At 58.3% G+C, this 55925-nt stretch carries 59 protein-coding genes, 1 tRNA gene and 2 pseudogenes (2 of these 62 cut by a window edge); 21 read left to right on the forward strand and 41 right to left on the reverse strand.

Features of this window, described 5'->3' with window-relative positions:
* The 3 genes in view from AC0V6O_RS07495 to AC0V6O_RS07505 are tightly spaced (each overlapping or abutting the next) and all read left to right on the forward strand, a layout consistent with a single transcriptional unit that may run on beyond the window.
* On the forward strand, positions 1-249 hold the 3' portion of the coding sequence (locus AC0V6O_RS07495; RefSeq protein ID WP_486142869.1) for a pilus assembly protein TadG-related protein. It extends 1824 nt beyond the left edge of the window; only the last 249 of its 2073 coding nucleotides appear in the window; the start codon falls outside the window, past its left edge; it ends in the stop codon at positions 247-249.
* On the forward strand, positions 246-863 hold the full coding sequence (locus AC0V6O_RS07500; RefSeq protein WP_486142871.1) for a TadE/TadG family type IV pilus assembly protein: 618 nt from the start codon (positions 246-248) through the stop codon (positions 861-863). Before AC0V6O_RS07495 ends, AC0V6O_RS07500 begins: the two co-directional genes overlap by 4 nt.
* On the forward strand, positions 860-1561 hold the full coding sequence (locus AC0V6O_RS07505) for a TadE/TadG family type IV pilus assembly protein (protein WP_486142873.1): 702 nt from the start codon (positions 860-862) through the stop codon (positions 1559-1561). Before AC0V6O_RS07500 ends, AC0V6O_RS07505 begins: the two co-directional genes overlap by 4 nt.
* A gap of 83 nt (positions 1562-1644) precedes the next feature.
* Here the strand turns inward: AC0V6O_RS07505 and AC0V6O_RS07510 are convergent, their stop codons facing one another.
* The 3 genes from AC0V6O_RS07510 to AC0V6O_RS07520 form a co-directional block, all read right to left on the reverse strand.
* The gene (locus AC0V6O_RS07510) at positions 1645-3021 is read right to left on the reverse strand and encodes a pyruvate dehydrogenase complex E1 component subunit beta (protein ID WP_486142875.1); all 1377 of its coding nucleotides are present in this window, start codon (positions 3019-3021) and stop codon (positions 1645-1647) included.
* Complete coding sequence (gene pdhA, locus AC0V6O_RS07515; RefSeq protein WP_486145545.1) at positions 3021-4172, reverse strand: pyruvate dehydrogenase (acetyl-transferring) E1 component subunit alpha; 1152 nt, start codon at positions 4170-4172, stop codon at positions 3021-3023. Before pdhA ends, AC0V6O_RS07510 begins: the two co-directional genes overlap by 1 nt.
* A 172-nt stretch (positions 4173-4344) precedes the next feature.
* Positions 4345-4662, reverse strand: coding sequence for an FtsB family cell division protein (locus AC0V6O_RS07520; RefSeq protein WP_486142877.1), 318 nt, complete (start codon positions 4660-4662; stop codon positions 4345-4347).
* A gap of 249 nt (positions 4663-4911) precedes the next feature.
* Between AC0V6O_RS07520 and AC0V6O_RS07525 the strand changes: the two genes are divergently transcribed.
* Entirely contained in the window at positions 4912-5826 is a 915-nt protein-coding gene (locus AC0V6O_RS07525; protein ID WP_486142879.1) for a haloalkane dehalogenase, read from the forward strand.
* A 5-nt stretch (positions 5827-5831) separates the two neighbouring features.
* On the opposite strand, the gene AC0V6O_RS07530 is transcribed toward AC0V6O_RS07525, so the two are convergent.
* From AC0V6O_RS07530 to grxC, 4 genes are all read right to left on the reverse strand, one after another.
* Positions 5832-5908: transfer RNA gene (locus AC0V6O_RS07530), tRNA-Arg, on the reverse strand.
* A 68-nt stretch (positions 5909-5976) separates the two neighbouring features.
* Positions 5977-6582 (reverse strand): DUF1178 family protein, encoded by a 606-nt coding sequence (locus AC0V6O_RS07535; RefSeq protein WP_486142881.1) that lies wholly within the window; start codon positions 6580-6582, stop codon positions 5977-5979.
* An 8-nt stretch (positions 6583-6590) separates the two neighbouring features.
* On the reverse strand, positions 6591-7409 hold the full coding sequence (locus AC0V6O_RS07540; RefSeq protein ID WP_486142883.1) for a carbon-nitrogen hydrolase family protein: 819 nt from the start codon (positions 7407-7409) through the stop codon (positions 6591-6593).
* Positions 7410-7418: 9 nt separating this feature from the next.
* Positions 7419-7682, reverse strand: a complete 264-nt coding sequence (grxC, locus tag AC0V6O_RS07545; protein WP_486142885.1) for a glutaredoxin 3 — start codon at positions 7680-7682, stop codon at positions 7419-7421.
* Between the two features lie 208 nt (positions 7683-7890).
* Here grxC and AC0V6O_RS07550 point away from each other — a divergent pair, with 208 nt between their 5' ends.
* Positions 7891-8367, forward strand: coding sequence for an Hsp20 family protein (locus AC0V6O_RS07550; RefSeq protein ID WP_472638690.1), 477 nt, complete (start codon positions 7891-7893; stop codon positions 8365-8367).
* A gap of 374 nt (positions 8368-8741) precedes the next feature.
* Here the strand turns inward: AC0V6O_RS07550 and pyrG are convergent, their stop codons facing one another.
* The 3 genes from pyrG to tpiA all read right to left on the reverse strand — a co-directional run bounded on the left by pyrG (position 8742) and on the right by tpiA (position 11708).
* Complete coding sequence (pyrG, locus tag AC0V6O_RS07555) at positions 8742-10376, reverse strand: CTP synthase (protein WP_486142888.1); 1635 nt, start codon at positions 10374-10376, stop codon at positions 8742-8744.
* Between the two features lie 104 nt (positions 10377-10480).
* Positions 10481-10846 (reverse strand): preprotein translocase subunit SecG, encoded by a 366-nt coding sequence (gene secG / locus AC0V6O_RS07560; RefSeq protein ID WP_472640906.1) that lies wholly within the window; start codon positions 10844-10846, stop codon positions 10481-10483.
* Positions 10847-10946: 100 nt separating this feature from the next.
* Positions 10947-11708 (reverse strand): triose-phosphate isomerase, encoded by a 762-nt coding sequence (tpiA, locus tag AC0V6O_RS07565; protein ID WP_486142890.1) that lies wholly within the window; start codon positions 11706-11708, stop codon positions 10947-10949.
* Positions 11709-11913: 205 nt separating this feature from the next.
* On the opposite strand from tpiA, the gene AC0V6O_RS07570 reads away from it, so the two are divergent.
* The 11 genes and pseudogenes from AC0V6O_RS07570 (at position 11914) to lexA (ending at position 21907) form a co-directional block, all read left to right on the forward strand.
* On the forward strand, positions 11914-13851 hold the full coding sequence (locus tag AC0V6O_RS07570) for a peptidylprolyl isomerase (protein ID WP_486142892.1): 1938 nt from the start codon (positions 11914-11916) through the stop codon (positions 13849-13851).
* A gap of 16 nt (positions 13852-13867) precedes the next feature.
* Positions 13868-15403, forward strand: coding sequence for an anthranilate synthase component I (trpE, locus tag AC0V6O_RS07575; protein WP_486142894.1), 1536 nt, complete (start codon positions 13868-13870; stop codon positions 15401-15403).
* Entirely contained in the window at positions 15400-16248 is an 849-nt protein-coding gene (locus AC0V6O_RS07580; protein ID WP_486142896.1) for a phosphodiester glycosidase family protein, read from the forward strand. Before trpE ends, AC0V6O_RS07580 begins: the two co-directional genes overlap by 4 nt.
* Positions 16249-16261: 13 nt before the next feature.
* Positions 16262-16804 (forward strand): hypothetical protein, encoded by a 543-nt coding sequence (locus AC0V6O_RS07585; protein WP_486142898.1) that lies wholly within the window; start codon positions 16262-16264, stop codon positions 16802-16804.
* On the forward strand, positions 16801-17400 hold the full coding sequence (locus AC0V6O_RS07590; protein WP_486142900.1) for an anthranilate synthase component II: 600 nt from the start codon (positions 16801-16803) through the stop codon (positions 17398-17400). Before AC0V6O_RS07585 ends, AC0V6O_RS07590 begins: the two co-directional genes overlap by 4 nt.
* On the forward strand, positions 17397-18389 hold the full coding sequence (gene trpD, locus AC0V6O_RS07595) for an anthranilate phosphoribosyltransferase (RefSeq protein WP_486142902.1): 993 nt from the start codon (positions 17397-17399) through the stop codon (positions 18387-18389). Before AC0V6O_RS07590 ends, trpD begins: the two co-directional genes overlap by 4 nt.
* Before the next feature lie 11 nt (positions 18390-18400).
* A complete protein-coding gene (gene trpC / locus AC0V6O_RS07600; RefSeq protein WP_486142904.1) occupies positions 18401-19186 on the forward strand; it encodes an indole-3-glycerol phosphate synthase TrpC in 786 nt (261 codons plus the stop codon).
* Positions 19187-19401: 215 nt separating this feature from the next.
* Complete coding sequence (moaC, locus tag AC0V6O_RS07605; protein WP_472638697.1) at positions 19402-19875, forward strand: cyclic pyranopterin monophosphate synthase MoaC; 474 nt, start codon at positions 19402-19404, stop codon at positions 19873-19875.
* A gap of 56 nt (positions 19876-19931) precedes the next feature.
* Positions 19932-20749 (forward strand): annotated as a pseudogene (locus AC0V6O_RS07610) (molybdopterin molybdotransferase MoeA); the annotation flags it as partial.
* Between the two features lie 66 nt (positions 20750-20815).
* A complete protein-coding gene (locus AC0V6O_RS07615; RefSeq protein WP_486145548.1) occupies positions 20816-21073 on the forward strand; it encodes a hypothetical protein in 258 nt (85 codons plus the stop codon).
* Between the two features lie 132 nt (positions 21074-21205).
* A complete protein-coding gene (gene lexA, locus AC0V6O_RS07620) occupies positions 21206-21907 on the forward strand; it encodes a transcriptional repressor LexA (protein ID WP_486142907.1) in 702 nt (233 codons plus the stop codon).
* A gap of 32 nt (positions 21908-21939) precedes the next feature.
* Here the strand turns inward: lexA and AC0V6O_RS07625 are convergent, their stop codons facing one another.
* Together AC0V6O_RS07625 and AC0V6O_RS07630 are read right to left on the reverse strand one after the other, a co-directional pair.
* Positions 21940-23160 (reverse strand): ComEC/Rec2 family competence protein, encoded by a 1221-nt coding sequence (locus tag AC0V6O_RS07625; RefSeq protein WP_486142909.1) that lies wholly within the window; start codon positions 23158-23160, stop codon positions 21940-21942.
* Complete coding sequence (locus AC0V6O_RS07630) at positions 23085-24155, reverse strand: ComEC/Rec2 family competence protein (RefSeq protein WP_486142911.1); 1071 nt, start codon at positions 24153-24155, stop codon at positions 23085-23087. The genes AC0V6O_RS07625 and AC0V6O_RS07630 overlap by 76 nt, the downstream gene beginning before the upstream one ends.
* 28 nt (positions 24156-24183) lie before the next feature.
* Here AC0V6O_RS07630 and gltX point away from each other — a divergent pair, with 28 nt between their 5' ends.
* The 3 genes from gltX to AC0V6O_RS07645 are packed head-to-tail and all read left to right on the forward strand — an operon-like array spanning position 24184 to position 27180.
* Positions 24184-25599, forward strand: coding sequence for a glutamate--tRNA ligase (gltX, locus tag AC0V6O_RS07635; RefSeq protein ID WP_486142913.1), 1416 nt, complete (start codon positions 24184-24186; stop codon positions 25597-25599).
* A 60-nt stretch (positions 25600-25659) separates the two neighbouring features.
* Positions 25660-26946 (forward strand): citrate synthase, encoded by a 1287-nt coding sequence (locus AC0V6O_RS07640; protein ID WP_472638701.1) that lies wholly within the window; start codon positions 25660-25662, stop codon positions 26944-26946.
* Positions 26947-26970: 24 nt separating this feature from the next.
* Positions 26971-27180 carry a hypothetical protein gene (locus tag AC0V6O_RS07645; protein ID WP_486142915.1) on the forward strand — a complete coding sequence of 70 codons (210 nt, stop codon included), beginning with the start codon at positions 26971-26973 and terminating at the stop codon, positions 27178-27180.
* 30 nt (positions 27181-27210) lie between these two features.
* Here AC0V6O_RS07645 and AC0V6O_RS07650 read toward each other — a convergent pair whose 3' ends face one another.
* The 4 genes from AC0V6O_RS07650 to AC0V6O_RS07665 all read right to left on the reverse strand — a co-directional run bounded on the left by AC0V6O_RS07650 (position 27211) and on the right by AC0V6O_RS07665 (position 31210).
* Positions 27211-28605, reverse strand: a complete 1395-nt coding sequence (locus AC0V6O_RS07650) for a sensor histidine kinase (protein WP_486142917.1) — start codon at positions 28603-28605, stop codon at positions 27211-27213.
* 7 nt (positions 28606-28612) lie between these two features.
* Positions 28613-29572, reverse strand: a complete 960-nt coding sequence (locus AC0V6O_RS07655) for a hypothetical protein (protein WP_486142919.1) — start codon at positions 29570-29572, stop codon at positions 28613-28615.
* A 40-nt stretch (positions 29573-29612) separates the two neighbouring features.
* Entirely contained in the window at positions 29613-30815 is a 1203-nt protein-coding gene (locus tag AC0V6O_RS07660; protein WP_486142921.1) for a hypothetical protein, read from the reverse strand.
* Between the two features lie 86 nt (positions 30816-30901).
* On the reverse strand, positions 30902-31210 hold the full coding sequence (locus AC0V6O_RS07665; protein ID WP_472638706.1) for an Hpt domain-containing protein: 309 nt from the start codon (positions 31208-31210) through the stop codon (positions 30902-30904).
* 70 nt (positions 31211-31280) lie between these two features.
* On the opposite strand from AC0V6O_RS07665, the gene AC0V6O_RS07670 reads away from it, so the two are divergent.
* A complete protein-coding gene (locus AC0V6O_RS07670) occupies positions 31281-33935 on the forward strand; it encodes a coiled-coil domain-containing protein (RefSeq protein ID WP_486142923.1) in 2655 nt (884 codons plus the stop codon).
* A 41-nt stretch (positions 33936-33976) separates the two neighbouring features.
* On the opposite strand, the gene AC0V6O_RS07675 is transcribed toward AC0V6O_RS07670, so the two are convergent.
* From AC0V6O_RS07675 to AC0V6O_RS07795, 25 genes and pseudogenes are all read right to left on the reverse strand, one after another.
* Positions 33977-34261, reverse strand: coding sequence for a DUF1467 family protein (locus AC0V6O_RS07675; RefSeq protein WP_486142925.1), 285 nt, complete (start codon positions 34259-34261; stop codon positions 33977-33979).
* A pseudogene (locus tag AC0V6O_RS07680) lies at positions 34261-35918 on the reverse strand (ribonuclease J). The gene AC0V6O_RS07675 and the pseudogene AC0V6O_RS07680 overlap by 1 nt, the downstream one beginning before the upstream one ends.
* A gap of 10 nt (positions 35919-35928) precedes the next feature.
* Entirely contained in the window at positions 35929-36705 is a 777-nt protein-coding gene (locus AC0V6O_RS07685; protein ID WP_486142927.1) for a type III pantothenate kinase, read from the reverse strand.
* Positions 36706-36711: 6 nt separating this feature from the next.
* The gene (locus tag AC0V6O_RS07690; RefSeq protein ID WP_486142929.1) at positions 36712-37443 is read right to left on the reverse strand and encodes a biotin--[acetyl-CoA-carboxylase] ligase; all 732 of its coding nucleotides are present in this window, start codon (positions 37441-37443) and stop codon (positions 36712-36714) included.
* A gap of 30 nt (positions 37444-37473) precedes the next feature.
* Positions 37474-38952, reverse strand: coding sequence for an NADH-quinone oxidoreductase subunit NuoN (nuoN, locus tag AC0V6O_RS07695; protein WP_472638712.1), 1479 nt, complete (start codon positions 38950-38952; stop codon positions 37474-37476).
* Positions 38952-40505 (reverse strand): NADH-quinone oxidoreductase subunit M, encoded by a 1554-nt coding sequence (locus tag AC0V6O_RS07700; RefSeq protein ID WP_486142931.1) that lies wholly within the window; start codon positions 40503-40505, stop codon positions 38952-38954. Before AC0V6O_RS07700 ends, nuoN begins: the two co-directional genes overlap by 1 nt.
* A 15-nt stretch (positions 40506-40520) precedes the next feature.
* On the reverse strand, positions 40521-42512 hold the full coding sequence (gene nuoL / locus AC0V6O_RS07705) for an NADH-quinone oxidoreductase subunit L (protein WP_486142933.1): 1992 nt from the start codon (positions 42510-42512) through the stop codon (positions 40521-40523).
* Positions 42513-42519: 7 nt separating this feature from the next.
* Complete coding sequence (gene nuoK / locus AC0V6O_RS07710) at positions 42520-42840, reverse strand: NADH-quinone oxidoreductase subunit NuoK (protein ID WP_472638715.1); 321 nt, start codon at positions 42838-42840, stop codon at positions 42520-42522.
* Positions 42837-43460 (reverse strand): NADH-quinone oxidoreductase subunit J, encoded by a 624-nt coding sequence (locus AC0V6O_RS07715; RefSeq protein ID WP_486142935.1) that lies wholly within the window; start codon positions 43458-43460, stop codon positions 42837-42839. Before AC0V6O_RS07715 ends, nuoK begins: the two co-directional genes overlap by 4 nt.
* A 27-nt stretch (positions 43461-43487) precedes the next feature.
* Positions 43488-43976 carry an NADH-quinone oxidoreductase subunit NuoI gene (nuoI, locus tag AC0V6O_RS07720; protein WP_486142937.1) on the reverse strand — a complete coding sequence of 163 codons (489 nt, stop codon included), beginning with the start codon at positions 43974-43976 and terminating at the stop codon, positions 43488-43490.
* Positions 43973-44278: a hypothetical protein gene (locus tag AC0V6O_RS07725; RefSeq protein ID WP_486142939.1), complete on the reverse strand. Its 306-nt coding sequence runs from the start codon at positions 44276-44278 to the stop codon at positions 43973-43975. The genes nuoI and AC0V6O_RS07725 overlap by 4 nt, the downstream gene beginning before the upstream one ends.
* Positions 44279-44361: 83 nt before the next feature.
* Positions 44362-45408 (reverse strand): NADH-quinone oxidoreductase subunit NuoH, encoded by a 1047-nt coding sequence (gene nuoH / locus AC0V6O_RS07730; RefSeq protein WP_486142941.1) that lies wholly within the window; start codon positions 45406-45408, stop codon positions 44362-44364.
* Positions 45405-45581, reverse strand: coding sequence for a hypothetical protein (locus AC0V6O_RS07735; RefSeq protein ID WP_486142943.1), 177 nt, complete (start codon positions 45579-45581; stop codon positions 45405-45407). The genes nuoH and AC0V6O_RS07735 overlap by 4 nt, the downstream gene beginning before the upstream one ends.
* 214 nt (positions 45582-45795) lie before the next feature.
* Positions 45796-47814, reverse strand: coding sequence for an NADH-quinone oxidoreductase subunit NuoG (gene nuoG / locus AC0V6O_RS07740; RefSeq protein ID WP_486142945.1), 2019 nt, complete (start codon positions 47812-47814; stop codon positions 45796-45798).
* Positions 47815-47817: 3 nt separating this feature from the next.
* Positions 47818-49110: an NADH-quinone oxidoreductase subunit NuoF gene (nuoF, locus tag AC0V6O_RS07745; RefSeq protein ID WP_472638722.1), complete on the reverse strand. Its 1293-nt coding sequence runs from the start codon at positions 49108-49110 to the stop codon at positions 47818-47820.
* On the reverse strand, positions 49100-49285 hold the full coding sequence (locus tag AC0V6O_RS07750) for a hypothetical protein (RefSeq protein ID WP_486142947.1): 186 nt from the start codon (positions 49283-49285) through the stop codon (positions 49100-49102). The genes nuoF and AC0V6O_RS07750 overlap by 11 nt, the downstream gene beginning before the upstream one ends.
* Positions 49282-49461 (reverse strand): hypothetical protein, encoded by a 180-nt coding sequence (locus AC0V6O_RS07755; RefSeq protein WP_486142949.1) that lies wholly within the window; start codon positions 49459-49461, stop codon positions 49282-49284. Before AC0V6O_RS07755 ends, AC0V6O_RS07750 begins: the two co-directional genes overlap by 4 nt.
* A complete protein-coding gene (locus AC0V6O_RS07760) occupies positions 49458-50126 on the reverse strand; it encodes a complex I 24 kDa subunit family protein (RefSeq protein ID WP_486142951.1) in 669 nt (222 codons plus the stop codon). The genes AC0V6O_RS07755 and AC0V6O_RS07760 overlap by 4 nt, the downstream gene beginning before the upstream one ends.
* Positions 50119-50412: a hypothetical protein gene (locus tag AC0V6O_RS07765; protein WP_486142953.1), complete on the reverse strand. Its 294-nt coding sequence runs from the start codon at positions 50410-50412 to the stop codon at positions 50119-50121. The genes AC0V6O_RS07760 and AC0V6O_RS07765 overlap by 8 nt, the downstream gene beginning before the upstream one ends.
* A complete protein-coding gene (locus AC0V6O_RS07770) occupies positions 50409-51626 on the reverse strand; it encodes an NADH-quinone oxidoreductase subunit D (RefSeq protein ID WP_486142955.1) in 1218 nt (405 codons plus the stop codon). The genes AC0V6O_RS07765 and AC0V6O_RS07770 overlap by 4 nt, the downstream gene beginning before the upstream one ends.
* A complete protein-coding gene (locus AC0V6O_RS07775) occupies positions 51623-52279 on the reverse strand; it encodes an NADH-quinone oxidoreductase subunit C (protein ID WP_486142957.1) in 657 nt (218 codons plus the stop codon). The genes AC0V6O_RS07770 and AC0V6O_RS07775 overlap by 4 nt, the downstream gene beginning before the upstream one ends.
* Positions 52276-52851, reverse strand: a complete 576-nt coding sequence (locus tag AC0V6O_RS07780) for a hypothetical protein (RefSeq protein WP_486142959.1) — start codon at positions 52849-52851, stop codon at positions 52276-52278. The genes AC0V6O_RS07775 and AC0V6O_RS07780 overlap by 4 nt, the downstream gene beginning before the upstream one ends.
* Positions 52848-53447 carry a NuoB/complex I 20 kDa subunit family protein gene (locus tag AC0V6O_RS07785; RefSeq protein ID WP_486142961.1) on the reverse strand — a complete coding sequence of 200 codons (600 nt, stop codon included), beginning with the start codon at positions 53445-53447 and terminating at the stop codon, positions 52848-52850. The genes AC0V6O_RS07780 and AC0V6O_RS07785 overlap by 4 nt, the downstream gene beginning before the upstream one ends.
* Positions 53444-53818 (reverse strand): NADH-quinone oxidoreductase subunit A, encoded by a 375-nt coding sequence (locus tag AC0V6O_RS07790; protein WP_472640909.1) that lies wholly within the window; start codon positions 53816-53818, stop codon positions 53444-53446. Before AC0V6O_RS07790 ends, AC0V6O_RS07785 begins: the two co-directional genes overlap by 4 nt.
* Positions 53819-54019: 201 nt before the next feature.
* Complete coding sequence (locus AC0V6O_RS07795; protein WP_472638728.1) at positions 54020-55450, reverse strand: coniferyl aldehyde dehydrogenase; 1431 nt, start codon at positions 55448-55450, stop codon at positions 54020-54022.
* Between the two features lie 185 nt (positions 55451-55635).
* On the opposite strand from AC0V6O_RS07795, the gene AC0V6O_RS07800 reads away from it, so the two are divergent.
* A protein-coding gene (locus AC0V6O_RS07800; RefSeq protein WP_486142963.1) for a thiolase family protein crosses the window boundary here: on the forward strand, positions 55636-55925 show its beginning. The gene runs 907 nt beyond the window's last position; 290 of the gene's 1197 nt are visible here — the first part of the coding sequence; the start codon lies at positions 55636-55638; the stop codon falls past the right edge of the window.

The following is a 55925-nucleotide window of genomic DNA, read 5'->3' on the forward strand; positions in this document are numbered from 1 at the left end:
CGTGTAACGATTAACGGTAGTGAGGAACAGATCGAAGACCGCCACGCGGCCCGGTTCCAGGCAGCCTGTCGTGCAGCGCAAAATGAAAACATCACTGTTTGGGTTGTCGCATTTGGAACAACATTAACTGAGAATTTGACCGACTGTGCATCACCAGGCCGTGCGTTCGCTGCGAGTGATGAAGATGCGCTTAGGCGGCAATTCGAAGAAATTGCGCAAACAATCGCTGCACTGAGGCTGACATCATGATCGCGCTTTGGAACATAGATATTCGTCAGCCGCGCAAACAGTTGGCGAAGGATGAGCGAGGCGCAACTCTGGTCGAATTTGGCTTTGTCGCACCAATCCTGATGACACTGATCATGGGCTTATTCGACATAGCCCATACCCAGTACACATCGGCATTGGTCAACGGGGCGATGCAGAAGGCTGGCCGAGATCTGACCCTTGAAAGCGCTGGCAGTCAGCAAACGAACATTGATCAATCGGTGATTGATGTGGTGTCGAATGTGGCGCCGAGCACCGCGACTATCACGCTTGAAAAGCTGTCTCACTTCGACTTTTCCGACATTGGTGAAGCGGAAGATTTTAGAGACCTCAATAGCAATGGCATCTGCGACAACAACGAATTGTTCGAGGATGATAATGGCAATGGTCAGTGGGACGCGGACAAAGGGCAATCCGGTGTTGGGGGCGCGCGTGACGCGGTGCTTTATACCGCCACGGTAACATACCCGCGCCTTTTCCCAATGGCCGGCTTGATTGGCCTTAGTGAAACGGTGACAGTTCAAACCTCAACTGTGCTTCGTAACCAACCGTTTGACGAACAAGACAGAAGCGTAGCGAGCGGAAACTGCACATGATGAAAGCAAAGAAATCTATGCTACAGAAGGTTCACCAGCGACTAGCAAACTTGCGATCAGATGCGTCTGGCCTGGCTATGGTGGAATTCGCCTACACTATGCCGATTGTTCTTTCGCTTGGCATGTTGGGCGCAGAAACAGCCAACTACGCTGTCACGCATATGCGCATCAGCCAGGTTGCAGTACAGCTGGCAGATAACGCGTCGCGCGCAGGCACTTCTGAAGTGGTTCAACTGCAGCGTGTATCTGAGAAAGACATTAACGACGTATTGGTTGGCGCGTTTAAACTCGGCGGTGGCCTTGATGTGCTTGCAAACGGACGACTTATTGTATCGAGCCTTCAGCGGAACGCTGAAGGCGGTCAAGAAATCCGCTGGCAGCGCTGTAAAGGTGCTGCGGCATATGATTCAAGTTTCGGTGTCGAAGGCGACGGTGAAACTGGCATGGACTTCCCTGGAATGGGCGAGTCCGGTCAAGAGGTGACTGCCGCTGCGGGAACCGCGGTCATGTTCGTAGAAGTTGTCTATGATTATGACGGCGTGACGCCCTTTGATGACTTCATTACGGGCGATACCTTGCGTTACACGTCCGCATTCAACATCCGGGACAATCGTGACCTCACCGGACTGAACAATGATGCGCCAAACGATATTCCTATGGCGGAGTGGTCAACTTGCGATAAGTACGACACTTTCTAAACCTCGCCAACGCGAATGAACAAGGGCAGAGCTGCACATCGCGGCCCTGCCCTTTTCTTTTTGCGATGTGTCCGGCGCGATGGTCAGTCGGCGTAGCAGACTTTCTTGGCAGCCTCGACGATGGAGCCAGCATTGATGAGCGCCAGTTCCTCTAGGTTCGCGGCGTAAGGCAGAGGAACGTCCTCGTTGCACACTCGCAGGACCGGTGCATCGAGATCATCGAAGCCTTCCTCCATGCAGATAGCCTGAATTTCAGACGCGATAGAGCATGTTGGCCAGCCCTCTTCGGCAACGATCAGGCGATTAGTTTTCGCCAGGCTCGTCAGAACCGCCTGCTTGTCGAGCGGACGCAAAGTGCGCAGATCGATGACTTCGGCGTCGATCCCCTCGCCCGCTAGTTCCTCGGCCGCCTCGAGCGCGAGGCCAACGCCGATGGAATAGCTGACGATTGTCACGTCAGAGCCTTCGCGCATGATCCGTGCCTTGCCGATGGGTAGGATATGATCATCAAGGTCTGGGACTTCAAAGCTGCGACCGTAAACCAGCTCGTTTTCAAGGAACACGACCGGATCTTCACTGCGGATGGCGGCCTTCATCAGGCCTTTCGCATCGGCGCTGTCATAGGGCGCGATCACGATTAGGCCGGGGACGCTCGCGTACCATGGGCCATAGTTCTGGCTGTGCTGCGCACCAACGCGGCTAGCCGCGCCATTCGGGCCTCGGAACACAATCGGGCAACGCATCTGCCCGCCTGACATATAGTTGGTCTTCGCGGCGGAATTAATGATGTGATCAATCGCTTGCATCGCGAAGTTGAACGTCATGAATTCAACAATTGGACGCAGGCCGCCCATCGCTGCGCCGGTGCCGATGCCGGCAAAGCCGTATTCGGTAATCGGCGTATCGATCACGCGCTTTGGACCGAACTCGTCGAGCAAGCCCTGCGTGACCTTATAGGCGCCCTGATATTCGGCGACCTCCTCGCCCATCACGAACACACGTTCATCGCGGCGCATTTCTTCCGCCATGCCATCACGCAGGGCTTCGCGCACGGCGGTGCTGGTAAAGCTGGTGCCTTCAGGGATTTCCGGATCGTGTACGGGCGCAGACGGGGCTGGTTTTTCCGCTACAGGCTTTGGTGCTTGCTCTGGAACTGCTGCTGGTTCAGCAGTGGCCACCGGGGCCGGATCAGGCGCGCTGGCGTCACTGGCATCCTCGCCCTCGCCGGTAATCATCGCGATTATAGTACCAACGGCGACATCCTCTGTGCCTTCAGCGATCATGATCTTGGACAATACGCCCTCATCAATCGCTTCAAACTCCATCGTCGCCTTGTCGGTTTCGATCTCGGCAATGATATCGCCGGGCTCAATCGTGTCGCCTTCAGCCTTCAGCCATTTGGCGAGCGTGCCCTGCTCCATAGTTGGCGACAGTGCAGGCATTTTCAGCTCAATACCCATTAGTAGTTCTCCACCAGAACATCGGTGTAGAGCTCGCTTGCCTCTGGTTCGGGCGAAGTCTCTGCAAAATCAGCGGCTTCGGCAACGACCTTGCGAATGCCTTTGTCGACGGCTTTGAGGTCGTCTTCGGATTTGCCACCTTCGATCAAAGTCTTCTTCAAGCGTTCGATCGGGTCGTGCGTGTCGCGTTGTTCCTGCACTTCTTCGCGGGTCCGGTATTTGGCTGGGTCAGACATTGAATGCCCGCGATAGCGATATGTGTTGAGTTCCATCAGGACCGGGCCCTTGCCCTCGCGCACATGCTTGAACGCAACCTCGGCTGCGGCGCGCACTTCGAGCACGTCCATGCCGTTCACCTCCATGCCGGGAATGCGGAACGCCGTGCCGCGGCGGTGAAAGCGAGTTTCCGCTGAACTGCGAGAACTTGCCGTGCCCATCGCATACTGGTTGTCCTCAACCACGAAGACGATTGGCAGGTTCCACAGGGCCGCCATATTGAAAGTTTCATAGACCTGGCCCTGGTTGGCCGCGCCATCGCCAAAGTAAGCGAGGCACAGCCCGCCATCTTCGTTGTATTTGTGCGCCAGCGCGAGCCCGCCGCCCAGCGCAACCTGTGCGCCGACGATGCCGTGCCCGCCATAAAATTTGTGCTCGGTGCTGAACATATGCATCGAGCCGCCCTTCCCTTTGGAAATGCCCGCTTCGCGCCCGGTCAGCTCTGCCATGATCACCTTCGGATCAATTCCATAGGCCAGCATGTGTCCGTGATCGCGGTATCCGGTGATCACGCTGTCACGATCATTGTCGAGCGCGCTTTGTAGGCCAATCGCCACCGCTTCCTGGCCAATGTACAGGTGGCAGAAGCCGCCGATCAGGCCGAGGCCATAAAGCTGGCCTGCCTTCTCTTCAAAGCGGCGGATCAGCAGCATCTGCTCATAGAATTTGAGCATTTGTTCTGGCGTGGCGTTGAAGCGCTTTTGTTCCTCAAATTCAGTCTGCAAAGAACGCAGGATGAAATCGGAATCATCAGACGGTGTCGCCGCGTCGCCGGTACTCACGGCCTTCGCTTTGGTCTTACTCTGTTTTGCAGGAGCATTCGTTTTCGAGGGCTGTTTAGCCAATGCGTTTTTCCTTTGATTGGCCGCGCGCATAGTGCCGCCATTGGGGAGAAGATTGCTCACGCGCTATAATCGTGTTTTCGGGCAAGACGCAACGTAAAGCAGACCATTTCTTGGTCAAATTCGTCTCAGCATACGTATGTGAAAGGCGCGCGCTGGGTAGCTTGATTGTAGAGCAAAGGCTCAAAGGTGGCCGCTCAGGCCATCACTCGTCTTCGACGGTGATCACCACCTCATCAGGGTGCACAACATTCATATTGCGGCGGAGCAATTCGCCTACCAGATCAGGATCGGCCGCACCGGGATCAAGCAGGCTCACGCGATTGCGCAAATCATCCCGCTCTGCCGATAGCATCGCGATTTGCGCCCGGCGCTGGTCCAAAAGGTTGGCGTTTTCATTCCAGGCGAGCAAGCCGGTTGGCCCAGCAATAGCGAGCGCGGTGAGCACAAGCAGCACGAGCAGAGCCAGGCCTTGTTTGGCCTGATCCGCTGGCAATTGCTGAAGTTTTCCCCGACGTCCCATAAGTCTTACAGAATCATAGTTAACTGCGGTGTTCAAGCACAAAACGACAGACACGGTCATAAATGTGACTTTAATTGACCACTTGCGCCAAATTGCCGCATTTACAGGTCCAAACAAGCGGACTTTGATTGGGCATGGAGCCACATTGGGCAGTGTACCTTGGTGGACCCGGCGTCGCGCAATAACCCAGATTGTGGCTGCTGATCACGGCTCTCTATGATACCCAAAGGGGATAGAGGAGACCCGCTGATGCAAATTCTGTCTTACGATCCCGCCCGCTTTGCTGACCTGCCCGATTTTCCGTTTGCTGAGAATTGGTGCGACATCGATCTGGGCGATGGGCATTCCGGACGGATGCACTACGTCGATGAAGGAGCCAAGGAGGCCCCGCCCGTGCTGCTGTTCCATGGCGAGCCGAGCTGGAGCTATCTCTATCGCAAGATGATCCCGGTTCTGGTGGATGCGGGGTTTCGCTGCCTCGCGCCGGATCTGATCGGGTTCGGCAAGAGCGACAAGCCCGACGACATCAGCTTCTACACTTACCAGCGGCACATGGATTGGCTGGGCCAATGGCGCGCCGCAGTCGTGCCTCAGACCGCAGCTCTGTTCTGTCAGGATTGGGGCGGATTGCTGGGCCTGCGCATGGTTGGCGAGGCGCCTGACAGTTTCGCCTGCGTCGTGGCCAGCAACACTTTCCTGCCCACCGGCGGCACTCCCTCGCCCGCGTTTCTGGCGTGGCGCGAATTTGCCAAGGCCTCGCCTGATTTCCAAATCGGCGAGCTGCTCCAACGCGCGACTGCGACGGAACGGAGCGCGGCAGAAGTCGCCGCCTATGATGCACCCTTCCCCGATGAGCCGAGCAAGGCAGGCGCGCGTGCATTCCCTCAGCTCGTCCCGGTAGAAGACGGCATGGCCGGGATCGCAGAGAACACTGCTGCTTGGGAGGGATTAAGCGCCTTCGATAAGCCGTTTCTAACGCTGTTTGGCGAAGATGATCCGGTGACTGGCGGGCTTGGCCATGCGCTGACCGCGCGGATTGCGGGGGCCAAGGATCAGCCACACGCGATGCTCTCCACCTGCGGGCATTTCTGCCAGGAAGATCGCCCGGTTGAGCTGGCACAAGGCGTGATCGATACTGCGAAAAAGGCAGCTTTTCTGATCTGAGATGGTGGTGACCCCGGCGTGATTCGAACACGCGGCCCCCAGATTAGGAATCTGGTGCTCTATCCGGCTGAGCTACGGGGCCCCGCAAAGGCAAATAGCAGCGTTTACTGTTAGCGCAATATCGCGCTTAGCGCCGAGGGGCTCAGTCACTCAGTTCAGCTTTTCTGGTGGTGCAACCGGGAATGGCAGCGGCGCAATTGGCACGCCTTCCTCGGCTAGTGACTTGGCCTCTTCAAGGCTCGCCTGGCCGTGGATTGGTGCCTCATCGCGCTCGCCATAATGCATTTCGCGGCTTTGCTCGGCGAACTTGCTGCCGACCCACGTGCTGTCCTTGAGCGCCTTTTCCTGAGCCTTTGCTAACTTCGCGATGGCCGATTTCATCTCTGCGGTCATCGGCGTGTTGGACAGCTGCCCGCCTTTGGCAGGAACCGCCGGAGTGTCAGGCGTCTTGATCAGATCGGAAGACAGTTTGGCCGTGTCGCCTGCGCCAGAGGCGTCTGATTTCTTGGTTTTTGCGGCAGTTTGCGATGCGGCCTCAACCGCTTCCTTCACCGCTTCGGCCTTTTTCGCATCGCTGCGCGCGCTGTTGCCCTTTACCGGAACAGCCGGCGCCATGGGCGCTTTGGCGACACGCGTGGTTCCGCATTCCGGACAGGCGACATAGCCCGCCTCGCTCTGGTCGAGAAAGTCGCTGGACGAACGGAACCAGCCTTCAAAACGGTGGCCGCTTTCACAATGGAGGTCGAAGACGATCATAGAGCGCCCTATTTGGGGATTTCCCGCTTATTAGCAAGGCTGGGCAGCTGGCCGCGCACCTCTTTGATCCGGTCCAAATCAATGTCGCAAAAGCCGAGGCCCGGCTCCTCGCCACCCATATCGAGCAGAACTTCGCCCCACGGGTCGATCACCAGGCTGTGACCATAGGTCTCACGGCCGTCCTCGTGCTTGCCAACCTGCGCAGCGGCAATGACGAAAGCCTGCGCCTCAATTGCGCGGGCGCGCAGCAGAACATGCCAATGGGCCTTGCCAGTGGGCACAGTGAAGGCGGCAGGCACCGCGATAGCTTCGCATCGGCGCTGTCCCAGAGCCTCGAACAGAGCGGGAAAGCGCATGTCATAACAGATGGTCAGGCCGAGCGTGCCCAGTGGCGTATCGGGAACGGTGACGACTTCGCGGCCCGCCTGATAGGCAGCGCTCTCACGCCAGTGTTCACCCGATGCCAACTGAACATCGAACATGTGCATCTTGTCATAATATGCGATCTCACCGTGTGCAGCTGAGAAGTACACGCTTCGGTTAGCCCATTTTCCATCGTTCGTTTCAATCGGAAGTGAACCGAGCGCGATGTCGATACCAGTAAAGTCAGCGAGCTCTGACAGATGCAGCATGGTCTGTCTGCCCTGATCGCCTTCAATCGACGGTGCAGCGCGCTTTCGGTTACGATCAAGCAGAGTCGACATCTCTGGCGTAAACAGCACTTTTGCGCCTTCGTTTACCGCTTGCCCTGCAGCGTCCACAATCGCATCCAGGTTAGCGCTGACGTCAATCCCAGACCTCATCTGCAAGACAGCAATTTTGGTCATCAGCTGCGCTTAGCCCGCGAGCAGCGCGTCAAGCTGGCCTGAGCGATCGAGTGCGGCCAAATCGTCAGAACCGCCTACATGCAGATCGCCGATGAAGATTTGCGGCACCGTGCGGGCGTCCGGCGCGCGTTCAAGCATCTCAGCCTTCTTCGGGCCGCCCATGGTGATATCAAACTCGTTGAATTCCGCGCCTTTGCTCTTCAGCAAATTCTTTGCGCGAACGCAGAATGGGCAGGTGAATTTGGAGTAGATATCGATATTAGGCTGGGTCATTAAAAACTCTTCTTTTCTTATTTAAGCGACTGAAAGTGCGTATATTTTATCCGGCGCACTGCCTCTTGAAAGGCACTGTATGGCACCCTAGATATGTCCTGTCAGCACGATCCGCCAGTCTTGGGGATTAATGCTGGCGCAATTGGGTGCTGCATTCGGCAGGCCCGCTTTGAAAATACAGATTGCTCAAACACGAGGATTTGAAATTATGTCACGTCTAGATTTTACCCCTTATCGCCGGACCACGGTTGGTTTTGACCACTTGTTCGACCTGCTCGAAAGCCAGGCTCGCAGCAATTCCAGCGATAATTACCCCCCATTTAACATCGCCCGCAGCAGCGAAGACAATTACCGCATCACGCTGGCGATTGCAGGCTTCCGCCCGGAAGACATTGAGATCACGGCGCAGCAAAATCTGCTGACCGTTCAGGGCAAGAAGCGCGAGGAAACTCAAGAAGCGACCGAGATGCTGCATGTCGGCATCGCCAATCGTGGGTTTGAACGCCGCTTTGAGCTAGCCGATCACGTCCGCGTAGAGCGCGCCGATCTGGCCGATGGTCTGTTGGTGATCGATCTGGTGCGCGAAGTGCCAGAGGCGATGAAGCCGAAGAAGATTGCAGTGAACGGCGCGGCCACTCTGACCGCTGTTCCTGATGCATCAGAGGATGATGCGAACGCGGCCTAAGCTGCTCGCTTCATCAGTTCACAAACTTTGAGAAAAATGTAGGGGCGGACCGTTAAAAGTCCGCCCCCGCGACATTTGCCGCCTCTAGCAAGGCTTACCGTCTGGGTCGCAGAAGACGGTGAGACTCGCGTCGAGCAGTGCACGGGCCGCCAATGCGGTCCCGCTATTTGCATAAGGCGAGTTGCCCCCAACCACCTGTTGAAGCCGTTAGGCTCCTTACCGCGTCGGTAAGGGTAAACTTGCAATTGGTGCAAGGTCATTTTTGTAGAGCTTTAAGAACACTACAAAATTAGGTTTCACCTATTGAACCGAAAGCCGAATTCACCACGGATTCGCCCCGATTCGCCGCATTGATGATCATCGCCAGGCTCGGCTTAGACGAGGCGTGACTGCTCTAAAGCGGCTGAGATAAAGCCTGCAAACAAGGGGTGCGGATCAAATGGCCGCGACTTCAGTTCCGGGTGGAATTGCACACCAACGAACCATGGGTGGTCGGGCCGCTCCACGATCTCGGGCAGCAAGCCATCGGGCGACATGCCTGAGAACACGAGGCCCCCATGCTCCAGCGGTTTGATGTAAGCGCCATTGACCTCGTAACGGTGGCGGTGGCGCTCAGAGATTTCCTCAGCACCCCCGTAGATGCGCGAGACGTGGCTGTTCGCGCCCAGCTTCGCATCATAAGCGCCTAGCCGCATTGTGCCGCCCAGATCACCGCCATCTTCGCGGGTTTGCAGGCCTTCTTCGGTCATCCATTCGGTGATAATGCCGACCACTGGCTCGCTGGTTTCGCCAAACTCGGTCGAGGACGCGGCGTCGATGCCGGCATCACGTACGCCTTCGACGCAGGCCATTTGCATGCCGAGGCAGATGCCGAAGAAGGGAACATTGCGTTCGCGCGCGAAGCGGACGCTGGCAATCTTGCCCTCGCTACCGCGCTCGCCAAATCCACCGGGCACCAAAATGCCGTGCAGCGGCTCCAGCTTGGCGATGATTTCGTCTTCATCACCTTCGAAGATTTCTGCATCAATCCACTTGATGTTGACCTTGACCCGGTTGGCCATGCCGCCGTGGACCAGCGCCTCGTTGAGGCTCTTATAGGCATCTTGCAGGCCGACATATTTGCCGATCACGCCGATCGTCACCTCGCCTTCCGGGTTAAAGTATCGGTCCGTGACGTCGTGCCATTGTGACAGATCAGGCTCTGGCGCATCGGTGATGCCAAAGCCGCGCAGCACCTCTGCATCAAGGCCTTGCTCGTGATATTGCAGCGGGACGGAATAGATCGAGGGCGCATCAAGCGCCGGGATCACCGATTCCATCCGCACATTGCAGAAATTGGCAATTTTACGCCGCTCACCATCGGGCAAAGGATGCTCGCAGCGGCACAGCAGCACGTCAGGCTTGATCCCGAGGCTCGCGAGTTCGCGCACAGAGTGCTGCGTCGGCTTGGTCTTCAGCTCGCCCGCCGCCGCAATGTAGGGCACCAGGGTCACGTGCACGCTCAGCGTTTGCAGCGGTTCCAGATCATTCCTGAGCTGCCGGATCGCCTCCATAAACGGTAGCGATTCGATATCGCCCACCGTTCCGCCAATCTCGCACAGGATAAAATCGAGATCGTCCTGATCATCCAGAGCGAACTGCTTAATCGCGTCGGTCACATGCGGGATCACCTGCACGGTCGCGCCCAGGTAATCGCCCCGGCGTTCTTTCGCGATGATATCGCGGTAGACGCGGCCAGAGGTGATATTGTCGCTTTGCCGCGCAGAAACCCCGGTAAAGCGTTCGTAATGGCCAAGATCGAGGTCCGTTTCGGCCCCGTCATCGGTAACATAGACTTCGCCGTGTTGATACGGGCTCATCGTGCCAGGATCGACATTGAGATACGGATCAAACTTGCGAATGCGCACCTTGTAGCCGCGCGCCTGCAGCAATGCTGCAAGGCTAGCTGCCATGAGACCTTTTCCGAGCGAGGAGACCACGCCGCCGGTTATGAATATGTACCGCGCCATGGGAGTTGGGGATTAAGCCTCGAAGTGGATTCGTGGCAAGCGAATTGCGCACTCAAAAGTGCGCCCATCCACAGCCATCACAAAATGTTACGGAATTGTCGCGCTTATTCAGCCGCGAGTGGGTCTTCTTCGCCAGTCGGCTCGACAGTCGCAGGTGCCGCGCCAGCTGCGCCGCCCGTGCTGAGCGGATCAGCGGCAGGAACATCGCGGTCGATGGTCGTGCTGATATCGCTGCCGCCGGTTGCATCCACGGCCACAGCCGCGAGTGCGATGGATAGAGCAACGAAAGTCACCGCCAGCCATTTGGTCGCGCGGGTCAGAAAATCAGCCGCACCGCGGGCACCCAATGCGCCGCCAGGGTTACCACCGCCGCCAATACCCAGGCCACCACCCTCTGAACGCTGCATTAGGACCACGCCAACCAGCGCGGCGGCGACAATCGCCTGAACAACAGTGAGAAACAGAAAAATCGACGACATGAGCTGATCAAAACCTATCTGAATGAAACCGCCATTTAGGTGCGCAGCGGCGCGCGCACAAGTCTGATTACCCGGTAAGGGGCATCAGGCCCTATCCCTCGACCGTATCTCCAGCGGCCAAAGCGATGTTCATAAACGTCTCTGCGGTCAGGCTGGCCCCACCTACCAGTGCGCCGCCAACCTCTGGAGTGCCGAGGATTTCTCCAGCGTTTTCAGGTTTAACCGAGCCGCCGTAAAGCACGCGGACCTCCGCACCCTGTTCTTTCCCATAGGTTTCGATGAGCAGATTACGGATCATCGCATGCATGGTGGCAATATCATCCACGGTTGCGGTTTTGCCGGTGCCAATCGCCCAGATCGGTTCATAAGCGACGGTGACTTTTTCCCCAGCATCCTTAAGTTTCGGCAAGGAAGCCTGCAATTGAGTAGCGACGAAGGCTTCTGCCTCGCCTGCCTCACGGGTTTCCAGCGTCTCTCCGCAACAGATGATCACGCGCAGTCCGCCTTCGAGCGCGGCGTCCGCTTTCTCGCGCACCTGCTCGTTCGTCTCGCCGTAACCCTGGCGGCGCTCGCTGTGACCCAGAATTACAAATTTGGCCCCGGCGTCGGCGATCATCGGCACAGAGATGTCACCAGTGTGCGCGCCATCCGGGTTGGGTGAGCAATCCTGCGCCCCGACCCAGATCTGCTCTACCTCGCGGTGAACCGCATGGATCAGCGTGTATGGCGGGGCCAAAGCGACCTCTACCTTCATGTGCCGCTGAGCGGCCCGGTCAACCGCACGCGCTTCTGAAAGCATGGCGCGAGTGCCGTTCATTTTCCAATTTCCGACGATGTAAGGCCGCTGGGCCATAATAAAATCCTGCGCCAATATTATGCGTTATTCGAATCTCGCCCCATACTTAGGAGCAGGGGGCCGCGTCCGCTAGCGGAGGAAAGTGATCCAGTCAAAACGCATCGTGGACTGTTGCCGCGAGGTCGCAGGGCCGATAAAGCCGAACCAGCTTTCCGCTTACTAGCGGTGTTAGTCCCCTAATGACTTGGGAATTAAAGACCAGATGATTTCGTTCTTTCGCAGATTCTTTCAATCGAAAATCGGCCTCGGCCTGACCTTGGCGTTCCTAGTGCTCATTGCTTTCGCTTTTGCGAGCGGTGATGTGGCCAATAACAACACCTTTGGCGGGGTCGCCGGCAATGACCGGATTGCGGTGGTTGGCGATGACCGGATCGACACCTCGGAATTGAGCCAATTGGCCAATTCTGCGCTGCGTCAGGTGCGCGAGCAAAGCCCGACCACGACGATGCCGATGTTTATTGAGCAAGGCGGCCTTGAAGAGGTTTTGGACCAGTTGATCGATCGCTATGCGATTGCGGGATACGCCGAGAAATACGGCCTGCGCGCGGGGACAAACCTGGTGAATAGCGAGATTCTTCAGATCCCGGCGTTTCGCGGGGCGACCGGCGAATTTGACGAATCTGTCTATCAGAATGCGCTCCGCTCTCAGAACCTGACTGACGCGGTATTGCGCCGCGATTTGGCAGATGGTCTGCTGGCACAGCAATTGCTGGTTCCATCGATCGGCACGCCGCAAATGCCAAGCAGCATTGCTCGCCGTTACACCGCATTGCTGCGTGAACGCCGCAAAGGCACCATCGCACTTATCCCCAGCACATCATTTGCGCCGGAAGGCGATCCAACCGACGCGCAGATTAGCGCATTTTTCGAAGAGAATCGGACGCGCTATATACAGCCTGAGCGCCGCACGGTCCGCTATGCGACCTTTAGCGAGGCCGATATCAATACACGGATCGAGCCGACAACGGCGGAGATTGCCGCACGTTATGAACGTGATGCCGATCAATATGCTGCGGTTGAGACGCGCACTATCAGCTCCTTCTTTGTGCCGACACAGGATGCGGCCAATGCGATTCGCGATGCTGTTCGCTCTGGGACTTCGTTAGAGGCGGCGGCGCGCAATGCCGGCTTTTCTGTCTCTGCCAGCGAAGGCCAGACCGAAAGCGCCCTTGCCTCTGCCACCAGCAGCGCAGTTGCCACAGCAGTCTTTGCGACCCCACGCGGGCAATTGGCAGAGCCAGCGCGCAGTTCGCTGGGTTGGTACGTCGCCCGCGTCGATGGTGTCACCAACACGCCGGCACGCAGTCTGGCCGATGCGACGCCAGAGATTACAGAGCGCCTGACGGTGGAAAAACGCGCCGCAGCCCTGTCTGATTTCAGTGCGCGGATCGAGGAACAGGTGGATGACGGCACATCGCTATCCAATGTGGCCGACGAATTTGGCCTGACATTACAAACCACCCCTGCCCTCACCGCCGATGGTCGCGTGTTTGGTAGCGAAGAAGGCGCGACCGCGCCGCCAGAGCTTCAGGCTGCGCTCGCCACTGCCTTCGATATGGAGGAAGGTGAACCGCAATTGGCCGAGGTTGTTCGCGGCCAAGTGTTCATTGTGTTTGAAGTGCCAGAGGTCACAGAAAGCTCCGTTGCGGCTCTTGCCGACATTCGCCAGCGCGTTGAGTTCGATTGGCGTTTGTTCGAAGGGCATAGCGCGGCGCAAGCTGCGGCGGACCGCATTCTAGAGCGGATGCGCGGCGAAGGCACTTTGGTCGAAGCGGTGAATGCGGAGGAAACCAGCCTGCCTCCGATCCAGACGATTGATCTTGGGCGCACTGAATTGCTGCAACAGCAGCAACGCCCTGCCCCACCGCTCGCCTTGCTGTTCAGCATGGCGGAAGGCACGACGAAACGCCTTGAAGGCGCGAATCGTCTTGGCTGGTTTGTGGTCGATCTGGAGGATATCAGCACCGACGAAGTGGCGGATGATGATCCCCTGCTGCAAGCGACCCTTACTCAGATGGGCCCGGCAATTTCGACCGAATATGCCGAGCAATTGACCGCAGCGATGCGTGAAGAGCTGGGCGTGGACCGCAACGAAGACGCGATCGAGGCGGTGCGCAAGCAGCTCGCCGGCGAAACCTAAGCGCGCCGCCATTGCTGTGAGTGGTGCCCCTGAAAATGCGAGGCTTGCGGCTGATTTGCTGCGGGCAGGAAAGCCTGCCTTGGTGTGGCGGCGGATTATCGCGGATAGCGATACGCCGGTCGGCGCGGCTCAGCGTCTGATAGAGCCGGGGCGCGGCGACTTCCTGCTCGAATCGGTTGAGGGCGGCGAGATTCGCGGGCGTTACAGCCTGCTGGGCCTCGATCCTGATCTGGTGTTTCGCGGCGATGGCAAGACGGCGGCGGTGAATCGCAAATGGCGCAGCGACCGCGAGGCGTTTGAGCCGTGCAGCGGCGATGCGATGACGGAGCTGCGCGCACTTGCGCAGGCTTGCCGGATTGATGTGCCAGAGGAATTGCCGCCTGCCCTGGCCTGTCTGGTCGGTTATTTCGGCTATGAAACGATTGGTTTGGTTGAGGCCTTGCCGCGCGCACCGGGCAGCGAGCTAGAACTGCCCGACATGTTGTTCGTGCGCCCGACTATCATTCTGGTGTTCGATAGCCTGAGCGACAGCCTCTATTGCGTTGCGCCGATCTGGCCCAAAGATGTGGGCGCGGATGATCCGGATGGCGCGATTGCGCGCGCTGGCGAGCGGATTGATGAGACCTTGAGCAAGCTTTCGCAGCGGCGCCCCGCCCCGGCTCGCATGAACGAGGCCGCCGTGCCTGAGCTCTCACCTGTGATGGCCGCGGCGGACTATAAAGCGATGGTTGCCCGGGCGAAGGACTACATCACAGCAGGCGATATTTTTCAGGTCGTGCTGGCTCAGCGATTCACCTGCCCGTTTGAACTGCCTCCGTTGGAGCTTTACCGCGCTCTGCGCCGGGTGAACCCCTCGCCGTTCCTATATTTCCTCGACCTGCCGGGCTTTGCCATTGTTGGCTCCAGCCCCGAAATCCTCGTGCGGGTGCGCGATGATGCGAGCGGCAAGAAAGAGGTCACCATTCGTCCAATCGCTGGCACCAGGCCGCGCGGCAAGGACGCTGCACAGGATAAGGCCAATGAGGCCAGCCTGCTGGTTGATCCGAAAGAACTGGCAGAGCATCTCATGCTGCTTGACCTGGGGCGCAATGATGTGGGCCGGGTGGCCGCGCGCGGCAGCGTGGAGGTGACCGATAGCTTCACGATTGAGCGCTACAGCCATGTGATGCACATTGTCAGCAATGTGGTTGGCGAGCTGGCGGACGATAAAGACGCGCTAGATGCGCTGTTCGCGGGCTTCCCAGCGGGCACGGTGTCCGGCGCGCCTAAAATCCGGGCATGCGAGATCATCGCGGAGCTGGAGCCGGAAACGCGCGGTGCCTATGCCGGAGCGGTAGGCTATTTCGCGCCCGATGGATCGGTCGATTCGTGCATTGTCTTGCGCACGGCCGTGGTGAAGGATGGAATGATGCATGTGCAGGCTGGCGCCGGGATCGTCGCCGATAGCGATCCGGACTATGAGCTCGCAGAATGCGGCGCGAAGGCGAGCGCTTTGATCGCCGCCGCGCGCGAAGCTGTGCGGGTCGCAGGCGAACCGGGGTTTGGCCAATGAAGCGTTTGCCCATCATCCTCGCCGCGATGTTTGCTATCGCCGCCTGTCAGGAACAGCCTGCAGGTGAACCTGTAACCAGGGCCGCGATAGGCGATCATTCCGATATGCCCGCCCCAGAAGTCGTGGAAGAGGCCGAAGAGGCTGTGCCTGAGTCGGAAGAGACCCCAGCGGTTGCCTCGGTCTGTAAATCCGCCACATTCGAGGGCGTGCGCCTGACCCATTGCGTTGCGGACCCGGCAAAGCACCGCATTCGCACCGCTCTCGGCCCCAGCGGCGGCGCGGCCTACGGCTCGCTTAGCGCCTTTGCCCGCAGCATTGATCACAGCACCGTCGCCTTTGCAGTGAACGGCGGGATGTACGGCGATAACGGCCAACCGATCGGCTATTACGTCCAAGGCGGCGACCGGATCAAAGAACTCAACCGCTCTGATGGCTCAGGCAATTTTCACCTGAAACCCAATGGCGTGTTCTACGGCACTGGTGGATCATGGCGTATCCGCACCTCTGACAGCTTCTTTTCAAACGTACGCGACCGCCCGCAGTTCGGGACGCAATCCGGCCCGATGCTGGTGATCGGCGGAAAGCTGCACCCGGAAATCGCGGAAAATGGCCCAAGCCGGGCGATCCGCAACGGGGTCGGCATTGATAAGGATGGCAAGGCGCATTTCGTGCGCTCAGAGGCGCCGCTCAGCTTTGGTCAACTCGCCCGGTTTTACCGTGATGAGCTAAACGTGCCTGATGCGCTTTATCTCGATGGTCAGGTCTCCTCCCTGTGGGATCCAGCGAGCGAGCGGCTCGACAGCCGCACCGGGCTTGGCCCGATCATCGCTGTTACGAATAGGTAAGTTTAGGGTTGGCATGTCCGATACAGTACCTCCTTACGCATTCGCATTTTATGAAACTGTTATAGATGAACATCTGTCGCTAGCGGTTTCGTCCTTTATGCAATTCAGTGAGTGCGTTTCAAATGAGGGTGAAGCTAAAGAGGCATCGGCATTCTTGAGCGCCGCGCTGATTAATTGCGCTGCCGTTGCAAGGTACTTTCAACCAAGCCGTTCATCTGCTTTTGCGAAAGGCAGGGGAGCCGCGTTGATGGCAAAATATGACATTGATCCTTCCTCGCCTCTATTGGATCGTGATCTGCGGAATTTCATTGAGCACCTCGACGAGAGAATCGATAAGTGGTTGAAATCAAATCCGGTCGGGCCAATCGTTCCTAGTCCGGTACTTGGTCACCACTCGTTGGTAGATGGCGGTTTTAGTCACGCATTTCGGATTATCGATGCAGAAAATGACATTTATGTCGGGCTTGGTGAGAAGTTTGAGTATGGAGGATTAGCTCGGGAGGCAGTCAGATTGTACCTTAGAAACGAACAAGGAACAGGCCAAAGCTTCACATGATACTCGTCATCGACAATTACGACAGCTTCACCTTCAATCTGGTCCATTACTTAATGGAGCTCGGCGCGGATGTGAGGGTGGAGCGCAACGACGCGATGAGCGCGCGTGAAGCGATCGCTACAAATGCCAGCGGCTTTCTGATTTCACCTGGACCGCGCACTCCGGATGAGGCGGGCATCAGCCTCGACCTTGTCGCTGCCTGTGCGGACGCTGAAAAGCCCTTGCTGGGCGTGTGCCTTGGCCACCAAAGCATCGGCCAGCATTTCGGCGGCAAAGTGGTGCGCGGCGGTTTGATGCACGGCAAAACCTCGCCCGTCACCCATGATGGGACCGGCGTGTTCGCTGGCCTGCCCTCACCGTTCAGCGCCACGCGCTATCACAGCCTTGTGGTCGAGCAGGAACCCTCTGGCCTGATCGCCAATGCGCATAGTGAGACCCCCGGCCTCGATGGCGCGGCGGTGATGGGCTTCCGCCATGAAAGCCTGCCGATCCATGGCGTTCAATTTCATCCTGAAAGCATTGCGACCGAGCATGGCCATGACCTGCTCGCCAATTTCATGACGCTTTGCGGACTGCCAACGAAGGAGCTCGCATGAAAACGCTACCGCTAGCCGTACCCCATATGAGCGAAGCCGAAGCCGAAGAGGTGTTCGGATGGATTCTGGACGGGGAAGCCAGCGAGGCTGAAATCGAGCGGTTCTTGCTCGCGATGACGGACCGTAGTGAAACCGCAGAAGAAATCGCAGGGGCTGCGCGGGCGCTAAGGGCGCGGCTGATCCCGGTTGATGGGCCTGATAATGCGATCGATGTCTGCGGGACCGGAGGTGATGGCCATCACACACTGAATGTGTCGACCGCCGTTGGCCTGGTGGTTGCGGCATGCGGTGTTCCGGTCGCGCGTCATGGCAATCGGGCGATATCATCTAAGGCCGGCGTTGCTGACACACTCGAAGTGCTCGGCCTTGATATGGAAGCAGCGGGCCGGACTGCGGAAAAAACCTTGGGCGAGATCGGTATTTGCTTCCTATTTGCGCCCAATCACCATCCGGCAATGGGGCGTATTCAACCCATCCGTAAGCGGCTTGCGCGGCGCACGATCTTTAACCTGATGGGGCCTTTATCCAATCCTGTAGGGGTCAATCGCCAGCTGATTGGCATTGCTCGGCCCGCCTATGTGCCAATCTACGCCGAAGCGAAATCGCGATTGGGCACGGAGCGAACCTTTATCGTTTCGGGCGATGAAGGACTCGACGAACTAAGTCTGGCAGGCGGCAACGAGCTGGCCGATGTAACGACCGACGATTTCGAAATGCGCCGTGTCGATGCAAGTTTGGCAGGCCTGCCAAACGCACCGGTGGAAGCCATCCGAGGAGGCGACCCAGCGCACAATGCAAAAGCTTTAGAGGCGTTGCTTGATGGCGCACCGAGTGCATATCGTGATGCGGTCGCGCTCAATGCGTCTGCGGCGCTGATTGTTGCTGGAGAAACCGAAAGCTGGGAGCACGGCGCGGCCATGGCGGCGGAAGCTTTGGACAGTGGTAAAGCGAAACAATTGCTTGCCCGCTGGATCGAATTGGCGAAGTAGGCTCCGGCACCATGAACAAACTCGAAGAAATTTGCGCCACAAAGCGCCGCGAAGTGAATGCGCGAAAAGCCGCCATTTCTCTTGCTGATCTGGAAAGCCGGGCAAGCGAACAAAGCCCGGTGCGCGGGTTTGAATCGGCATTGCGCCATGCGAGCAAATCCGGCTTTGGTCTGATCGCGGAGGTCAAAAAGGCCTCTCCCTCCAAGGGCGTTATCCGCGAGGATTTTCTCCCGGCGGACCATGCGCGCGACTATGAGATTGGCGGTGCGATTTGCTTATCAGTGCTCACCGATATGCCCTATTTTCAGGGACATGAGGATTTTCTGATTGAGGCGCGAAACGCCTGCAAACTGCCCGCGCTCCGGAAAGATTTTATGGTCGATCCATGGCAATGCGCCGAGGCCCGTTCCATCGGAGCAGATGCGATCCTGATCATTGTCGCGGCGCTAGAAGACGCTCAAATGCAGGAAATCGAGGCGGCAGCGCGTGAGCATGACATGGATGTGCTGGTCGAAGTGCACGATGAGGCAGAGATGGAACGCGCGCATTTGCTCAAATCGCTTTTGGTGGGCGTGAACAATCGAGATCTCAAGACTTTCACCACCGATCTGGCTTCAACAGAGCGGCTTGCTCCGCTCGCCCAGGAAGGCGCTTTGATCGTTGGCGAAAGCGGGATCAACAGCCATGAGGACTGCACCCGGCTCGCGCGTGCGGGCGTGCGCAATTTTCTGGTTGGGGAAAGCCTGATGCGGGCGGATGATGTGGCGGCGGCGACGCGGAAATTGCTCAACGGATAGGCGGCTTCTGTACAGGGCCTGTCCTACATCTCTCAAAGCTGGCAGAAGATAGGTATGGCTTTTTCGACGAAGTGCAGATCCGGCGCGGCTCAATCGTATCTATCGATAAATTCGATCAATAGCGGCGCCTGTGATCGATTGGTTTTAAACCCCTGGACTGTGTTCCAGGTGTTCCAAGCGTGCTCTACGCACGATGAAGCGAAGGGAGCGAAGCGATGAGCAAGCTGACCCATCTTGGCGAAGATGGTGCGGCCCGCATGGTTGACATCGGCGGCAAGGCCGCGAGCGAACGCGTCGCCATCGCCTCTGGCCGCATCGCGATGAACGCAGAGACGCTAGCCGCCGTGCGCGATGGCAACGCGCCCAAGGGCGATGTGCTGGGCACCGCACGGATTGCCGGGATCATGGCGGCGAAACGCACGGGCGATCTGATCCCTTTGTGCCATCCGCTGGCGCTGGACGCGGTGGAGCTCGACTTCACCTTCGAAGAAGACGCGATCCGGGCGACCGCTCGCGCCTCGCTTACCGGCAAAACCGGTGTTGAAATGGAGGCGATGGTCGCGGTGTCGACCGCGCTGCTCACGATCTACGACATGGCCAAGGCGGTCGATAAGGGCATGGTGATCGGCGAGGTGCGCCTGATCGAGAAACGTGGGGGCAAGAGCGGGCATTGGAAGGTTGAGCTTTGAGCGCGCTGCTGACCTTGGAAGACGCTCAGGCTCAGCTGCTGGAGCTCGCGCCGCAGATGGCAACGTGCGAGTTGCCTGCGGAGGAGGCGCTGGGACGCTACTTAGCGGAGGATCTCAACGCTCGGCGGACTCAGCCACCGGCCGATCTGTCGGCTATGGATGGCTATGCGATTGCTGGTGATGGCCCTTGGGAGCGTGTGGGAGAGAGCCGTGCAGGAGCGCCGTTCGCAGGTGCGCTCTCCAATGGCGAATGTGTGCGGATATCGACCGGGGCACATATGCCGGGGGCGCGGACCGCGTGCTGATCCAGGAAAATGCAGATGTGGACGGCGCGCTCGTGACCGCCAGCGAGACGCCCCCGCCCGGCAAGCATGTGCGGATGCAGGGCTTCGACTTTGCTGAAAGTGACACGGTCTTGAGGGCGGGAACCCGCATTGGGCCTGGACAACTCGCGCTCGCGCTATCGGCAGCCCACGGGCGGCTCAGCGTGCGCGAGGCCCCGCGTGTGGCCGTGCTCGACAGCGGGGATGAATTGGCCGCAGATCCAGAGCAATGCGGCGCTGACCAGATCCCTGCGAGCAATGGCGCGATGATCGCCAGCATGCTGCGCCCGCTGGGGTGTGATGTGGCGCGGATAGGCCCGGTGGCGGACAATCACAGCGCCTTGGCAAGCGCGCTGGCAAAGGCAGAGGATGCGGATATCCTCATCACCTCCGGCGGCGCATCGGTGGGTGACCATGACCTCATCCAGCCTGCACTGGAGGCGTGGGGCGCACAAATCGCGTTCTGGAAAGTCGCGATCAAGCCCGGCAAGCCGCTGATGGTAGCAACACGGGAACGCGCCGATGGCGCGCGGCAGGTGATCCTCGGCCTGCCGGGCAATCCCGTCTCCAGCTTCGTAACGTGCTTCCTGTTTGCGCTGCCTTTGGTGCGTGCGGCCATGGGCGCTGCTGCCCCCCTGCCCTCGGGGCTGACGCTGCCCCTAGGAGAGGACCTGCCAGCGATTGGCAAACGGCGGGAGTTCCTGCGCGCTGTGCACGATGGCTGTACGGTGCACCGGGCCGGCTCTCAAGACTCCAGCGCGCTCGCGGCCTTAGCGGCCGCGAATTGCCTTATCGTACGGCGGGAAGGCGCGGAAGCGGCGAGCGCAGGAGAGTTCGTGACCACATTAACCCTCGAGAATGGCGGCATTGCGTGACTCGCCGGCTTGACTCGGCAAACGAAGTTTCCTAATTGTTCCGTATTCGTTCACGTTATTGGTGCGCGAAATGGTCCCTCGCCACCCTAACCGGCGCTGGGGCGATCGACCTGTTTTAGGGAGACTATCGTAATGCTGACGGCAAAGCAGCACGAATTGATCCGCTTTATCCAAGAGCGGCTTGAAGAGACGGGAATTTCCCCCTCTTTTGAAGAAATGAAGGAAGCGCTCGATCTAAAGAGCAAGTCGGGTGTGCACCGGCTGATTTCGGCTTTGGAGGAGCGTGGTTTCATCCGGCGCCTGCCCAATCGGGCGCGCGCGTTGGAGGTCATTAAGCAGCCTGAGGATGCAACGCCTGCTCCGCGCGCTGCCGCTGCTGCGGCCAATGATGTGGTCTCTCGGGCGACATCCATGCCCAGCGCGAATGACACCAGTCCGGAGCCTGCGAATGACGTGATCGAGGTGCCATTGCATGGCCGGATTGCGGCAGGCGCTCCGATTGAGGCGTTGGAGGGGCAGAGTAGCCTGCCAGTGCCGGCGGCATTGCTGGGACCGGGTGAGCATTATGCGCTTGAGGTGTCTGGCGATTCGATGATCGAGGCTGGCATCTTCGACGGCGACTTTGCGCTGGTTAAGCGTACGGATGCGGCGCGGGATGGCGAAATCGTGGTGGCTCTCGTCCACGGCGAGGAAGCCACGCTCAAATACCTCCACCGCGACAGCGGAACCGTGCGACTTGATCCGGCTAATGCCGCCTATGATGCGCAGGTCTATCAACCGGGCGAAGTGCAGGTTCAGGGTAAGCTCGCGGGCCTTCTGCGGCGCTACCATTGAGTTTCATGTGAATAGGTGGCGCGGATGGCTGGCTAGTCGTCAGCTTTCCCGCGCCACCACCCATGCTGGCCCTGAGTGCTTGCGACACTGGTGATCCGCTCGGATGATAGGTCAAGCGCCAGCCCTCCGTGCTTTTGCAGAAACCCGCGATCGGCCTTGAGCCATTTGGGCTTACAAGACCACGGCAGATAGCGGTCAGCCACGACGATATCTGCTCTGGCGCAGGCTGCGGCCAGTGCGCGCTCCTCGATCAGCTCCCGATTACGCGCCATCAGTATGGTCCAGTCGCGGCCACCGCGTTCAATCTGGAGCAGGCAGAACTCGGTTGAACACCGCGCGCCGGGCCATTCTGCCATAGGGATCGGATCGGCAGACACGCTGGCGAGTTCGAGCAGGTTGTCGCGCGCATAGGACGACCGTGAATTGCGCAGCGACAACAGCGTGTCATCCATTGTTACACCGACATGGCGGCCATCACGCCCAATCAGGACATCAGGGATCGGCGTTACCATCAGCATTACCGAAGCCGCCGCAAGCGGCGCAAACCCGAGCAATCGCGCACGGCCATTCCATAGTGCAAGCCAAAGAGCACCAATCACAAACAGCGCGATGGTGAGTCTGCTCATCTGCGGCATCAGCTTAACCGAACCGGGCTGACTGGATGTCCAATGCGCAATCGCAAGCAGTAGTTCGAGCGAGCGTTCCACCAACCACCAAGCAGGCGCGCCAAGCCCGATCAGATCAAGGAACAAGGCGAAGGCGATGAGCGGCATGGAGATGAAGGTCACCAATGGGATTGCGATTACATTGGCAAAAGCGCCGTAGACCCCTGCCCTGTGGAAATGGAACAGGACGATCGGCATCAGCGCGATCTCGATTACCAGGCCGGTAATGAACAGCATGATGACCCGTCGCCCGACGTGCCGCAGCCACGTCTCCTCCCGTGCCGCCAGGAAAGCGCGAACCGGCGCGGAACTTGAGAGGGCAACAATTGCGATTACGGCGGAGAAACTCATCTGAAAGCTTGGGCCAACCACCGATTCCGGCCAGAGCAGCATGACGAAGATAGCTGCCATCGCCACCATTCTGAGCGACAATGCATCGCGGCCCATGGCCAGCGCGATCAGCACGAGCATCGCCGCAACACAGCTGCGGACTGTGGGCACCTCTGCCCCCGTCAGCAGTGTATAGCCAACCCCTGCGAGCGCCCCTGCCCCGGCCGCGAAGATCGGCAAACGCACGCGCAGCGCCACGGGGGAAACAGAGCTAGCAATTTCAGGGTCACCAAATAGGCTGCGGCAATGACGGCGCTGACATGGAGCCCGCTGATCGAGAGCAAGTGGGTTAGGCCCGCATCGCGCATCGCGATTTCGTCGGCCTCGGCAATCCCGCCCCTGTCGCCGCTCGCAAAAGCCGCCGCAATCGTGCCCGCTGAGCCATCCACCCGTTCGCGAACGTGGGCGGAAAGCACACGCTGAACCTTTGGGATAGCGCCAGTGTCACGCCCGCCCTCCATCAGCTCGATGTTACCGACCAAGGTGCCAGTGGCGGCTAAGCCTTGAAACCAGGCGGCTCTGGCAAAGTCGTATGAGCCCGGCAACATCGGTGAGGCAGGCGGCATCAACCGCGCCCTCAGTCGCACCACCGATCCCTCGGTCAGGCCGGACACGACCTTGTCCTGCGGCACATTGATCCGGATCTTGCGGCTCTCGCCATTTTCCGCATCTCGCATGGCCAGGACCAATCGGATCCGTTCGCGAGAGGGTTGATCTTCGCGTTCGAGGACAAAGCCTTGCACGCGCTCAACAATTGGGCGTTCAATTGGCTCCGCGCCGACCAGTTCTGAACGCATCCAGATGGTCGCAATCCCAGCGGCAAAGACCAGTCCGACGGCAATCATCGTCTGCTTCAGCAAAACGCGGTCCTCGATCCCGCGCCAGATTGCGGCCCCCGCGACGGCTAGCAGCAATCCAAACCCGATCCCCACCGCCCATTGCAGCGGCGAGCTAAGTGCGAACCATGATAGAATACCGGCCGCGAACAGCACGGCGATCCATGGCGCACGGTCGAAACCGGACCCAGCCAAAAAACCTTCAATTTTGGATGCTATGCCCTGGCCACTGCTGGACCCAATACTGGACAAAGCCGGGGCCTTGCGCCAATGGCGCTGCACTGCAACATCACTGGCATTGGGGCTTTCACCAGCTCCGCCGCCAATCGGCACATTTGGCGCCCCCTCTTGGCCCATGTGCAACTTGAAAAGGAATTCACTGGCTATGGCAAGCGAAAGCGCAAAAGCGATTGTTACCCGCTTTGCCCCCTCGCCTACGGGCTTTTTGCATATTGGCGGCGCGCGTACGGCCTTGTTCAACTGGCTTTACGCCCGTCATCACGGCGGCAAGGCCTTGCTGCGGATTGAGGATACAGATCGCAAGCGCTCCACTCAGGAGGCGATTGATGCGATCATCGACGGGCTCGATTGGCTCGGTCTCGATTATGATGACGCGCCGGTATTCCAATCCCAGCGCGCGGATCGTCACGCAGAGGTGGCGCATAAGCTGCTGGATGCGGGCTATGCCTATAAGTGCTTTGCGACGCCGGATGAACTTGAGGCCATGCGTGCTGAGCAACGCGAGAAGAAGCTGCCTATGCGCTATGATGGGCGCTGGCGCGACCGTGATCCGTCCGAAGCGCCGGAAGGGGCGCCTTACGTAGTTCGTCTGAAGACGCCGCAATCGGGCGAGGCGACCATTGCTGACCAGGTTCAAGGTTCCGTCTCGGTCAAAAACGAAGAGCTCGATGATTACATCATCCTGCGGGCTGATGGCACGCCGACCTATATGCTGGCTGTGGTCGTTGACGATCACGATATGGGCGTGACCCATGTGATCCGTGGAGATGACCACCTGAACAACGCGTTTCGGCAACTGCCAATCTATCATGCAATGGACATTGTTGAGGACGATTGGCCGGAGCCGGCATATGCTCACATTCCCCTGATCCATGGATCGGATGGGGCAAAGCTGTCTAAGCGCCACGGGGCGCTAGGTGTAGAGGCCTACCGCGATGACATGGGCATATTGTCTGATGCCTTGTTCAACTATCTGCTCCGGCTTGGCTGGGCGCATGGAGACCGGGAAGAGATCAACCGTGCAGAAGCGATTGAGCTGTTTGACCTTAGTGGTGTCGGCAAAGGCCCGTCCCGCTTTGATTTGAAGAAGCTGGAAAGCCTCAATGGTCACTACATTCGCGAGGCGGATGACGCGATGCTGGCGAAACTAGCGATGGGCCGGATCGAAAGCGGCGCCAATCTGGAGCTTTTGACCAAAGCCATGCCAGTGCTGAAAGTGCGCGCCAAGAACATTGATGAACTGGCTGATGGGGCTGGCTTTTTGTTTGCGCAGCGCCCGCTTAAGATGACCGAAAAGGCGGCAAAATCGCTCGACGCGGATGGCAAGGCGCGGCTTTCGCTTGTTGTGCAAGCATTATCGCAGGAAAATCACTGGACAAGTGAGGTCCTCGAAGCCACTACGAAGGCACTGGCTGAGGCCCACGAGCTGGGCTTTGGCAAGCTCGCGCAGCCTATGCGTGCAGCTCTCACCGGAACGATGAATTCGCCCGGTATTTTCGACGTTCTGGTCCTGTTGGGACGGGAAGAAGCTTTGGCGCGATTGAACGCGCAAGCTGCCTGAGGCCGAGGGCTGGCAAAGCTGGCGGTCAATGGTGGCACAATAGAATTGAGGAGATAGGTTTTGGCAGACAAGCAGGCAAAGCTCGAGCTGGGCGGGGAAACCTACGATTTCCCTGTGCTCGAAGGCAGCACTGGACCCGATGTTATCGACATCCGCAAACTGTACGGCCAAACGGGCGCGTTCACGTTTGATCCTGGCTATAAGTCAACCGCAAGCTGTGAAAGCGCGCTGACCTATATCGACGGGAATGAAGGTGTGCTGCTGCACCGTGGCTATCCCATCGGCCAACTGGCCGAACATTCCAGCTTTATGGAAGTCTCCTATCTCCTGCTCAATGGTGAGCTGCCCAATGCCGCCGAGATGGAAGAGTTCAATTACACGATCACGCGGCACACCATGCTGCACGATCAGCTACGCCAGTTTGTTCAGGGTTTCCGCCGCGATGCACACCCGATGGCGATTATGTGCGGCGTCGTTGGCGCTCTGTCTGCATTCTATCACGACAGCACCGACATCTCAGATCCAGAGCACCGCACGATCAGCTCACACCGCCTGATCGCGAAAATGCCGACGATTGCAGCGATGGCGTACAAATATGCCGTCGGTCAGCCTTTCATGCAGCCGAAGAACGACCTCAGCTACACCGGTAACTTCCTGCGCATGACCTTTGGTGTTCCGGCCGAGGAATATGAGGTGCACCCAGCGATCGAAAAAGCGATGGATCGTATCTTCATCCTGCATGCCGATCACGAGCAAAACGCCTCGACCTCAACTGTGCGTTTGGCTGGTTCTTCAGGCGCAAACCCGTTCGCCTGTATCGCAGCAGGCATCGCCTGTCTGTGGGGCCCGGCACATGGCGGCGCCAACGAAGCGGCGCTCAACATGTTGCAGGAAATCGGTTCGCCTGACCGTATCCCGCATTATATCGAGCGCGCGAAGGACAAGAACGATCCGTTCCGCCTGATGGGCTTTGGCCACCGAGTCTATAAGAACTACGATCCGCGCGCGACTGTGATGCAACAGACTTTGCGTGAAGTGTTTGAAGCGCTGAACGTCACTGACCCTGTGTTCGAGACGGCTCTTCAGCTTGAAGAACTCGCGCTAAATGACGATTATTTCAAGGAAAAGAAGCTGTTCCCGAACGTGGACTTCTATTCCGGTATCATCCTTTCGTCGATCGGTTTCCCGACCACTATGTTCACCGCCCTGTTCGCGCTTGCGCGCACCGTTGGGTGGGTGGCGCAGTGGAACGAAATGATCTCCGATCCAGGCCAGGTCATTGGCCGTCCGCGTCAACTTTACACTGGCCCGACGACCCGCGACTACGTGCCGCTAGACAAACGCTAAGCGAGATAGAGGAGCGCGGCATCAATGGGACGCACTATCGCAAGATTGGTGCTCCAGGTGTTTGGTGCCGCGCTCGTTTTCTCCGGCGGAATGTGGGCTTTGCAGGGCGCCGGCGTGCTGAACTGGCCCGAAGACAGCTTCATGCTCGCAAAGCCCGAATGGGCGCTTTACGGTCTCATCACATTACTGATTGGTGCGCTGCTTTTGTGGGCGGCTGAGCGCATTCGCAGGTAATGACTCTGCTGCGAGCGCGCCTGATATTCTCTATTTTGACTTCGGCAAGCTCAACGTGAAGCGTGCGCCCTCACCCGCTTGGCTTTCCAGCGACAAATCACCGTCCATCGCCAGCGCCAGACGCCGTGAGATGTAGAGACCGAGGCCCGAGCCGCTATCATTCTCCCGGCCAAGCCGTTCAAATTTATCAAAAACCTGCGTTGTTTGCGCTGCTGCGACACCGGGACCCTGATCGGCCACCGTGACGCTGGCGTGGTCCGGTTGCTTGTCATTATCATCGACACTGACTGTAATCGTACTGCTGTCGGGTGAATAAATGATCGCATTGCCTATCAGGTTGATCAGAACCTGAAGCACACGGCGAAACTCGCCAATGACAACCAGCTTGGAGCCTTCGTCCGGCAAGGCCAGCGTGATGTTGCGTGCCTGCGCCTTCACGCCCAGTATGCCAGCTGCGCGCCGCGCCGCATCGACCAGGTCGACCTTCTCGCGCGCAATCTTGAAACCCTCACTTTCGACCACTTGCAGGTCGGCGAGATCTTCCAGCATCGCGTTGAGGTGCTTGCCGGCTGAGGCGACATTGCCGGCGTATTCGGCATATTCATCGCGCAATGGGCCTGCGAGCTTGGATTTGATTGTCTCTGCATTGGCGATCACCCGCGCGATCGGCTGACGCAAAGCAGGGGTCAGCGCACTGCCGATCAGCTCCATATGTGCGTCCTCCCGCGTTTTTCCGCCGCCTGCGGCGATAACTTCGGTGACCAGCGGCTCTTCAGAGGTCAGCAGCAGCTCAAACCCACGCGGAGCCTCTGCTGCTGGGCCAAGCGGGATCAGGCGCGCACGCCAATGGCGCTGAGACCCGGGAACAGTGCATGCTGCTCCGTCCAGTAGGCGCCAGTGTAGCGGTTGATGGTGCGCCACGCCTTCCAACGCGATATAGTCTGTCCAGTTCTTACCGGGATCGCTGTTGACCGTGTTCTCCAGTTCCCCGGCATCACTCGCGGCCGCACTCAGCAATTGGACATTCTGCTTGCGATCAAGCCGCGCCGTGATCTCTGCGGTAGCGCGGTCGATGGCATCAAGCCGCTTGGCCAGCTTTGCTTCGCTGTCAGGACGTGCCTCTCGCCGGTGCCAGTTCTCGATCAGGATTTCGCACCCACCGCCAGCATCGCCAGCCAGTGGATGGATCCGGACAAAGCCGGAGACCATGTCTTCGCCATCGAAGGCGCTGAATTCGCGTGCCAGGCGTAGGCCAAATGTCCGGCCCTGACGCACCAACTCCAGCAGCTCTGGAACGGCCAGCACGCCAGGCAGAGTGCCGCCACAGCGGGCGTGCAGGTCGGCCAGCGGCTCATCAGCCGACAGCAACCGATCTTGACCATCGGTCAGGCCCCGCGCGGCCAACAAGGTGTCGCTGCTACTCATCGTCCGTTTAGGTCGTTCCGCTCATCGCTGCGCTTGAATCAGCGCGTATTGCCCCTTGCCCTAGCAGGGTTTGCGCGCGATCGGGGAGCAAATCATCAAATCCGCCGGGCAATTGCTGGTCAGGATGCAGTAGAGCAAATTGGCGCTCAATCTCCCGCTCAATCATGCCTGCAGCGCGCAGTCCCAGCGCGAGGCGAGCGGATTGACGTTCATGACAAGAGAGTACCGCCAATTCGCGTGCTTGGCGCGTGAGCGTGCCCAAGGCGGTTGCGAACAGGGCAAATCCCGCATGTTCGAGCTCCAGTGATGCCCTCGCCCCGCCCCGCATGGCCGAGACCAAGCGTGAGAGCAGCCCTACCCGCGTCGCACCTTCGTCATAGGCTGTCTTTAGCTGATCCGTTCCAGCGCGCGTTGCGGCGATTTCAGCCTTGCTCACGGTGTTCTCTGGTGCCTTTGCCCAATTGTGCAGCAGGCTCTGAAACAGTTCTGCGGGCAGCTCTGTCAGGGGCAAGTGCATACGCTTTTGATATTGTATAAAGCGTGACTGTGCCGCCATGGCCGCCATCGCGAGCTCGGCAACGTCGCTGCTTTCGGATGCGATCAATTCTTGCATCAAGGGGGTAAGGACCTGATCCAAAGCGACTTTGCGTTCCAATCGCTCGGCCAAATGGCCTTCCATCGCCGACGCATAGCAATGGCTCAAAATCGCGCTGTCGCTGGCGAGTGCGGCGGAGAGATCATCTGCCTCGTTCGGGTCGAAATCGGGCGTCTTGGAGCTGAGCAATTGGCTTGCCATGTGGCTTAGCATACCGCGCAATTTCGCAACGATAGCTTCACTAACCAATGATCCGCCAGATCCAGAAAGCATATGCGCAAGAACGGGCGTGACGCCGCTCAATGCGGTGTCACCGCGCGCCAATTCATCCCTCAGGATGGTTTCGATCGCGGTGTGCGCGGATCTTTCCATCGTGGCTCTGCCCCCGTTGCCCGCCTCTCAGCATGCAGTGTTACTCGCGCGTCGTTTCAGCTTTCTGAAGACGCAGCAAAGCATGCGCTAAAGCGCCTAGCGCAAGAACGGCAATCCCCGCTGTCAGCTGTCCGAAAATGGCACATGTCCCGAGGGCAGCGAGCTGGAGCGCCCGGTCGCTCCAAAAAGCGCGCCAATGGGCGCTTTGAGTGGCTGATGCGAGGTGGAGCAGGCCTATCGCCAGCAGGGGCAAAACGAGTGTTGGGCCAGCGGTCTCCATCCCGCTATACATGCCAAGGCACAGCGCGAAAGCGATAAGAATATCGCGTAAGCTATTTATAAAACGCGATTTTTTGGCGCCTTCAACATACCCATAGAGCGCTGATTTGAGCCGCGTTCCCGCATCAGAGAAGGCCAAGGCCAAGGCTCCGAATGCTCCAGCGAACAAACCGCCCACGGAATGATCAAGCCAAGTTGTCCCAACCATGGTGACCATGCTTGCGATCCCGATGGTGGCGGAAATTCTCGGCCCGCGCTCCAATCCGGCGGGTGCAGTTTTTGCGGCGAGCAACGCTGCTCCAACTTGCGACGGGCCCGTCCATGGCACGCTTTGCGCACTGCGCTCAATGAGGGCGATCTGGCGCTTTTGAAGCCCCTCCGCATCAGTTGCGAGCAGTAATCCGCCGCCATTCAGGCTCTCTGCATCCACAGAAACGCTTTTTTCGCCCGCTTGCAGCGCCAATCGCAGCAACATTGACATCGTTTCGCCATCACCGGGCAGATCAGCGAGCTTTTCCGCCAATCTGCCGGGCACAATCGCCAACCCAGCCCAGGCACGTTCCGCGTCAATCCGTTCAAAGTCACCGGCATGATCTTGGGCTAAACTGCTGCTAGCGGGAATGGTCGCGACCATGCGACCTTGCTGATTGAGCGATGCAGCGCCTTCTGGCTCCATCACCAGGCCATCCAGCATCATCACCAGGTCCTGATCCGCTGTTATCAGTCCAACCAGTTGCAAAGGGCCTTTGATCGCGTGGAATTGCACCCCGGCCGTCTCCGCCTCGTGCTGAATATCGAGAATCTCAGTCCCTGGCGCATCACACAGGCAGATTACCCGCTCACACCCGAGCGCTCGGACAAGATCAAATTGCCATGCCAGCAAGCTGCGGCCAGCAAGCGGAAGGAACGCACGAATGTCGCCCGTCTCTGTGCGTTTCAGCGCGGCTAATAAGGCGGTACGCACGACTAATCACCTCCGAATGCCTTCGGGGGTAATGCCATTGGGCGCGCTATGCCAAGCGGCGGCATCGCGCTTTTACCGATAATCTTTTAGCGCTGTTGTCCAGAAACCTGCGCCAGAACGTCTTCAATCGCGCGGATCGCGGCGGGTTCACCGGGGGCACTTACCAAAGCATCTTCTGCTGCGTTCAGCAGCTCTTCTGCGTGAAAGCTGGCGGCCAATCCTTTGAGGCGCATGGCGGCAACGTGCCAATTGCCGTCGCAGCGAGAGCGTTTTAGCAGGTCAAGCTGCCGATGGGCGCTCTCAATCAGAGCTTTACGCAGTTCACCCCGCAAAGCCGGATCATCACCGGCTGCGGCCGCTAGTGTTGCATCAAGAGCACCATTTTCATACGCCATATGCCTCGTTTTAACGTGAGAGAGTTAATGCGGGGTTTATCCTTTGTGGTTGTGTGGTATTTAACCATGCATGTCTGGCGAACCACATATCCGGGCCGTAGGGTCCGAAGCCGCGCAGGACGCGCTTAAGCAAACCGTCGAAGGCGAAGAGCTGGAGACCAACCTCGAAGCCGAGGATAGGGCCGATTTATCGGACGACTTCAGCGAAGAATATTTGCTGGAGGAAGAGGAATATGCCCCGCCCCGCCCGCGTTTTGACTGGGTCGTGCCGACCCTGGCGATCGCGGCTATTGCGACATGGACCGGATTTTATATCTGGGCTTTGCGCGGCGAACTTCTTAACGTTTCTAGCGCGCCGCAACAATGGACCAAGTGGATCATCGATTGGTCTGTGCCGGTTCTGTTGATCGGGATTGCATGGCTGGTGGCGATGCGCAATTCGAGCCGGGAAGCACGCCGGTTTGCCGACACGGCTGCGATGCTTTCTGCCGAATCTGCTGAGCTTGAAACCCGTCTTGGTGTGGTAAACCGCGAGCTGAGCCTCGCGCGCGAATTTTTGGGAAGCCAGTCGCGTGAGCTGGATTCGCTGGGTCGAATTGCCAGCGAACGGATATCTACTCACGCAGATGAGCTGCAAACGCTGATCCAGAAGAATGGTAAGCAAGTCGACCGGATTGGTGATGCAAGTGACACAGCGCTCGCCAATATGAGCCGCCTGCGCGACGATTTGCCGGTTATCGCGACATCGGCGCGAGATGTTTCCAATCAGGTTGGGAACGCTGGGCGTAACGCGAGCGACCAGTTGGAAAAGCTAATTGCCGGATTTGATCGCCTCAACGACTTTGGCAAGGCCAGTGAGCAGCAGGTCAAAGCGTTGAGCGACAAGGTTGATGAGACTTTGACCGGCTTCGAGGCGCAAATGGCGCAGATCGAAGAGCAGACCGCCGCGCGCTTTGCCGCTCTCAATGAGAAGACCGATGCCTATCGCACCGAGCTCGACAACCGCGAAGTGGGCGCGCTTGCGGCCATGCGTCAGCGGGCGGATTACCTGCGTGAAGGCCTGTCCGAACTGGACGGCGACTTTGCCGAACAAGAAGAGAAATCGCTGACGACGCTGAAGGCACGGATTGCGCTGTTACGCGGTGAAGGCGAGGCATTGGCCGCCAGCCTGCGCGAAGCAGAAGCGGAATCACTGGATGCCCTGCGCAAATCGAAAGACCAACTGCGTGATGAAATCACCGAGGTCGTCCAGAACCTGGAGGAACTCGATGCCAAGGCCGCACGCGCCGCGACCGAGCGGTTCACAGGTTTGAATGCCGAGGCGAGCCGGTTTGAACAAACTCTCGCTCAACGTGATCTGTCCTTTGCCGAAAACATGGCCAAGCGTCAGGACGATTTTGACACGCGTGAAGCGCAGGCAACCGAAGTGTTGGCGCAGCGTTTGGCGGAGCTCGACGAGACCCTGTCAGAACGGCGTGAGGCTCAGATCGCCGAGGCGGAGAAGCTGGTAAGCCACGGTCAGGATATGGCCGAGAAGCTGGACCAACTTAGTAGCTTATTTGTGAATATCACTGAGCAAGGCGACAGTGCGCGTGCCAGCGTGGACGCAGGGCTAGCAACGTTGGGTGAGCAATTGGCGGGCAATCGCACTGAACTGGCTGAAACAGAGCAACAAATTGCTTCTCTCACGGAAGGGGGCATACGCCTGCTTGAAATCATCCAATCGGGTGCGAAGCAAGCGCGCGAAGACTTTGCGCAAGCGGTTGAAGCGTCATCTGAGCAATTGTCTGAGGTTGAAAACCGCACCTTCATGCTAAGCAAGAGCATGGGCGAGACGACCCAGCATGGCGATGCCCTCGCCTGCCATCTGGAAACAGCGCAGGCGCACATCAGCGAAACTGACAGCTCGATTGAGGCGCTTCATATCAAGCTGGGTGAGCAGACAGAGGATACTATCGCGAAACTCCAAGGTCTTCGCGGCGGATTGGCGAAACTTTCGGATGAGAGCAATGCGCTGTCTGGAGAGACACAGCAGCAGCTACGAGAGGCTATTATCTCGCTGGAGGTGGCAACGCACTCTGCCTTCGCCACCATCGAAGACGGCGCGCGCGATCGGATTGGCGCGCTGGCTCAGAACATGGGCGCTGAAGCTGTCGCGACATTGGAAAATGCGCTGCGCAGCGAGAGCATGGAGGCGGTTGGCCGGTTGGAAGAGACCGCGGCGCAGGCCTCTAGCGCCGGCCGCGAGGCTGCGGTGCAATTGCGTGATCAGCTGTCAAAGGTGAACGAGCTGACCGGCAATCTTGAACAGCGCGTGACGCGCGCCCGCGAGCTGGCCGAGGAACAGGCCAACAATGATTTCTCGCGCCGCATGGCTCTCATCACGGACAGCCTCAATTCCAACGCGATCGATATCACAACGGCGCTATCCACCGATGTGACCGACACCGCTTGGGAGGCCTATCTGAAAGGGGATCGCGGGATATTCACGCGCCGCGCCGTGCGGATCATCGACAATGGTGAAGCGCGAGAGATCGCAGAGCTGTATCAGTCAGACGACGTGTTCCGGGGCAATGTCAGCCGGTACATCCACGACTTTGAGGCGATGCTGCGCTCGCTGCTGTCCACGCGCGATGGCAATGCGCTGGGCGTGACCGTGCTGGGCTCTGATATGGGCAAGCTCTATGTCTTGCTGGCTCAGGCAATTGAGCGGCTGCGCAACTGATCGTCAGGGTCCGCAGCGGTGGCGAGCGGTAGCGCTGCGAATTATCGCTGAGTTTGCTCAGGCGGCTCTGGGAAGATGTTCATATCGTCTGGGCCGATCCAGCCATATTCGTAGTTGAGCACGAATAGCACCGTCATAACGGTGGAGATGATGGTCGCCCGCATCAACAGTTTGCCCGGGCGGAAATTGGCCGGCGCGCTTTCTGCCTGCCCAGGAATGCGCGCCTCGCCGACCTCATCATGTGTGCGAATGCCAAATGGCAGCATCATGAAAGCTGTCATCACCCAGAACAGCAGGTAGATCGCGGCAATCGAAGTCCACTGCATCAGCGCGCGCCTTTGCCGTCCAATCCGGGCAGGATTACACGCACTTGTGGGCGTTTGCCAGACCAGCGCTGCGCTGCGCGGCGCGTTGCGAGCCGGGCAGCCTCTGAAATCTCGGCAATATCGCGGCCTTTCAGCTTGCGCACTGCTTTCATCACGTCGGCCTTCGCCTCGGCGATAAAGTCCGGCACATCCTCGTCTAGCGGCAGGCCGAGTGCTTCAATCTCGGATTCACCATTCGGCGCAAGAACCACGAAGATCACACCTTCACGCGCGAGCCGCCGGCGCATAACAATCGCATCGCCATCTGCGGGCGCGATGATATCCCCATCAAGAACGAGGCGGCCATTGCGCACCTCGGCGAGCTTACCGGGTTCGCCGGGAGCCAAGCGGACAATGTCGCCATTGGCCTGCACGATGTTATGCGGAATTCCATTGTCTTTGCCGACCCGCGCCTGCTCCATCATGTGGCGCATTTCGCCGTGTACGGGCACCAGCACTTCGGGACGAATCCAACTGTAAAGCGCTTCCAGTTCAGGCCTGCCCGGGTGGCCAGAGACGTGGATCTCGCTCTGACGGTCGGTCACCATCGTGATACCGCGCCGTGCGAGCTGGTTTTGCACCTTGCCAATCGCGATCTCATTGCCGGGTATCTGACGACTTGAGAATAGCACGACATCGCCGCTGGTGAGCGAGATCGGGTGGTTCTCATCCGCTACCCGAGAGAGGGCAGCGCGAGGCTCCCCTGCCCGCCGGTTGCCAGGATTAGGACTTCGCCGCGCGGTAGGCCCATCGCCGTGTTCCAATCGACCGTCTCAGGGAAATCCTGAAGATAGCCATTGTCCTGAGACACCTCAATAATGCGGTCGAGCGAACGCCCAGCGACGCACAATTGCCGCCCGGTTTCGCGGGCGACATCGCCCAATGTCTGGAGCCGCGCCACATTGGAGGCGAAGGTCGTCACCATCACCCGCTTGCCAGTGTGTTTGGCGACCTCCTCCATCAGGCCGCGGTACACGCCGCCCTCTGAGCCGCTGGGATTGGGATTGAAGACATTGGTCGAATCGCAAACCAGAGCGAGCACGCCCTCGTCGCCCATTCCCCTCAGCTCTTCCTCAGTAGTCGGTTCACCGATGATCGGCTCTTCGTCGAGCTTCCAATCGCCGGTGTGAAATATTCGTCCGTGTGGGGTATCGATCAGTAGGGCGTTGCCCTCTGCAATCGAGTGCGCCAGCGGGACATAGGTGATGTCGAACGGGCCGAGCGAGATTTGGCCGTGGTCTTCCTCGATAATGTTGAGCTCAACCTGACCGGTCAGCCCAGCTTCTTCCAGCTTGCGAGCCACCAAATCGGCGGTGAACGGCGTTGCATAGAGCGGTACGCCCAGCTCGCCCGCGAAATAGGGGACCGCGCCAATATGGTCCTCATGCGCGTGGGTCAGCACAATGCCGAGCAGGTCCTTGGTGCGTTCCTCGATAAACTCAAGATCGGCGAAGACCAAGTCGAGTCCGGGATACTCATTGCCGGAAAAGGTCATGCCCAGGTCCACCATCAGCCACTTGCCTTTGCAGCCGTAGAGGTTGACGTTCATGCCAATTTCGCCGGACCCGCCCAGGGCTAGAAACAGCAGTTCGTCTTCAGGAGTGAAGTTCTTTTTCACGTAAGGTTTATTAGCTCTCAGCTTGCTCGGCGAGGATCGCCAAGCCTTGAATTGTTAGGTCTGCATCGACGTGGTCGAAGATGTCAGTCGCATCGTCAAACAGGATTGCGAGGCCGCCGGTTGCGACCACTTTGGCCGGGCGGCCGATTTCTGCGCGCATACGCTCAACAATGCCCTCCATCATCGCGACATAGCCCCAGAACACACCGATCAGCATCTGGTCCTCTGTGTTGCGACCAATGACGCTGCGGCTGTCGGGCGCGCGGATCGCAATGCGGGGGAGTTTAGCCGTTTTGCCAACCAATGCATCAAGCGACAGATTGATCCCCGGCGCGATGGAGCCACCCTTGTAAGCGCCATTGAAATCAATCGCTTCAAACTTGGTCGCGGTGCCAAAGTCGATGACGATCAAATCACCGCCATATTTTGCATGCGCTGCGACGATGTTGAGCGCGCGGTCTGCGCCAAGCGAACTGGGCTGATCGACATCGATCTCAAAACGCCAGGCGGCCTCGCCCTTGCCAGCGAACAGTGGTGTGATCTTGAAATATTTCTGCGCCAGAACGGTGAGGTTGTGGTCGGCGCGCGGTACGACGCTGGCGAAGATGATTTGAGTGATGTCCTCACGCGCAACGCCCTCAATCTCCAGCAATTGGAGGAGCCACACCGCATATTCATCGCCGGTTCGACGCGGGTCGGTCGCGATGCGCCAGCGCGCACGCACATCCTGCCCGTCGAACAGAGCAAAGACGACATTGGTGTTTCCGACATCGGCGGCGAGCAACATGGGCGGTTATCCTTGAGCAATCATGGTGACGTCGCCTGCGTGAATAGTGCGCATCGCCCCATTCTCCAAACGTAGCAGCAAAGCGCCTTCACTATCGAGGCCAGCGAACTCGCCGGTAACCGGGCTTTCGTCGCCAGGCGTGAGTGACAGCCTTGAACCGATTGGGTGTGCGCGGCCAGTCCAATCATCGAGTGTTGCGGAAAGGCCAGCGCTGCGCCAGCGCGCCAATCGTGCGGCAAAGCTCTCTGCCAGAATGGAGAGCACCAATTCGGCGCTGCCGCCGTGCTTGCCATTTTCATAGACTATAGAGGTGGTTTTGCGATCCGGCATTTCTGGCGCGTGGCAGACATTGATGCCGATGCCCACGACGATGGTATCGCCGCTGCGTTCGAGCAAAACGCCAGAGATTTTTGCGCCATCCACCAGCACGTCATTGGGCCATTTGAGGATGATGGGAGCATTCGGCAGCAGGCTGCGCTCCAGCGTATCGAACACGGCCAAGGCAGTGACGAAGCTGAGCGTGTGCGGCGCGGGATCATCCTCGCCAATGGTCACCACGGTGCTGCAGAACAGATTGCCGCTGGGGCTTTCCCATTTGCGCCCCAACCGCCCTCTCCCGCCGGTTTGACGCTCGGCTCTTAGCCAGTAACCTTCAGACAAAGCCTCGCCATACTGCAAACGCATGAGCAGATCGGCATTGGTCGATCCGGTCTCGGCAATGGTTTCAATATTGGTCAAGGGCGTCGCTGCTGAGCTTCCTCTGCCGCGCTACCCGACTAGAAACAGAGCTTCGGCAGCCTTGTTTGCCAGATCGGTGATCGACGGGGTCAGCAGATAGCCAAGCGGCGAGATGATCAAAGTGGTGATGATCAGGACAATCCAGTGCGACAGGTCGCTCTTGCCCTTCACCAGTCCCACTTCATCATCGAAGAACATGACCTTCACGAACTTGATGTAGTAGAACGCGCCGATCACGCTGGCGGCAATCGCGATTGCACCAAAGGCGACGAGGCCCGCCTCAACGGTGGCCTGAAAGATCACGAACTTGCCGTAGAAACCGAGCAGCGGTGGGATGCCAGCCAGGCTGAACATCAGAGCTGCGAGGCACCATGCGATGACAGGTTGGGTGCTGTTGAGGCCTTTGATATCGTCAAAGGTCTCATACAAAGTGCCGTCTTCGCCGCGCAGCATGAGCAGGGCAACAAAGCTGCCCAGTGACATGGCGACATAGATGAGCAGGTAGACCATCATCGCGCTCGCCCCAGCAGCGTTCGCCACCGCGAGGCCCAGCAGGATAAAGCCGACATTGTTGATCGAGGAATAGGCCAGCAGACGCTTCAAATTGTTCTGACCAATTGCGCCGAGCGCACCGACAATGATTGACGCCAGAGCGACAAACATAACGATCTGACGCCACGCGTCGGATTGCTCGCCGAACACTTCCAAAGTGACCCGCGCGGTCAGCGCCACGGCGGCAACCTTTGGCGCGGTGGCGAAGAACGCGGTGACGGGCGTTGGTGCGCCCTCGTACACATCCGGGGTCCACATGTGGAACGGAACAGCGGCGATCTTAAAGGCAAGACCAGCGAGCACAAATACGAGGCCGAACAAAGCGCCTGTTGCCAGCTCCCCAGACAGACCAGCGCGAACCGCGCCAAATTCTGTGCTGCCAGAGAAGCCATAGAGCAGGCTCATACCGTATAGCAGGATGCCTGAGGCCAGCGCGCCGAGCACGAAGTACTTCAGGCCCGCCTCAGACGAGCGACCATCATTGCGTAGCACCGATGCCAGGACATAGGCCGCCAGACTGTTGAGCTCCAGACCGAGGTACAGAGTCATGAAATCGCTGGCCGAGACCATAATGCTCATGCCGAGTACGGCGAACAGCACGAGGATCGGATATTCCGCGCGCATTCCGCTTTCATTGCCATTGTTGGCGGTCGCGAAATAGGCTGGCGCAATCATCAAACAGCCGATGGCTGCGAGATAGATCATCGCCTTCGCAAACAGGGCAAAGGCATCTGCTCGCATCAAAGTGCCAAAGGCATAGGTGTCGAGGCCCATAACCCCGCTGTGGAGGCCAGGTACCAGCATGAAGCCAGCGCCAAACAGGGTGGCCGCCGCCAGGATAGCGATTGGCCGCGCCATCTTGTCACCGCCAAAGGCCGCAACCAGCAACAGGATCAGGCCAGAGGCCGTCAACAGCAATTCAGGCGCAATCAGCGCGAAGGAAGTTGCGTAGTCCATCAGTGGGCGCCCTCACCCTCTCCATGTTCTGGTTCTGGCACCGCATTGGCGGCGGCCTCGCGCGGCGGACCGGCTTTAAGCTGGCTGTCACCCTCTGGTGCAGCCGAAGCGAGCCGTGCGTCCAAGGTCGCGATATCGGCACGCATAGGCGCAAGGAAGCTCTCAGGATACACGCCCATCCACAGCACCACGGCGGCGATTGGAGCCAGCATGGCCCATTCGCGCTTATCGAGGTCGAGCATAGCCGCAGCGTCCGCGTTCTTCTGATCGCCAAAGGCAACCCGGCGGTAGAGATACAGCATGTAGCCCGCGCCTAGGATGATGCCAGTGGTGCAGATCAGTGCGACCCAAGTCGATACTTGATAAATGCCCGCAAGTGAGAGGAACTCACCCACAAAGCCACTCGTGCCCGGCAGACCAATGCTGGCCATAGTGAACAGCAGGAAGAACAGCGCGTAATACGGCATGTTGATCGAAAGCCCGCCGTAACGGTCAATCTCTCGCGTGTGCAGCCGGTCGTAGATCACGCCAACACACAGGAACAATGCGCCGGAGACCAGCCCGTGGCTGAGCATCACGATCATCGCGCCTTCGAGGCCCTGAATGTTGAAGGCGAATAGACCGACTGTCACAATCGCCATGTGGGCAACCGATGAATAGGCAATCAGCTTCTTCATATCGTGCTGCACCAGCGCCACGAGCGAGGTGTAGACCACCGCGACCATCGACAAGGCGAACACCAGCCACGCAAGTTGAGCGCTGGCATCTGGGAACATCGGCAGGCTGAAACGGATGAAGCCATAGCCGCCCAGTTTCAGCAAAACACCGGCAAGGATCACAGAGCCCGCCGTGGGTGCCTGAACGTGTGCATCGGGTAGCCAGGTGTGCACCGGCCACATCGGCATCTTCACGGCAAAGCTGGCGAAGAAAGCGAGCCACAGCCACGTCTGAGCGCCAACCGGGAAGTCATATTGCATCAGCGTCGGGATGTCTGACGTGCCGGCCTCTGTCACCATCCAGAACATCGCGATCAGCATCAGGACCGAGCCGAGCAGCGTGTAGAGGAAGAACTTATAGCTTGCGTAGATGCGGTTATCGCCGCCCCACACGCCGATGATCAGATACATCGGGATCAAGCCGGCTTCGAAGAAGATGTAGAACAGGAACAGGTCCTGCGCCGCAAACACGCCGATCATCAGCACTTCCATAAAGAGGAAGGCGGCCATGTATTCGCCAACGCGTTTCTGGATCGCGGTCCAGCTGGCCATGATACAGATCGGCATCAGGAACACACTGAGCATGATCAGCATCAAGGCGATGCCGTCGATCCCGAGAGCGTATTTGAAACCTGCAAACAGGTCTGCGCTTTCCGTGAACTGCCATTGCGGGCCGCCGATTTCGTAATTGGCCCACAGCAGCACGCCGAGCGCGAAGGTGACCAAAGTGCCGATCAGAGCAAGCCAGCGCGCAGCGTTTGCGCCGACGAAGAAGCAGCCAATACCTGCGGCCAATGGCACAAGCATCATGAGCGAGAGAATTGGGAAGCCGTCCATTATTCCATGCCCCCCTTAGAACAAGACCCATGTCACAGCGGCCACCAGCCCCAGCAACATGATCAATGCGTAAGTGTAGAGATAGCCCGACTGGATCGTCTTGGCTGCGACCGAGCTGCGCTCAACCACCCAGGCAACGCCGTTTGGACCAAAGCGATCGATCATGCCGATATCGCCCAGTTTCCAGAATTGACGGCCAAACCAGAACGCTGGCTTGACGAAGATCGCATCATAGAGCTCGTCGAAATACCACTTGTTGTAAACGAAGCGGTGGAGCCACGGGAACGCGGCGACGAACTTCGCCGGAATGTCTGGCTTCGCGATATAGGCGACGTAGGCTCCGGCAAAGCCGATGATCATCACGATCAAAGCAGAGTATTTAACCCAGTAAGGAACGGCGTGCATCGCGCTCATCAGGTTCTCATTGTAGAAGATGGAGCCAGCCCAGAACGCTGCATCATCGAGGAAGCTTGGCGCAAATGCCTGGCCAGCAGCAACCGCGCCAATGGTGAGAAGACCAAGCGGGATCAGCATCGTGATCGGGCTTTCATGCGGGTGATACCCGCCGGTTGCGTCTTCGCCAGCCTCAGCAGGTGTCTTGTGGACGGTATGCTGAATATGCTCGCTCTCAATCCAGCGCGGCTTGCCCCAGAAGGTGAGGAACATCAGGCGCCAACTGTAGAAGCTGGTGAGCAGTGCCGCGACCACGCCGAGCCAGAAGGCAGTGACCGAGATCTCTGTTCCGCGCGCAAAGGCGACCTCCAGCACGGCGTCTTTCGACCAGAAGCCGGCAAAGCCAACACCCAGGTGATAGACGCCAAGGCCAGTGATCGCGAGCGTACCGGCCATCATTGCCCAGAAGGTGATCGGAATGTGTTTCCGCAGACCGCCGTAATAGCGCATGTCCTGTTCGTGATGCATGGCGTGGATCACGCTGCCCGCACCCAGGAACAACAGCGCTTTAAAGAACGCGTGTGTGAACAGGTGGAACATCGCGACATTGTAAGCGCCAACGCCAGCAGCAAAGAACATATAGCCGAGCTGAGAGCAGGTCGAATACGCAATAACGCGCTTGATGTCCCACTGTGTCGTGCCGATGGTGGCCGCGAAGAAACATGTCGCTGCGCCCACAACGGTCACAATCATCAGCGCGGTTGGAGCCGTCTCGAACAATGGCGAGAGGCGGCACAGCATGAACACGCCAGCGGTCACCATGGTGGCGGCATGGATCAGCGCGGAAACGGGCGTTGGGCCCTCCATCGCATCCGGCAACCAGGTGTGCAGCAGCAGCTGTGCCGACTTACCCATCGCACCAACAAACAGCAGGATCGCGATAACATCCATCGTGTAGAGCCGCATGCCGAGGAAGCCGATGCTCGATCCGCTCATCGCGGGCGCGGCGGCCAAAATCTCTGGAATCGATGTGGTTTGGAACACCAGATAAATGCCGAAAATGCCCAGCATAAAGCCAAGGTCACCGACGCGGTTAACGACGAATGCCTTGATCGCGGCTGCTCCAGCGGTCGGCTTCTTGAACCAGAAGCCAATCAGTAGGTAACTCGCCAGGCCCACCCCTTCCCAGCCAAAGAACATTTGGACCAAATTGTTGGCGGTCACCAACATCAACATCGCGAAGGTGAACAGCGAGAGATAGGCGAAGAAGCGCGGCTGATCCGGATCTTCCTCCATATAACCCCAGCTGTAGAGGTGTACGAGCGCGGACACGGTGTTGATGACGACCAGCATCACTGCGGTCAGCGCATCGACGCGCAGGGCCCAGTCGAACGTCATATCGCCCGAGCGCACCCAGTCGAGCACGTGGACAACCTCAGCCTCTGCGGAGCCGCTGAGGAAGGCGAGGAAGATCGGCCAGCTAAGCGCGGCTGAAATGAACAGCGCGCCAGTGGTGATCGACTTTGCTGCGGCATTGCCGAGCATGCGGTTGCCCAGTCCGGCGATGATAGCTGCCAGCAATGGCAGGAATACAATGATCAGTATCGAATGCATGGACCGATTATCCCTTCATCCGATTGACGTCATCAACCGCGATGGTCCCGCGGTTGCGGAAATAAATCACCAGGATCGCAAGGCCAATTGCGGCCTCCGCAGCGGCTACGGTTAGCACCAGCATGGCAAAAACCTGGCCAGTTAGATCGTTCATGAACGCGCTGAACGCCACCAAATTGATGTTCACTGCGAGCAGGATCAGCTCGACTGACATCAGGATCACGATCACGTTTTTGCGATTGAGGAAGATACCCAGCACGCCCAGCACGAACAGGATCGCGCCGACGACGAGGAAATGCTCAATACCAATTCCGCCTAAGTCGCTCATAGCTCGACCCCCTCGCCCGTGTTCGGGTTCTTCATAACTGTCGCCTCTTCGGGGCGGCGGCTGATTTGCTTGCCGATGTCCTGGCGTCCGCGCGCGCCAGGCTTGGCCTCGCGGTGGGTCAGTACAATCGCACCGATCATCGCGACCAGCAGGATAATGCCTGCGATTTCAAACAGAACGATATATTTGCCATAGAGCAACGTACCGATGGCCTCGATATTGCTCGCGCCCATTGCTGCTTGGCCGGTACCATCCGGTGTGCCGAGCGTCAGCCCGCCCGCTTGATAGGCGCCAATGCCCAGGAACAGCTCTGCCAGCAGGATCGCAGCGATCGCCAAACCGAATGGGAAATTGCGGATAAAGCCTGCGCGCATCGCGGCCATATCGATGTCCAGCATCATGACCACGAACAGGAACAGCACCGCGACCGCGCCGACATAAACGATCACCAGCAGCGCCGCGATAAACTCCGCCCCGACCAGCACCATCAGGCCCGCCGCATTGAAGAATGCCAGGATGAGCCACAGCACAGAATGCACCGGGTTGCGCGCCATGATGACCATGACGGCGCTCGCCACGACTAGGCTGGCGAAGAGATAAAAGGCGAGAGTTTGAATCATGATCCCCGGTGTCCGTCCCGCGCGCCCCTAGCGATAGGGCGCATCGGCTTCAAGGTTTGCAGCGATGGCTCGCTCCCACTTGTCCCCGTTGGCCAGCAATTTGTCCTTGTCATAGAGCAATTCTTCGCGCGTTTCGGTCGCATATTCGAAGTTTGGCCCCTCGACCACGGCATCCACTGGGCAGGCCTCTTGGCAGAACCCGCAATAGATGCATTTGGTCATGTCGATGTCATAACGCGTGGTGCGGCGGCTGCCGTCTTCGCGCGGTTCGCTCTCAATCGTGATCGCCTGCGCCGGGCACACGGCCTCGCACAGCTTGCACGCGATGCAGCGCTCTTCGCCATTGGGATAGCGGCGCAAGGCATGCTCCCCGCGAAAACGCGGGCTCAGCGGGTTCTTTTCGAACGGATAATTGATCGTCACCTTGGGCTTGAAGAAGTACTTCAAGGTCAGCGCATGTGCTTTCAGGAATTCCCACAGGGTGAAGGATTTGATAAGTTGTTTGACGGTGGTCATGCACCGGTCCTTTTCGCGATAAGCGCATCACAGGAATAATTCCGCTCAGAAGAAAACGGAATGTGCCCTGTCTTCGCTTGATAGGAGCGCGTAAGCTCGATTTGATCTAATAAAGGTTGCGGATTGGCGAAGCTCAACGTGGTATCACTAATCGGATGTTTGCGCCGCAACATGACCTTGTCATCGGAAATTGAACCTCGCCAAATTGCTTCAGAACGCGATCCATCGGCGCGGATAAATACAACGTCCTTGATCCGATTTCTGTCATGCAGATAGCTGATAACGATTGGTTGGCCCGCCATTGACGAATCGTCGGCGGCCCATGGTTCTTGTGGCAAGCACGTAAGCATAACCCAAGAGGCTGAAAGAAGTGGGGCAGTCAGCATCATCCCCAATGCCCCGTCGCCATAAGGTAACCGCTGATCAGCGCGACAAACAGCAAGCTCATCGGCAGGAACACCTTCCAGCCCAAGCGCATCAGCTGGTCATAGCGGTACCGCGGTACAGTCGCCCAGATCCAGCTGAACAGGAAGAAGAAGAAGAACGTCTTCAAGAGGAACCAGATGAAACCCGGGATGTAATAGAGCGGCGCCCACTCAATCGGTGGCAACCATCCGCCCATGAACAGCAATGTGCACAGCGAACACATCAGCAGGATGTTGGCATATTCACCGAGCCAGAACAGCGCGAAGCTCATGCTCGAATATTCGGTCTGATACCCAGCGACGAGCTCGCTCTCCGCCTCGGTCAAGTCAAACGGAGCGCGCGCCGTCTCTGCCAGCGCTGAGATGAAGAACACCACGAACATGGGAAACAGCAGCGGATTGGCGAAGAAGCCATTGATAAAGCCGAGCCCGTGCCCCTGCTGCGCCTCTACAATCCCAGTGAGGTTGAACGTCTTGGCATAGAGCACAACGCAAACCAGCACGAAGCCGATGGAAACCTCATAAGAGATCATCTGCGCGGCCGCGCGCATGGCGGAGAAAAACGGGTATTTTGAGTTACTCGCCCACCCGCTCATCACAACGCCGTAGACGCCCAGCGAGCTGATCGCGAGCACGTACAGCAGGCCGACATTGATATCGGCCAGCACCACGCCCGCATCGAACGGGATCACCGCCCATGCAGCAAGTGCGACGGTAAAGGTGATGATCGGCGCAAGCAGGAAGATACCCTTGTTCGCCGCGGTTGGAATGATGGTTTCTTGCAGGAAAACCTTCAGACCATCGGCAAAACTTTGCAGCAAGCCAAACGGGCCAACCACATTGGGCCCGCGCCGCAGCATGATTGCGCCCAGCACCTTGCGATCGACATAGATCACCATCGCGACCGCCAGCATCAATGGCAATGCGATCAGCAGGATTCCAGCGACAGTCGCCACGCCCCATGCCCATTCATAGGACATGCCAAGAGATTGGAAGAATTCGGTCACTGCGCCGATCCTTTCATCTTGTCATATATCGCGATGAGAACATGCAGGAACGTGCCATTGGCAAGCATGTAAACGCTATCAGTAAAGGCCGAATAGAGCGCGAGCGACTTTTGGTAGGCCTCCACTCCCTGCATCGTAGGATCAGCAAACCCCATCATAGTGGTGATGTTCATCCACTGGTTCCCGAGGTTCCAGACAAATAAGACGGCTGCAATTCCATAGAATATGAAAGGCATACGGCGGAGGAGTTGAGGAAGGTCGCTCATGAGACAAACGCCCCTTTCCCGTTTGCCCTGAGCTTGTCGAAGGGCTGCCCTTCTTCTGCTCCGGCATCAAAAAGTGAAATGCAGGGCTTCGACAAGCTCAGCCCGAACGGTGTTTGTTGGCTCATTCCGCCGCCTCCCGCACGTCTTCACCGTGCAGCAGTTCCGCTGAGCATTGCTGCATCACGTCGCTGGCCCGCGCGATTGGGTTGGTGAGGTAGAAGTCGGCAATCGGATAACTTTCGATCAGGCCTTCTGCTTTCGCTTTGCTGTCCGCTTTTGGAAGGGTGCCGTAATCTGCCAGACCCTCTTCGCCCAGCGCCGGCACTTCCGCAATCATCTTGGCTTGCAGCTCAGCAAAGCTGTCAAACCCGACGCTCACCTTCAATGCGTCAGCCAATGCACGCAGAATAGTCCAATCTTCGCGCGCATCACCTGGCGCAAACACGGCCTTTTCGGCAAATTGCACACGGCCCTCTGTGTTGACGTAGGTTCCGGCCTTTTCCGCATAGCTCGCAGCGGGCAGAATGATGTCCGCCCTATGCGCGCCTTTGTCGCCGTGATGGCCGATATAGACCTTGAGGCTGTCCGCGAACGGCTCGTGGTTCATCTCATCCGCGCCGAGTGACAGGACCACTTTGGGCGCGGCCTTCGCGAGATCCGCCATGCCGCCCGGCACAGTGAAGTCGAGCATCAAAGAGCCCATGCGCGCCGCCGACATGTGCAGCACGTTAAAGCCGTTCCAATCGTCCGAGACGAGTTTGAACTTGTCGACCAGTTTCAGCGCCGGAGCCAAGGCCCCTTTCGCCAATGCTGCGCCGCCCAAGATAACCGCCGGGCGCTCTGCCGCCTTCATCGCGTCACCCAATGCCTTGGGAACGCGGTTCAAGACGGAAAGATCGTTGCCCAGGAAAGTGGCCGGATAGGTCGTTTCCCATTCGGGACCAACCACGAATACCCTTGCCCCGCCCTTCACTGCCTTGCGCAGGCGAGCGTTGAGCAAGGCCGCTTCCCAGCGGACATGGCTGCCCACGATCAGGATGCAATCTGCGGTCTCGATTCCGGCCAGGGTCGAGTTGAAATTGACCGCAGCGATGCTAGACACATCATAGGTCATGCCGGTCTGGCGAGCTTCGGTTAGGTCCGATCCGCTGGCCTTCAGCAGAGCCTTGGCCGCGAACATGGTTTCGCAATCGGCCATATCGCCGGCGACGGCTGCGATGCTGCTCGGCGCGCCCTTGAGCTGCTTTGCGATGGCTTTAAACGCCTCGTCCCAACTTGCCTCGGCCAGCTTGCCGCGTTTGCGCATAAACACCTTGTCGAGGCGGCGCTTGGTAAGACCATCGACCTGATAGCGGCCCTTGTCCGACAGCCATTCCTCGTTGACGTCATCATTGACGCGCGGCAGTGCCCGCATGACTTCGCGGCCCTTCGAATGCAGCGAGATGTTGGCGCCAATCGCGTCCGACACGTCGATGCTGAGCGTGCGTTTCAATTCCCATGGACGGGCTTCGAACGCATAGGGCCGTGACGTCAGAGCGCCGACCGGACACAGGTCGATCACATTCGCGCTCAGCTCGTGGCTGGCGGCCTGTTCCAGATAGGTTGTGATCTGCATATCTTCGCCGCGGTACAGCGCGCCGATTTCATCCACGCCTGCGATCTCTTCAGAGAAGCGGACACAGCGGGTGCAGTGAATGCAGCGGGTCATGATCGTCTTGATCAGCGGGCCCATATATTTCTCAGTAACCGCGCGCTTGTTCTCGCGTTCGTAGCGCGAACCACCCCGGCCATAGGCAACGGCCTGATCCTGCAAATCGCACTCGCCGCCCTGATCGCAAATCGGGCAATCGAGTGGGTGGTTGATGAGCAGGAACTCCATCACCCCTTCGCGCGCCTTTTTGACCATTGGCGTGTCGGTGCGGATTTCCTGACCTTCGCTGGTCGGCAGCGCGCATGAGGCCTGAGGCTTTGGCGGACCCGGCTTCACTTCGACCAGACACATGCGACAATTGCCCGCAATGCTCAGGCGCTCATGATAGCAGAAACGCGGAATTTCCTTCCCGGCAAGCTCTGCCGCCTGAAGGACAGTTGCGCCTTCTGGGACTTCGATTTCTTCGCCGTCTACGGTGACCTTAGGCATGACTTACTCCGCAGCCTCCGCGAATTGTGCGTTGTGCTCGTGGATGCGCTTTTCCAATTCTGGACGGAAATGACGGATGAGGCCTTGGATCGGCCAAGCCGCCGCATCGCCAAGGGCGCAGATCGTGTGACCTTCCACCTGCTTGGTAACCTCTTGCAGCATATCGATTTCTTCGATTGCAGCATCGCCAGTGCGTAGCCGCTCCATCATGCGCCACATCCAGCCAGTGCCCTCGCGGCATGGCGTGCATTGGCCGCAGGACTCGTGCTTGTAGAAATAGCTGAGACGCGAGATTGCGCGGACGATGTCGGTGGATTTATCCATCACAATGACTGCCGCTGTGCCCAAGCCTGAACCAAGTTCTTTTAGCCCGTCAAAATCCATCGGCGCACTGCGAATTTGTTCTGCTGGCACCAAAGGCACCGATGAACCGCCCGGAATCACCGCGAGCAGATTGTCCCAACCGCCGGTGATGCCGCCGCAATGCTTCTCGATCAGCTCCTCAAACGGGATGCTCATCTCTTCTTCGACGACGCACGGGCGCTCCACATGGCCGCTGATCTGGAACAGTTTGGTCCCGTGATTGTTCTCACGCCCGAAGGAATTGAACCACGATGCCCCGCGCCGCAGGATCGTCGGCACCACTGCAATACTCTCAACATTGTTGACCGTGGTGGGGCAGCCATAAAGGCCCGCGCCCGCTGGGAAAGGAGGCTTCAGCCGGGGTTGCCCCTTCTTCCCTTCAAGGCTTTCAATCATCGCGGTTTCTTCGCCGCAGATATAGGCGCCCGCGCCGCGGTGCATAAACACGTCAAAATCATAGCCAGAGCCGCTGGCATTCTTGCCGATCAGTCCAGCGTCATTGGCCTCGTCGATCGCCTTTTGCAGGGTCTCGGCCTCGCGGATGTACTCTCCGCGAATGTAGATATAGGCCGCGCGTGCGCGCATTGCGAAACCAGCGATCAATGCGCCTTCGATCAGCTTGTGCGGATCGTGGCGGATAATCTCACGGTCTTTGCAGCTGCCCGGCTCAGATTCGTCGGCATTGATGACGAGGAAACTTGGACGGCCGTCTTTGCTTTCCTTCGGCATGAACGACCATTTGAGACCGGTTGGGAAACCCGCCCCGCCCCGTCCGCGCAGGCCCGATTCCTTCATCTCATCGATGATCGCATCATTGCCGCGCTGGATCAGCGCCTTGGTGTTGTCCCAATCGCCGCGCGCCTGCGCCGCCTTCAGGCTCCAATCCTGGAAGCCATAGACATTGGTGAAGATGCGGTCCTTATCAGCCAGCATCGGTCAAATCCTTCTTTTTCGCCATCTTTAGCTGCCGCAAAGCCAGCATCTGAAATGCAAGGCCCGCGGCCATCAATATGATGCCAATCGTCCGCTCGCCGGTCGCAGACAGATACGCGCCCGCGCCAAAGCCGCCGAGGCCGGCAATCGTGTATGCGATCGTCGCGCCGTTCACTGTTCGGTTTCCTTAGCCTTCGCCATGAAAATCAGTCCGAGTGCGACGAACGAGATGCCGAGCGGTGCAAATGCCCAGCCAAGCGTAACGCCGAAAGTGACGCCCAGGCTCATGCCCAGGACCATGAAACTGATCCCAAGGGCTTTCTTGCCATTCTGTTCTTCTTGTTTGCTCACCACTCACCCCGGTAATCGTGGTTGGCATCGACCATATCGGTGAGGTTGCTCAGCGCATTTGCCGGCTCTGATGTGTGGCGGCCGGGTTCCTGAGTCCCGGTCTTGGGTTGCTCACCCTTGGCCAGCGAGTCCAGCACCGTGTCGAGGCGTTCTGGCGTCAGATCTTCGTAATTGTCATCGTTGATCTGGACCATTGGGGCAGTTGCGCAATTGCCCATGCATTCCACCTCGGTCAGGGTCCAAAGGCCATCCTCGGAGACCTTGCCGAACTCCATCCCGCGCTTCTTACAAGCAGAGATGATGTCATCCGACCCGCGCAGCATGCACGGCGTCGTGCCGCAGACCTGTAAGTGATATTTCCCGACGGGCTTCATGTTGTACATAAAATAGAAGGTCGCGACCTCAAGCACGCGGATCACCGGCACGTCGATATACTTCGCGACATATTCGATCACGGGCAGCGGCAACCAACCCTGTGTCTCGGTTTCTTCGCCAACCTGACGCTGAGCCAGATCGAGCAGCGGCATTACCGCCGATTTCTGACGGCCATCGGGGTATTTGGCGATGTGATAATCCGCTCTCTTGCGGTTCTCTTTCGTCCATTCGAAAGAGCCCCAGCGTGCGCGGAGTTCCGGCGTATCAGGTGCGGGTGTACGATCAGCCAATTTGACCTCCAGACAGGAAACGCTCCACCTCGTCCTTCGCTGCTTGAATCGCACTCGCAACTACGGAAAGTCCAGAGCTATGTTGGCCATCAATTTCGGTATCATACGAAACGTAGATAGCCTTGGTCGCGCGATGACCATCTTCTGAAACAAAGACGAAGGGACCGCCATCTCGCTCCATCACAACGACCTTGAATTCGGACGAGCCATGCTTTCGGGTAACCACGACTTCATAGCTGTTGTTGCCAACGACAAATGGCTCAATATGAATGGTGTCTACCTTCACCGGTCGCACTCCCCGAACACCACATCGATAGCGCCCAGGATGGCGGTCGCGTCGGGCAGCATGTGCCCTTTGCTCATCATATCCATCGCTTGCAGGTGGCTGAACGCGGTTGGGCGGATCTTGCAGCGGTACGGCTTATTGCTGCCATCGCTGACTAGATAGACGCCGAACTCACCCTTCGGACTCTCGGTCGCGACGTAAACCTCGCCCTCTGGCACGTGAAAGCCCTCTGTGTAGAGCTTAAAGTGGTGGATCAGGCTTTCCATCGACTGCTTCATCTCGCCGCGCTTTGGCGGGGAGACTTTGCCGTCCTGGCTCGCAATGGGCCCTTCCGGAATTTCGGCAAGGCATTGCTTGATGATCTTGGCGCTTTCGTAAACTTCCTTCACGCGCACCATGAACCGGTCATAGCAATCGGAATTGGTGCCGACAGGAATGTCGAAATCCATCCGGTCATAGACATCGTAAGGCTGCGATTTGCGCAGGTCCCACGGGATGCCAGCGGCGCGGATCATCGGGCCGGAAAAACCCCATGCAATCGCATCATCGCGGCTGACCACGGCGATATCGACGTTGCGCTGTTTAAAGATGCGGTTGTCGAGCACCAGGCTCATCGCATCACCGAACAATTCCGGCAGGCGGTTGTCGATCCAATTGCCCATATCGACGAGCAATTTCTCTGGCACATCCTGATGCACGCCGCCGGGGCGGAACCAGGCGGAGTGCATGCGCGCGCCCGATGCGCGTTCGAAAAAGTTGAGGCAATCCTCGCGCAGCTCAAACACCCACAGGTTCGGCGTCATCGCGCCGACATCCATAACGTGGGCGCCGATGTTGAGCATATGGTTGCAGATGCGCGTCAGCTCCGCGAACATCACCCGTAGATATTGCGCGCGCTCCGGCACTTCGATGTTCAGCAGCTTTTCAATCGCCAGCACGTAAGAGTGTTCTTGGCAAAGCGGAGAGCAATAATCCAAGCGGTCAAAATACGGCAGCGCTTGCAGATATGTTTTATGCTCGATCAGCTTTTCCGTGCCGCGGTGGAGCAGACCCACATGCGGGTCGACCCGCTCGATCACTTCGCCGTCCAGCTCCATAATCATGCGTAGCACGCCGTGCGCCGCAGGGTGCTGAGGCCCGAAATTGATCGTGTAATTGGTGATGACATCGCCGTCAGTGGTCGGCGATTCTTCGATTTGTATGCCGTGGCTCATGATTTTTTCTCCGCGGCCTTTTTATCCGCGTCGGCACCTTCCGCCTTTTCATCACCGGGTAGGACATATTCCGCGCCTTCCCATGGTGAGAGGAAGTCGAAGGTTCGCATGTCCTGCGCCAGTTTTACCGGCTCGTAGACAACGCGTTTCTCGTCCTCGGAATAACGCAGCTCGGTATAGCCGGTCATCGGGAAGTCCTTGCGGAACGGATGCCCTTCAAAGCCATAATCGGTGAGGATGCGGCGTAGGTCTGGATTGCCGGCGAACTTCACGCCGTACATGTCGAAGACTTCGCGCTCCAACCAGCCAGCATTCGGCCACAGGCCGGTGATCGATGGAACAGCGGTCGCCTCGTCGGTGGACAGCTTGACCATGATCCGGTGGTTATTGGTCAGTGACAGCAGCATGTAGACGACTTCAAACCGCTCGGCGCGCTCTGGATAGTCGACCCCTGCGATTTCCATCATTTGCTGATAGGCATGGTCATCGCGCAGGCTACGCAGCACATCGACAATGCTGTCACGCGCCACGGTGAGGATGATCTCACCGTGCTTTTCTTCGCCAGAAATGACGGATTTGCCGAGCGCCTTGGTCAGCGCATCAAGCACACCTTCGTTCGAGGTGATTTTCGGGGCGGAATGGACGACGGTCATGGTGCTACGACCTCATCTGCGAACTCAATTGATGCAATGAATCGCTCAACAAGAAGCCTTCGCGACGCTTCGGGGTATTCTTCAGTGATTTCACCACCGACTACGCTCAAGAGGACTTTGTTATGTGCGACTTCGACGAACCCGCTCTGCGCAAGATAGTCGGTGCGAGCTTCCATATTTGTGAATGCGCGCCGCCCATCGACTGTGCGGGCAGCGGCATCATGAAGTTGGCTCTCTTCCTTGCGAATACCCTCGGTAATCAGATCGAAGAGCGAGGCATCGCCAAGTTCGGCCAATGGAACTTCGACGATCCCAGCGAACATGAGGGTTTCGCCTTGAATGCACATCACTCGCGCTTCTGGTCCGATTGGCACCGGCAGTATGCTGGCGTCCTTTGTCATTGCCTGAAACGCCAAAGTTTCCTCAGCGCTGCACGGTGTTTTGACTGAAAAAGCCTCGTCAGGAGATTGAAAACGCGACCAATCATCGCCCGCGACGCCGTCATTCGCGACGGCTACCCCACAGAGCGAGGCGAGCGCCCCGAGGCCCACAATCATAGATTTGAAACTCATCGCACAATCGTCCCGGTGCGGCGGATTTTGCGCTGCAATTGCATCACGCCATAGAGCAGAGCCTCTGCCGTCGGAGGGCAACCGGGCACATAGATATCAACCGGAACAATCCGATCGCATCCGCGCACGACGCTGTATGAATAGTGGTAATAGCCGCCGCCGTTGGCGCAGCTGCCCATCGAAATCACATATTTCGGGTCCGACATCTGGTCATAGACCTTGCGCAGGGCCGGAGCCATCTTGTTGCACAGGGTGCCAGCGACGATCATCACATCCGATTGGCGCGGTGAGGCGCGCGGCGCGATGCCAAACCGCTCCATATCATAGCGCGGCATGTTCACATGGATCATCTCAACCGCGCAGCATGCGAGGCCGAATGTCATCCACCACAGCGAGCCGGTGCGCGCCCATTGGAACAGGTCTTCGGTCGAGGTGACCAGAAAACCCTTGTCGTTCACTTCGGTTTGGAGTGCGTTGAAGTAATCCGCATCAGGCTGACGCACTTCGCCGCTTTGCGCAGTCGGCAATCCCTTCATCGGCTTGCCAGCGGCGTCCAGGATCGGGCTGCCCGGGGTGATGTTTGCTGAAGTGCTCATTCCCAGTCCAGAGCCCCCTTCTTCCATTCGTAAGTCAGGCCAATCGCCAAAATGCCTAAGAAGGTCATCATTCCGATCCAACCGACCCAGCCTGTCTCGCCCAGGCTGACCGCCCAAGGGAACAAGAAGGCCGCTTCAAGGTCGAAGATGATGAAGCTGATCGCGACCAGATAAAAGCGCACATCAAACTGGCTGCGCGCGTCCTCAAATGCGGGAAAACCGCACTCATATTCAGACAGCTTTTCCGCGTCCGGGTTGTGCGCCCCGGTAAGGCGCGAGACGCCCATCGGCAGAAATACAAAAAGGCACGATAAGCCAAAGGCTATGGCGATGAAAATCAGTATCGGCAGATACTGGCTAAGGTCGACCACGATAAAGTCCAGACGGTGATTAATCCCAGGGGGTCGCTTAGGCCTCTCGCGCACGCCGCGCAAGCCCGCGAATCAGGCATTTCCTGCATCATTTGATGAGACTAGGTAAACCACCTGATTCCGCGGCTTTGCGGCGGATGGAAGCACTCCTAGAACGGTCTTCGCGGAAACATACCGTTTAATGCTGCGCAGTTTTCCCCATCACTTCATCATCCCAGCGGCAGCTTTCTGACTGGCTTTTCCATAAGGCGGCTTAAACCCGCCCAGTTTGGCAATGTCGATCTTGGGCTGGTGATAGACAGCGCGCGCGTGGCTGAATTCCTTAAAGCCTTCGACCGCGTGATAGCTGCCCATGCCGGATGGCCCGACCCCGCCGAATGGCAAATCCTCCATCGAAACATGAAAGATAACGTCATTGGTGGTGACACCGCCAGAGATCGTCCGGGTCAGCACGCGCTCCTGCTCGTCGGTGTCTTGGCCAAAGTAATAGAGGCCCAAGGGACGGTCATTTTCATTCACATAATCAACGGCATCGTCGACGGTTTTATACGTCTTTACGGGCAGGACGGGTCCGAAGATCTCTTCCTGCATCGCTTCCATCTGGTCAGTCACGTTCTTCAGGATCGTTAGCGGCATTTTGCGTTGGTTGGCCGAACCAAAATCTTCATCGCCTGGATTAACCTCGATCACCTCTGCGCCTTTGTCGCGTGCATCGGCGACCATGCCTTGCAGCCGCTCAAAATGACGATCGCTGACGATGGAGGCGTAATCATCATTTTCGAGCAGGGTTGGATACATATTGGTGACGCCGTCAGAGACGCCTTGGATTGCCTCGTCCTGCTTATCCTGCGGGACATACATATAATCAGGTGCGAGACATATCTGGCCTGCGTTCATCATTTTACCCAGAGCAATGCGCTCACCCGCTTTGGCAAAGTCGGCGCTCTTACCCATGATAACAGGCGATTTTCCGCCCAGCTCCAGCGTGACTGGCACGAGGTTCTTTGACGCAGCCTCCATCACTCGGCGCCCGGTTGCTGTGGAACCGGTGAAGACCAGATGATCAAAGGGTAACTCGGAAAATGCAGCGGCGACTTCTGGTCCGCCGGTGATTACCGCCACTTCATCGGGTGTGAAATATTCATCGACCAGTTCCGCCATCAACAGGGACGTACGCTCTGTAAATTCGCTCGGCTTGATCATCGCGCGGTTGCCCGCCGCCAGAACCTGCATCAACGGCGAGAATGCGAGATTTACCGGGAAATTCCATGGGCTAAGAATGCCAACCACGCCCTTTGGCTCATAGCGAATTTCAGCCTTCGCGCCGAGCAGCCCCAATGGAAATTGCACGGGGCGCTTTTCCGATTTGGCCCATTTATCCATGTTTTTGAGCGCATGTTTGCCCGCGCCAACTGTGCCCGCAATATCGGTGATCATCGATTGATCGACGGAGCGATTGCCGAAATCCGCGCTCATCGCCTTGCACAGGTTTTCGCTGTGATCTTTCAGCAGAGCCATGGCTCGCTTAATCCGGTCTTTGCGCATGTTCATGCTTTCCGGTCGGGATGCGGTAAAGGCCTCACGCTGGCGCTTTAGAATGGCGTCCAATTCTACTTTGCGGTCATCGGCCATAGGGTTCTCTCCAGAAATACGTTTTGATTTGCCATGCTTGTCGCCAAAAATTCGCAATATGACAAGCAGTATTGGGCCGTGACCTCACCTTGAAACTGCACATTGCCAATGCCGCAGCGCAGCATTACATCGCCCAAGACATTATCCAGTGAAACAAATTACAGATTTTAGCCAAGGAACCCCGCATGGCCCAGTTTTCCGCCAATGATCCGATTGTCATCCTTTCTTATGCTCGTACGCCAATGGGCGGAATGCAGGGCGCATTGGCTGATGTTTCAGCGACGGATCTTGGCGCCACGGCAGTCAAGGCAGCGGTGGAGCGTTCCGGCGTGAACGGTGAAGATTTTGACCGAGCCTATATGGGCTGCGTCCTACCCGCTGGTCTGGGGCAGGCCCCTGCCCGCCAGGCCGCGATTAAAGCTGGCCTGCCGAAAACCGTGCAAGCAACCACGGTGAACAAAGTTTGCGGCTCTGG

This window comes from Erythrobacter sp. JB2-19, assembly GCF_057365005.1.

What these genes read in the sequence shown, in the direction of transcription:
- AC0V6O_RS07500 (WP_486142871.1), top strand. Translation starts at nt 246, where the DNA reads ATGATCGCGCTTTGGAACATAGATATTCGTCAGCCGCGCAAACAGTTG.
- AC0V6O_RS07505 (WP_486142873.1), top strand. Translation starts at nt 860, where the DNA reads ATGATGAAAGCAAAGAAATCTATGCTACAGAAGGTTCACCAGCGACTA.
- AC0V6O_RS07510 (WP_486142875.1), bottom strand. Translation starts at nt 3,021, where the DNA reads ATGGGTATTGAGCTGAAAATGCCTGCACTGTCGCCAACTATGGAGCAG.
- pdhA (WP_486145545.1), bottom strand. Translation starts at nt 4,172, where the DNA reads ATGCGCGCGGCCAATCAAAGGAAAAACGCATTGGCTAAACAGCCCTCG.
- AC0V6O_RS07520 (WP_486142877.1), bottom strand. Translation starts at nt 4,662, where the DNA reads ATGGGACGTCGGGGAAAACTTCAGCAATTGCCAGCGGATCAGGCCAAA.
- AC0V6O_RS07525 (WP_486142879.1), top strand. Translation starts at nt 4,912, where the DNA reads ATGCAAATTCTGTCTTACGATCCCGCCCGCTTTGCTGACCTGCCCGAT.
- AC0V6O_RS07535 (WP_486142881.1), bottom strand. Translation starts at nt 6,582, where the DNA reads ATGATCGTCTTCGACCTCCATTGTGAAAGCGGCCACCGTTTTGAAGGC.
- AC0V6O_RS07540 (WP_486142883.1), bottom strand. Translation starts at nt 7,409, where the DNA reads ATGACCAAAATTGCTGTCTTGCAGATGAGGTCTGGGATTGACGTCAGC.
- grxC (WP_486142885.1), bottom strand. Translation starts at nt 7,682, where the DNA reads ATGACCCAGCCTAATATCGATATCTACTCCAAATTCACCTGCCCATTC.
- AC0V6O_RS07550 (WP_472638690.1), top strand. Translation starts at nt 7,891, where the DNA reads ATGTCACGTCTAGATTTTACCCCTTATCGCCGGACCACGGTTGGTTTT.
- pyrG (WP_486142888.1), bottom strand. Translation starts at nt 10,376, where the DNA reads ATGGCGCGGTACATATTCATAACCGGCGGCGTGGTCTCCTCGCTCGGA.
- tpiA (WP_486142890.1), bottom strand. Translation starts at nt 11,708, where the DNA reads ATGGCCCAGCGGCCTTACATCGTCGGAAATTGGAAAATGAACGGCACT.
- AC0V6O_RS07570 (WP_486142892.1), top strand. Translation starts at nt 11,914, where the DNA reads ATGATTTCGTTCTTTCGCAGATTCTTTCAATCGAAAATCGGCCTCGGC.
- AC0V6O_RS07580 (WP_486142896.1), top strand. Translation starts at nt 15,400, where the DNA reads ATGAAGCGTTTGCCCATCATCCTCGCCGCGATGTTTGCTATCGCCGCC.
- AC0V6O_RS07585 (WP_486142898.1), top strand. Translation starts at nt 16,262, where the DNA reads ATGTCCGATACAGTACCTCCTTACGCATTCGCATTTTATGAAACTGTT.
- AC0V6O_RS07590 (WP_486142900.1), top strand. Translation starts at nt 16,801, where the DNA reads ATGATACTCGTCATCGACAATTACGACAGCTTCACCTTCAATCTGGTC.
- trpD (WP_486142902.1), top strand. Translation starts at nt 17,397, where the DNA reads ATGAAAACGCTACCGCTAGCCGTACCCCATATGAGCGAAGCCGAAGCC.
- trpC (WP_486142904.1), top strand. Translation starts at nt 18,401, where the DNA reads ATGAACAAACTCGAAGAAATTTGCGCCACAAAGCGCCGCGAAGTGAAT.
- moaC (WP_472638697.1), top strand. Translation starts at nt 19,402, where the DNA reads ATGAGCAAGCTGACCCATCTTGGCGAAGATGGTGCGGCCCGCATGGTT.
- AC0V6O_RS07615 (WP_486145548.1), top strand. Translation starts at nt 20,816, where the DNA reads ATGGGCGCTGCTGCCCCCCTGCCCTCGGGGCTGACGCTGCCCCTAGGA.
- lexA (WP_486142907.1), top strand. Translation starts at nt 21,206, where the DNA reads ATGCTGACGGCAAAGCAGCACGAATTGATCCGCTTTATCCAAGAGCGG.
- AC0V6O_RS07630 (WP_486142911.1), bottom strand. Translation starts at nt 24,155, where the DNA reads ATGGGCCAAGAGGGGGCGCCAAATGTGCCGATTGGCGGCGGAGCTGGT.
- gltX (WP_486142913.1), top strand. Translation starts at nt 24,184, where the DNA reads ATGGCAAGCGAAAGCGCAAAAGCGATTGTTACCCGCTTTGCCCCCTCG.
- AC0V6O_RS07645 (WP_486142915.1), top strand. Translation starts at nt 26,971, where the DNA reads ATGGGACGCACTATCGCAAGATTGGTGCTCCAGGTGTTTGGTGCCGCG.
- AC0V6O_RS07650 (WP_486142917.1), bottom strand. Translation starts at nt 28,605, where the DNA reads ATGAGTAGCAGCGACACCTTGTTGGCCGCGCGGGGCCTGACCGATGGT.
- AC0V6O_RS07655 (WP_486142919.1), bottom strand. Translation starts at nt 29,572, where the DNA reads ATGGAAAGATCCGCGCACACCGCGATCGAAACCATCCTGAGGGATGAA.
- AC0V6O_RS07665 (WP_472638706.1), bottom strand. Translation starts at nt 31,210, where the DNA reads ATGGCGTATGAAAATGGTGCTCTTGATGCAACACTAGCGGCCGCAGCC.
- AC0V6O_RS07670 (WP_486142923.1), top strand. Translation starts at nt 31,281, where the DNA reads ATGTCTGGCGAACCACATATCCGGGCCGTAGGGTCCGAAGCCGCGCAG.
- AC0V6O_RS07675 (WP_486142925.1), bottom strand. Translation starts at nt 34,261, where the DNA reads ATGCAGTGGACTTCGATTGCCGCGATCTACCTGCTGTTCTGGGTGATG.
- AC0V6O_RS07685 (WP_486142927.1), bottom strand. Translation starts at nt 36,705, where the DNA reads ATGTTGCTCGCCGCCGATGTCGGAAACACCAATGTCGTCTTTGCTCTG.
- nuoN (WP_472638712.1), bottom strand. Translation starts at nt 38,952, where the DNA reads ATGGACTACGCAACTTCCTTCGCGCTGATTGCGCCTGAATTGCTGTTG.
- AC0V6O_RS07700 (WP_486142931.1), bottom strand. Translation starts at nt 40,505, where the DNA reads ATGGACGGCTTCCCAATTCTCTCGCTCATGATGCTTGTGCCATTGGCC.
- nuoL (WP_486142933.1), bottom strand. Translation starts at nt 42,512, where the DNA reads ATGCATTCGATACTGATCATTGTATTCCTGCCATTGCTGGCAGCTATC.
- nuoK (WP_472638715.1), bottom strand. Translation starts at nt 42,840, where the DNA reads ATGAGCGACTTAGGCGGAATTGGTATTGAGCATTTCCTCGTCGTCGGC.
- AC0V6O_RS07715 (WP_486142935.1), bottom strand. Translation starts at nt 43,460, where the DNA reads ATGATTCAAACTCTCGCCTTTTATCTCTTCGCCAGCCTAGTCGTGGCG.
- nuoI (WP_486142937.1), bottom strand. Translation starts at nt 43,976, where the DNA reads ATGACCACCGTCAAACAACTTATCAAATCCTTCACCCTGTGGGAATTC.
- AC0V6O_RS07725 (WP_486142939.1), bottom strand. Translation starts at nt 44,278, where the DNA reads ATGGCGGGCCAACCAATCGTTATCAGCTATCTGCATGACAGAAATCGG.
- AC0V6O_RS07735 (WP_486142943.1), bottom strand. Translation starts at nt 45,581, where the DNA reads ATGAACATCACCACTATGATGGGGTTTGCTGATCCTACGATGCAGGGA.
- nuoG (WP_486142945.1), bottom strand. Translation starts at nt 47,814, where the DNA reads ATGCCTAAGGTCACCGTAGACGGCGAAGAAATCGAAGTCCCAGAAGGC.
- nuoF (WP_472638722.1), bottom strand. Translation starts at nt 49,110, where the DNA reads ATGCTGGCTGATAAGGACCGCATCTTCACCAATGTCTATGGCTTCCAG.
- AC0V6O_RS07770 (WP_486142955.1), bottom strand. Translation starts at nt 51,626, where the DNA reads ATGAGCCACGGCATACAAATCGAAGAATCGCCGACCACTGACGGCGAT.
- AC0V6O_RS07775 (WP_486142957.1), bottom strand. Translation starts at nt 52,279, where the DNA reads ATGACCGTCGTCCATTCCGCCCCGAAAATCACCTCGAACGAAGGTGTG.
- AC0V6O_RS07780 (WP_486142959.1), bottom strand. Translation starts at nt 52,851, where the DNA reads ATGAGTTTCAAATCTATGATTGTGGGCCTCGGGGCGCTCGCCTCGCTC.
- AC0V6O_RS07785 (WP_486142961.1), bottom strand. Translation starts at nt 53,447, where the DNA reads ATGAGCACTTCAGCAAACATCACCCCGGGCAGCCCGATCCTGGACGCC.
- AC0V6O_RS07795 (WP_472638728.1), bottom strand. Translation starts at nt 55,450, where the DNA reads ATGGCCGATGACCGCAAAGTAGAATTGGACGCCATTCTAAAGCGCCAG.